A 57,671-nucleotide genomic window follows, 5' to 3' on the forward strand; every position below is an offset into this window, starting at 1 on the left:
AGCGGGCTTGCTCGCGAATGCAATCTGTCAGCGACATTGATGTTGGCTGACACACCGCCTTCGCGAGCAAGCCCGCTCCCACATTGGGGGATTGCGCTCCTTTAGCTATTCAACCTGCACGAGACCCTCGATGTTATTCAACCAAGCCACCCGCCTGGCCAAGATCACCAGCCCCCTCGGACCCGAGGTTCTGCTGCTCAAGGACATGGGCGGCGGTGAAGAGCTGGGGCGGCTGTTCAACTACGAGTTGCAGTTGCATTCGCTGGACAACGCCATCGACCTCAATCAACTGCTCGGCAAGCCCATGTGCGTGAGCCTGCAGCTCGACGGTGGTGGCGAGCGCTACTTCCATGGCATCGTCGCCCGTTGCAGCCAGAACGTCGACCAGGGCCAGTTCGCCAGCTACCAGGCCACCTTGCGCCCGTGGTTGTGGCTGCTGACCCGCACCTCCGATTGCCGCATTTTTCAGAACATGACCATCCCGCAGATCATCAAGCAGGTGTTCCGCGACTTGGGTTTTTCCGATTTCGAAGACGCCCTGAGCCGGCCTTATCGCGAGTGGGAATACTGCGTGCAGTACCGCGAGACCAGTTTTGATTTCGTCAGCCGCTTGATGGAACAGGAAGGCATTTACTACTTCTTCCGTCATGAGCAGGGCCGTCATGTACTGGTGATGGCCGACGCTTATGGCGCCCACGCACCTGCACCCGGCTACGCATCGGTGCCCTACTATCCGAAGAATGAGCAGCAGCGCGAGCGCGATCATATTCATGATTGGCACCTGGCCCAGGAAGTCCAACCGGGTTCGTTGGAGCTCAACGACTACGACTTCCAGCGCCCGAGTGCACACATTGATGTGCGTGCGGCCATGCCCCGTCCGCACACCGCTGGCGACTATCCGCTCTACGACTACCCCGGCACCTACGTGCAAAGCACCGACGGCGAACACTACGCCCGCACGCGCATCGAGGCCTTGCAGACCTTGCATGAGCAGGTCGAGTTGTCGGGCAACGCCCGGGGCCTGGGTTCGGGGCATTTGTTCAGCCTCACCGGCTTCAGCCGCCAGGACCAGAACCGCGAATACCTGATCGTCGGCGCTCGCTATTACCTCTCCCAGGAAAGCGGCGAGACCGGGGGCGGCGCGCCTTCAGCACAATTCGAAAGCAGCCTGACCTGCATCAATGCCCAGCAAAGTTATCGCCCCTTGGCGATTACCCATCGTCCCATCGTCAAAGGCCCGCAGACTGCGTTGGTGGTCGGGCCCAAGGGCGAGGAAATCTGGACCGATCAGTTTGGCCGGGTGAAGGTGCATTTCTATTGGGACCGTCACGACCAATCCAATGAAAACAGCTCGTGCTGGATTCGGGTGTCGCAGGCATGGGCCGGCAAGAATTGGGGCTCGGTGCAGATACCGCGCATTGGTCAGGAAGTCATCGTGAGCTTCCTTGAAGGCGACCCCGACCGGCCCATCGTCACCGGTCGTGTGTATAACGCCGAACAAACCGTGCCCTATGCGTTGCCCGCCAATGCCACCCAGAGCGGCACCAAAAGCCGTTCGAGCAAGGGCGGCACGCCAGCGAATTTCAACGAAATCCGCATGGAAGACAAGAAAGGCGCCGAGCAGTTGTACATCCATGCCGAGCGCAACCAGGACATCGTGGTCGAGGTAGATGAGAACCATTCGGTGGGCCACGACCGCAATAAAAGCATCGGCCACAACGAAACCGTGCGCGTTGGCCAAGACCGACTGCGGGCCGTGCAGCGCAACGATGCCTTGCTCGTCGGCGGCACTAAGAGCGACAGCATCAGCACCCAATACCTCGTGGAAGCGGGCTCGCAGATTCGACTGGTGTGTGGCAAAAGCGTGCTGGAGTTCAATGCCAGTGGCGAGATCAACATCTCGGGCACCGCCTTCAACATCTACGCCAGCGGCAATGGCAACATCGACACCGGCGGCCGTTTGGACTTGAACTCCGGAGGCGCCAGCGAAGTGGATGCCAAGGGCAAGGGCATCAAGGGTGTTATCGATGCGGCAGTAAAAGCGTTGTTCCCAACAAAGGCCAAACACTGAAGTTCACCGCCGGAGCAACCCCTGGCTGCAACGCTGCTCACTTAAGTAAACGATGATCCCGTGGCGAGGGAGCTTGCTCCCGCTTGAGTGCGAAGCGCTCACCAAAAGGGCTGCTACGCAGCCCAGCGGGAGCAAGCTCCCTCGCCACGGGGTCTATCTACAGCCTCAACGTGAACAGCAGTGCCGCCTCACAGGCCCTTTCGACGATCAGATGGCCGTGCCGCGATTCGTTCCCGGCGCGACAATCAACAGCTCATCCAGCTCACGCTTTTTGCAGCGGGCCACAAACGGCAGCGCGGCGTCCGGGTCACGCTTGAACAGCTCGAAGGTCGCCTGATTGATTTCGTAGTATTCCTCGTAGTCGGCCATGCCATTGCTGACCGGTATGGACACGTAGAACCGACCCGAATCTTGTTCGATACCCACGGAAAACATGTGCTCGCGACTGACCAGAACATCTTGAAATTTCATAACTTGCCTACCTCTACCATCATAATGGCGTCCAACTGAAGTCTTTGGGCGAAATGCCCCCGGCATCGATGACCGCCTCGCTGGCACCGGTCGGCAGCTTGCCGCCAGGAATCCAGAATTCGTTGGCGCCGGCCTCGTTACCTGACGGAATCCGCAGGTTCATGTCTTTAGGCGCGGGAATATCGACCCGAACCAGCGTACTACTTTCCAAGGTATTTTCTGGCAGCCCCAGCGCCTTCTCCAACGCCCGCTTGTCACCCTTGGCATTGGCAACCAATTGATCGGCTTCAGCCTTGGGCATGAGGAATGTCGTGCCATCGCGCTGGGCGATGCCGTACTTGTCCAGGTTGGCCTTTGTGGTGAAGCGTGAGGCGCCGTTTTCGAACTGGGCCAAGTGTTCTTTCACATACTGGGGTGACAAGTACTTGTCGGCGTCGGGTCGCGAGCCTTTCGGCATGGCCAGGATATCGGCCTCGGTGACGCCAGGCTTGTACTTGGGCGGCGGCAGTTCGGCAGGCTTGGCGGCCTTGGCCATTTTCGGGCTCAGCCCCAGCATGGCCATGCCGGCGACACCTTGCAGCAGGTCCCGATAGCCAGGCCCCAGGCGGTCACCTAAATCGCCGAGAAGCTCCATGCCCCCCACGATCAACCCGCCCACCACCACGAATTCGACGAGCACGGCGATACCCGCCATGGCGGCCATGACCAACGCAGCACCTGCCGCCAATAGCCCCAACACTTCCAACCCGGAATGCATCCAGCCTTCAAGATCCAACACAAACGCCACCGACACCGTCGGCCCACCGATAAAGGTATTCGGGCTGCCCGTCTTGATGTGAGCGCCACAGACCATTTTGCTGTGCAGGCGCGCCGCCGGCTTGCCGTTGATGAACACCGTGGCGCTGCCTTCGGCGATCAACACCGGGAAGGGCCAGATCGGGTGGTTCATCGGCAACCCGGTGCAGGAAGATGACGTGTCTTCGCCCGCCCGCATGGCATTGCGGTCGTTGATGTAGACGTTGAAGCTGCCCATGATCAATGCCCCCGTGGTGGGCTCGGGCAGGTTGAAGATGGTGGAAAGGCCTTTGACGATCTGGAACATCGACAAGCCGCCGGCGGCAATCGAGCCGGCCATGATCGCCAGGGCCACTCCACCCGTGGCCACCGTCGCGGCAACGACCGCGGCGCCGATCAAGGCGCCGGCCACGGCTCCGGCGACCATCGCGGCCAACCCGAACCCGTGGGCTATTTCATCACCCAGACGTGCTGCAGCCTGTGCATCCATGATGTGTATGAGTACTCAGTGGGACGTGTCGATGCTCAGACAATCGGCGGCTGTGGCTTGAACGAATGCATCGCCAGCTTCCAGGCCGGCTCGTGATAAGGGAAATCGCTCGGTGTAGTGGTCAGGGTGGTGATCAGCACCGCCGGCTTACGCTCGATGAACACCTGGCGCAACATCAGTTCACGCCCCTCCCGTTGCCAGGTGTAATCCAGCAACGTGGTGGTGAGCCCCTGCAGCACCGTGTCCCAGCGCTGGACCAGCTTGAAGCCCGGCAGTTGCTGCTCCGCGCTTTTGAGCTGGCGGTCCACGTACTCGGCAAAGGGCGCGTCGCCCTGGGTGGCATCGCGGCTGATTACAAAACTGGCTTCTTTAGCGGGACCGACGGCCGGCAGCTTGAAAATATTGATGCTCTGGTCCTGCCAGGCATCGGGGATTTCGAGATCGGCTTCTTGAATGCGGTAAGAGGTCACAGTAATCGCTTTCCATGGACGTGAGGTGACGCGCGAAGGAGCAGATATTCAAGTAATGCCTGGGAACAATCAAGAACCGGGTTCCTCTGCCCCGCGTAACAAACTACATTATGCGATCAGCGTCACTACTCCGGCGATCAAGCGCCCCGTAGGAGCTGCCGAAGGCTGCGATCTTTTGATCTTTCGCTTTAGACTCAAGGGTCTCGCAGCCTCGCGTTGCTCGACAGCTCCTACAAGGATGCAAGGCATCAACAAGGGATAATTGATGTTATTCAACCAAGCCTCACGCCTGGCCAAGATTACCAGCCCCCTCGGACCTGAGGTGCTGCTGCTCAAAGACATGGGTGGCGGCGAAGAGCTGGGGCGGCTGTTCAACTACGAGTTGCAGTTGCACTCGCTGGACAACGCCATCGACCTCAATCAACTGCTCGGCAAGCCCATGTGCGTGAGCCTGCAGCTCGATGGCGGTGGCGAGCGCTACTTCCATGGCATCGTCGCCCGTTGCAGCCAGAACGTCGACCAAGGCCAGTTCGCCAGCTACCAGGCCACCTTGCGCCCGTGGTTGTGGCTGCTGACCCGCACCTCCGATTGCCGCATTTTTCAGAACATGACCATCCCGCAGATCATCAAGCAGGTGTTCCGCGACTTGGGTTTTTCCGATTTCGAAGACGCCTTGAGCCACCCCTATCGGGAGTGGGAATACTGCGTGCAGTATCGCGAGACCAGTTTTGATTTCGTCAGCCGGTTGATGGAGCAGGAAGGGATCTACTATTTCTTCCGCCATGAACAGGGCCGTCACGTGTTGGTGCTGGCCGATGCCTATGGCGCCCACACCACGGCACCCGGCTACGGTTCGGTGCCCTACTACCCCAAGAATGAGCAACAGCGCGAGCGCGATCATATTCATGATTGGCACTTGGCCCAGGAAGTCCAACCGGGTTCGCTGGAACTCAACGACTACGACTTCCAACGCCCCAGCGCGCGCATCGACGTGCGCTCGGCCATGCCCCGTCCGCACACCGCCGGCGACTATCCGCTCTACGACTATCCCGGCACCTATGTGCAAAGCGAGGACGGCGAACACTACGCCCGCACCCGCATCGAGGCCTTGCAGACCCTGCACGAGCAAGTCGAACTGGCGGGCAATGCCCGGGGCCTGGGCTCGGGGCACCTGTTCAGCCTCACCGGTTTCAGCCGCCAGGACCAGAACCGCGAATACCTGATCGTCGGCGCTCGCTATTACCTCTCCCAGGAAAGCGGCGAGACCGGTGGCGGCGCGCCAACCGCGCAGTTCGAAAGCAGCCTGACCTGCATCGATGCCCAGCAAAGCTATCGCCCCTTGGCGATTACTCACCGCCCCATCGTCAAAGGCCCGCAAACCGCGTTGGTAGTCGGCCCCAAGGGCGAGGAAATCTGGACCGATCAGTTTGGCCGGGTGAAGGTGCATTTCTATTGGGACCGTCACGACCAGTCCAACGAGAACAGCTCGTGCTGGATTCGGGTGTCGCAATCCTGGGCCGGGAAAAACTGGGGCTCGATGCAAATCCCGCGCATCGGCCAGGAAGTCATCGTGAGCTTCCTTGAGGGTGACCCGGACCGACCGATCATCACCGGCCGCGTCTACAACGCCGAGCAGACCGTGCCCTATGACCTGCCAGATAACGCGACCCAGAGCGGCATGAAAAGCCGTTCGAGCAAGGGCGGCACGCCGGCGAACTTCAATGAAATCCGCATGGAAGACAAGAAAGGCGCCGAGCAGTTGTACATCCATGCCGAGCGCAACCAGGACATCGTGGTCGAGGTGGACGAGAGTCATTCGGTGGGCCACGACCGCAACAAAAGCATCGGCCACAACGAAACGGTGACCATCGGCAACAACCGCCTGCGCATCGTCAAGCAGGAGGACATCCTCTCGGTGGGCCAGCGCAAGACCGACAGCATCAGCCAGAGCTACGTCATCGAGGTGGGTGAAAACCTGCGCCTGGTGTGCGGTGAAAGCATCCTGGAGCTCAACGCCAGCGGCCAGATCAACCTGACCGGCGTGCAGATCAGCTTTTACGCCAGTGGCGACGCCGAGTTCAACACTGGCGGCGTGCTGCACCTGAACAACGGCGGCGGCCCCGGTGCCACGCCCGACGGCCAAGGCGTCAAGGGCAGCATCGACGCCAACATCAGCGCCGCGTTCCCCAAGGGCTAACTTCGAGATTCAAGCGCCATGACTTACCGCCTCAATGAATTCCAGCTCCAGCTGCCGCCAAGCGAGTTGCTGGACGCGACGATCAACATCCTCAAGTTCCCGGAACTGGGCACCTCCTTGATCATCAGCCGCAGCCTGCTGGCCGAGGGCGAGACCCTGCAAAGCAACCTCGACGACCAACTCAAGCGCCTGGAAAAACAGGTCCAGCAACTGCGCTGCCAGCCGGGCGCCACCGTGCGCGTGGGCGCCAACCAGGAAGTCGAAGCCATCGAATTGCGCAGCCAGTTCAACAAGGGCAATGAAAAGGTTTTCCAGTATCAGCTCGCACTGGTACTGCCCGGCACCCGCAAGATGCTGGCCCTGAGTTACGTGAAAGCCGAGAAACTGGGCGATGCCGAAGCGGCGCATTGGGCGACGATCAAGGGTTCGCTGGTGTTCGATACCCCGGCCTGACGACCATCCCTGTGGGAGCGAGCCTGCTCGCGATTGCGATGGCTCAGCTATATGGGTGCCGGATGTACCGACGCCTTCGCGAGCAAGCCCGCTCCCACAGGGGATTAGCGGCGGCCAGGGAATTCGAACTCACCCCGGATCAAATGTGGGAGCGGGCTTGCTCGCGAAAGCAGTGGGTCAGACGCTGATGAGGTTGACTGATCGGGCCCCATCGCGAGCAGGCTCGCTCCCACAGGGGATTAGCGGCGGCCAGGGAATTCGAACTCACCCCGGATCAAATGTGGGAGCGGGCTTGCTCGCGAAAGCAGTGGGTCAGACGCTGATGAGGTTGACTGATCGGGGCCCATCGCGAGCAGGCTCGCTCCCACAGGGGATTGACGGTGGTTGGGAATTTGAAGATGGAACAAAAGCACCCGCTCTGTAATCGCCTCAAACCAAAGCGGATCAAGCGCCAGAAATGGCATCAATCAGCATGACGTCACCCACAAGGACACCGGCGCAATGGAAGGCATCAAATTGCTTGAACACACACTCCACAGCCACCCTGTCCACCTGAGCGACTTGCATGTCTGACGCGCTCTGGGCCGCCCGCCTGGGCGATGCACTCAACCACACCTCGATGATGGCCGACATCCTCGGCGGCGTCCTGGAAGTGGCGGCGAACATCGCGATCACCGCCCTGGCGACCGCCGCCGTGGTCGCGGCCACGGGCATCACCGTTGTCACCGGCGGCCTGGGCTGCTTCGTCCTGGGCCTGGTGGTGGGCACCATTGTCGGCCTGGCCATGAGCAAGACCGGGGCCGACAAAGGCCTGAGCAATATATGCGAGGGCATCGGCAACGCCCTCTTTCCGCCCACGGTGCAGGCCAACATCCTCACCGGCTCCAAAGACACCTTTACCAACAACATCCCCTCGGCCCGCGCCGCCGGCGCTGTTGTGTCCCACGTCGCGCCGGCCGGCACCGAACTGGACATGCCCGAGCCGGAAGAAGAAGCCGAAGCCAGTTACCTGGACATGGCCGGGGAATTCTTTTCGCAGATGTGGCGCCCCACCGTCGCCTCGCCGGCCCCCGGTACGGAGACCCGGCCAGAAGACCTGGTGATCTGCACCAAGCACCCACCGATGCCACCGCAGTTCATGGCCGAAGGCTCGGAAAAGGTCACCATCAACGGCCAGCCCGCCGTGCGCAGTGGCGACCGCAGCACCTGCGATGCGACGGTGGTGTCGGCCGGGCTGATCTCGCCCAACGTGACCATCGGCGGCGGTTCGGTGGTGGTGCGCGAGATTCGCAGCGGCAAGACCCCGGGCGTCGGCCTGGCAGTCACGGCGTTGCTGATGCTCAAGGGCGGCAAGGGCAAGTTCTTCAGCAAACTGCCGTGCATGCTGGTGGGCGGCGCGGTATCCATGGCCGCCAGCAGCGCGGCGAACGCAGCGGCCAATGCGGCCATGGGTTCGTCGAACCCGGTGCATGCCGCCACCGGGGCCAAAGTGCTGGGCGGCGACGAGGAGCTGGATTTCGTCTTGCCCGGCATCCTGCCCATCGACTGGCAACGCGTGTACAACAGCCGCGATGAACGCCGCGATACCCTGTTCGGCGCCGGCTGGAGCGTGGCCTACGAAGTCCAAGTAGAAATCCTGCCCCACCCCGACGGCGGCGAAACCCTGGTCTACACCGACGAACAGGGTCGGCCCATCGACATGGGTTCCATCCCCTTGGGCGGCGCGGTGTTCAGCGCCGGCGAAGGCCTGGCCGTGCGCCGCCATGTGGATGGGCCATTGCTGATCGAAAGCGAAGACGGCCTGTACCGTCTGTTCGAACCTTCGCCCGCCAACCCTTCGCACCTGCGCCTGAGCCAACTGGGTGACCGCAACGACAACCGCATCCACCTCGACTACGACGAGGCCGGACGCCTGGTGCGACTGCGCGACACCTTCGACCTGGTGCAAGTCGAGCTGATTCGCGCAGGCGAACGCGTCACCCACATCGAGCGCCTCTACCCCGACCAATCCCGCGAAGTGCTGGTCAGTTACGCCTACGACGCGGCGAACACCCTCGCCGAAGTGCGCGACGCCACCGGCCAGGTGCAACGGCGCTTCCGCTACGACGCCGGGCAACGGATGGTCGAGCACCAGTTGCCCACCGGCCTGCACTGCTTCTACGAATGGGCCCTGATCGACGACCAGGAATGGCGCGTGGTCCGACACTGGACCGACGAAGGCGACGCCTACCAGTTCGACTATGACCTTGCCGCCGGCATCACCCGCATCAGCGACAGCCTGCAACGCGTGAGCATCCGGCACTGGAACAGCCAGCACCAGATCACCCGGTTCAGCGACAACCTCGACCAGACGTGGTTGTTCGAGTGGAACGACGAGCGCCAGTTGCTCAGTGCTACCGATCCGCGGGGCGGTCAGTATCAATTCAGCTACGACGACGCCGGCAACCTGATCAGCGAAACCGACCCGTTGGGCCGTAGCGGTTCGACGTTATGGCTCGAACACTGGGCCCTGCCGCTGGTGGACACCAACGCCGCCGGCCACAGCTGGAAATACCGCTACGATCAGCGCGGCAACTGCACAGCGGAAACCGACCCGCTGGGCCACATCACCCGCTACCGCTACGACGCCCACGGCCAGGTCGTGGAAATCATCGACGCCACCGGCAAAAGCAAAAAGCTGCGCTGGAACCCGTTCGGCCAATTGGTGGAACACGTCGATTGCTCGGGTTACCCGACGCGCTTCAGTTATGACGCGCGCGGTTACCTGCACACCATTACCGACGCCCTCGGCGAGCGCACCCAATTCAGCTACGACGCCCAAGGCCGGCTGCTCGGCAGCCAATTACCGGACGGCCGCACCGAGCATTACCAGCGCGACACCGCCGGCCAACTCACCGGCTACACCGACCCGGCCGGGCACACCACGCTTTACCAACACAACCGCCGCGGCCAGGTCCGCCAACGCACCGACGCCCAGGGCCGGCAGGTGCAGTTTGCCTACGACAGCTTCGGCCGGCTGCAAGCGCTGACCAACGAGAATGGCGAAAGCTACCGGTTTGCCTGGGATATCGGCGATCGGTTGATCGAACAACACGACCTGGATGGCAGCGCCAAGCGCTACGACTACGACCGCCTCGACAACGTCGCGGCAGTAACGGCGATGCCCGCGCCATACGGCACGGGCCTGGCGATTATTACCGAAGCACCGCCGGCGCCCATCGTCCATCGCCTGGAACGCGACGCCGTGGGCCGGTTGATCGCTAAAGTCACCGACGATGGCCGCACTGAATACAGTTACGACCCGCTGGACCAACTCACCGCCGTCACCTTCACCGACCTGCAGGGCAACGCGCAAACCCTGAGCTTCGCCTACGACGCCCTCGGCCAGTTGCTCGCCGAAAACAGCGCCGCCGGCAGCCTGCAACACCACTACGACGAACTCGGCAACCTGATCCAGACCCAACTGCCCGATGGCCGCTGGGTCAACCGCCTGTACTACGGCAGTGGTCATCTGCACCAGATCAACCTCGACGGCCAGGTGATCAGCGACTTCGAACGCGACCGCCTGCACCGCGAAGTGCTGCGTACCCAAGGCCAGATCAGCACCCGCAGCGAATACGACCGCAGCGGTCGCCTGCGCACGCGACAACGCCGCCACAGCAGCCAACCCTCGCTGTTGCCGGCGGCGGTGCAAAAACACTTCGAGTACGACCCCTCCGATAACCTCATCGGCAAACTCGACCAGCAACCCGCCGCGCAACAGCGCCAGCTCCTGCACTACGACGCCACCGGCCGCATCATCGCCAGCCAGGACAGCCTGCACGGCCAGCGCGAAACCTTCACCTACGACGCCGCCGCCAACCTGCTGGACGGCCCAGCCACCGGCGCCGGATTGGTGGTGCACAACAAACTGCTGACCTACCAGGACAAGCGCTACCTCTACGACGCCTTTGGCCGGATGATCGAAAAACGCAGCGCCAAACGTGGCGTGCAGCACTTCGCCTACGACGCCGAAAGCCGCTTGATCGAGGTGCGCAACGACGACGGCAGCGTGGTCAACATGGCCTACGACCCACTGGGCAGGCGCATCGAAAAAACCGAACACGACAGCAATGGTTACCCGTTGGGCGAAACCCGCTTCACTTGGGATGGCCTGCGCCTGTTGCAGGAACACCGCCACCAGCAAACCAGCCTGTACCTCTACGAAGACGACGGCTACGAACCCCTGGCCCGCGTCGACGGCAGCGGCCCGCTGCAAAAGATCCGCTACTACCACAACGACCTCAACGGCCTGCCGGAACAACTCACCGAAGCCGACGGACACAACGTTTGGCTGGCGACGTATCGGGTGTGGGGCAACACGCTGGAAGAGGTGCGCGAGCCGTATTACATCGAAGAGCAGAATTTGCGGTTCCAGGGGCAATACCTGGACCGGGAAACCGGGCTGCATTTCAATACGTTCAGGTTTTATGATCCGGATGTGGGGCGGTTTACTACGCCGGATCCGATTGGGTTGGCGGGTGGATTCAACCTCTATCAATACGCACCGAATCCTATTGGGTGGGTGGATCCGTGGGGTTGGGAAGTTTGTCGACTCAGCGCCTCACAGAAGAGAGCGATGGGTCCTGCGCCTAAGGGTATGGTGAAGCCGCACTACCATCATATCGTCCGCGAAAAAGCTCCGAAAAGCTGGAAAGCGCAAAATCGAAAATACATTACCGACTCGCAAAAAATTCTGGCCAAACACAAAATCGGCCTGAACGACGATCCGCGCAACTTCACTTGGGCCCAAAATGGTGGGGGAAATCATTCGGTAGCCAGCGCGAAAAAAGTTTATGAAATTCTTCAGAAAGCGGACATCGGTGGGACGGCCAGTGTCGAAAACGCATTGAAAAAAATGGGTGATCAAATGGCAAAAGGAATTTTTTAAATGACCAACCCAGAAGAAATTTATGAGAAGAACATCGAGGTTTTATCCGCCATTCATGCCGACATCGCCTCGGGAAATGAAGCCTCGCTAAAAAAGCACCTGGATGAAAATCCCGCTCTATTGCACCTGCCCCTGTATGGCCTTGAGGGGCAGGAGACGTTGCTGCACATGGCTGCCGAACAGGGTCAAACCGAAGTTTGCCGCTTATTGGTGGCTTTAGGTATTGCACTGGACCAACCTGCCGCGAGTTCCGGCAACAGCACCCCCCTTGCCGCCGCCGCCGGCAACGGGCATCTGCAAACATGCCAATGGTTTCTTGAGGCTGGTGCCTTGGTAGACGGTTGGCCTGACAGCATAACCACCCCGCTGATTGACGCGATCACCTCCGGGCACCAGCACATCGTCAATCTTCTTATAGAACACCATGCCGACATCAATCGACTACACACCCGGCTGAATACCGCGCCGTTGGACATCGCCAATACCTGGGGATTTACAGACATGGCGGCCGTCTTAAAAAATGCCGGGGCCGTCAGTATCATGGACGTTATTGAGAACCCGGCCGAAGAATTCGGCGGACCTATAGCCACTTTCGTGCACAACACAGCAGGTTGGGTTTTACCCGCGCAACTAAGTCCCTTAAGTAATGAAGCGGGGCTGGAGCTGCGTATCAGCTGCATCGAGGGTAAGAACAAGTTCAAGTTACTCTTCACCATCGGACTTTTTGCCAAAAGCCCTCATACAGAATTATTCGTATGCTTGCCCGGCGACTGGCCTCTCACGCAGCAAGGTTTTCCCCCACACAGTCCTTGGGTTTTCCCGGTTGAGTTGCTCTCCCTGCTCGCTCGCCACACGTTCAATAACGGCCCCTTGTCGGAAGGCCAGATCATTTCAAAAATAGATAAAGACTTCGCCCAGCTCAGCTGGCCGAGCGATACCGACGCGCTGTTGGTCGTGGACAAAATTTGGAACACCACCGAAAAACCCGTGGATGAACACCATGAGGACTCGGTAAAGCTCTACGTTCTGGTTCCCTTCAAGCTACCGAAGAAAGGGCTACCTGAGGGCGACGCTTTAGCCTCGCTCTTGGAGAAAAAACGAAAGGCGAGCTGGAAAAGTATCGCGTTGACTTCACCGCTACAGAGTTAACGCGTAGAGGATGAATCTGGAGGGATCGGAGATGTAACGTGCTGCCGCCATCGCGAGCTCGCTCCCACAGGGATTGGTGGTGGCGCCCGGTCAGTGATCGCCTCGGGATGAACGACACTCTCTCGGTCCGAAAGGATCACCACGCCACACCGCCCCGGCATCCAGTCATTGTCGACAAGCCGCCAAAGGCTCGCTCCCGACAGATAGAGATAGGACCCCGGTGATTTTATTGGCCCGACAGAAAAGCCGTAACAGGAACGTCATATGAAAGACTTGGCAGATGAAAGCCCGACGCTGGCAGACGAAGTAATGCGCATCATGGCGTCGGGTAATGAGCTCGATGAGCAAAACAAAAAAAATGAAGCTCAAGCCCTGTACCAAAAAGCTTGGGAATTGCTTCCTGAACCGAAGCTGGAATGGACACCTTTGTCAGCCTGGGTCACAGGTTCTTTTTTCAACCTGCATTTTGACAATGGGGATTTCGAGGCTGCTAAAGACTGGGCACAAAAGACCTTGGATGGCCGGGAATCGGATATCGATACAGGGCCGCTGATTAACCTGGGAATGGTCTATTTTGAGCTGGGAGACCACGCGCAGGCTTATAGGTACTTTGATGACGCCTACAGCTTCGGCAAAGCTCGAGCCTTTCAAGAAAGACCCAAAAAATATCTGAAGTTTTACTTGGAAAAAAAGGCCTGACCAAAGCATGGCTCTAGAGCCCTCGGTTTCTAGCCCGGACAAGCTTTGACATTTATATGCCGATCGAGCCAACACCACAGGGCCTGATCCAAAACACAGATCCCGTGGCGAGGGAGCTTGCTCCCGCTGGGCTGCGCAGCAGCCCCAAAAAGGCCGGCGCATTCCTACAGAAAAACCGCTGCGCCACCGAGCGAAAGCACGCTCCCTCACCCCGAATCCTGGGCATTACGAAGGCTTGTTTATTCTCCTTCCGCAACGCTTCCGCCAAGCTACGAATCCTTGCGCCATTGCCTACAACTACGCCAGAATCCGTCCGCTTGTGCGCCTTGCCCATGGGTTCTATCGTTTCCCTGCCACTGCCCATCAGTGGTCGGGCTTGGCGGCCCGGTACTCGAAAGGCGCAACAGCCCCCAATATGATTGCAATGCCTCTGGCATTTGGCACTCCTATGTTATGGCGGGTTGCGCAAGGATCCCTTCGGGGATGCCGGGTTCCTTTCGTTCCGGTCCGCCAATCTTGCGTAACCCGTCACCCCATCTGCTTGGCGGCAGACGGTGATGGTTCCTCTTACGAAAGGAGCTGCACCATGTTCAAAATCACACCGAATCCCCCCGAAGCAGATCGCACCTCTGCGTCCACTCAATCCAAGACTAAGAAACAAGACGAAGCAGAAAAGCGCGCCTTGGATTATTACCTACTACCGAAACCGAAAAAGTCCGAAGATGCATCCAAACCGGACCAGCTCTTCACCGTGTCAAAAAACGCCGACAACGAATGCCTGCTCGCCAACCTCAGCGAAAACCTGGCATCCGCCGACGCGATGATCAGCAACCTCGCCTTCGACTTGGAAGGCCCCCGCCGCCACATCGCCCTCGGCATTCAGCAACTGATAGAGATGAGTTCATTGCTGGCGAACCGTGTACTGGATAACGTCGACCCACGCTAGCCGCTACACCATCAATCCCGTGGCGAGGGAGCTTGCTCCCGCTGGGTGGCGTAGCCGCCCCAAAACAGGCCGGCGCATTCCTACAGACACACCGCATCAGCCGGTTTACGACGGCTACGCCGCCGAGCGGGAGCAAGCTCCCTCGCCACGGGGACCGAGTGTCTTTTAAGACCTGGTGCGTACCGTGCTGCCGCCTTCGCGAGCAAGCTCGCACACAGGGAGAATGTCACCACCAGGACGACACTCCACCCAAGGCATCACGCAATCGAGCCGAACTAATACGACGCTGCCCTGGATCAAACGCCAACGCCATTCGCAGTGCCGGCCAGCAACGCCTGGGCAGGTTTTGCGGAGCCTTGAGCCCGCGTTCCAACCGGGCATCGCGGGCCTGGGTGGCGGGTAAGCGCCGGAACGGGTGTTTACCGCTCGCCAGTTCATACAGCACGCAAGCCACACCATAGACATCGGCACTCGCCGACAGGGGCGCACCTTCAAGCAGTTCAGGCGCCGCGTAACCAGGGGTCCAGGCGTTGAGGCGTTCACGGTTCAGGTTCGGCAGGTGCTGCGAAGGACCCTCCTCGGCCAGGCCCAAGCCGAAATCGAACAGGCGCAGCCCTTCTTCGCTCAACAGGATGTTGCTGGGCTTCATGTCGCCGTGCAGTACGCCACGTCCATGGGCATACGCCAGGGCATCGAGCAACGGCACGGCGATCGCCTTCAGTTCGGGCCAAGGCAGCCCCAGGGGGCGTTCGCACAGCAATTGGTCCAGGGTCAGCCCGCGCATCAACTCCATGGTGATGAAAGCCCGCCGTTGGGCGGCATCCACTTCGAAGGTGTAGGGACGCAAGATATTTGGGTGGTGCAATCGCCGCATCAGGGCGAACTCGCTGTAGAGCAGCGCACTCGCATCGGCTGATTCGTCGAATGCTCCACTGAGCATTTTCAACGCAAGGTACGGATCGGGGTCGGCATATTGTTCATGCAATAAATCCCGCGCGCGGTAAACAACACCCATGCCGCCCGCCCCCAGCAAGCGTTCGAGGCGATAGCGTCCCGCGAGTAGGTCCGACGCTTCGCTGAGGCAACGCTGACCTGATGCCACAGCGGACACCGGGTTGGCAAAGGCGAAATACGTAGGATGGCCACCCTCTTCATTCACGCTCGGATCACTACGGCGGTCAGGTTATCCCGCGCCGGGCCACGCAAGACGACATCGAAAAGCTGCTCCAGGACCTTACATGGCGAAGTCAGGCTCAAGGCGTTGCCAAGGGCCAGTGCGCCAAAGCCCTGATACAGACCGTCGCTGCACAGCAGGAACGTATCGCCCGGGTGAACATCCAGTTCCAACACCTCCAACTTCAGTTCTGGCGCGGCGCCCACTGCGCGGGTCAACGCTTTGGCCGCAGGGTGAGCACCGGCCTCATCGCGGCTGATGTGTTGCGTGTCCATCAGTTGCTGTTGCAATGAGTGATCCTTGGTCAATTGGTACAACCGTCGGCCGCGCCACAGGTAACAACGGCTATCGCCCGCCCAAATGCACACGCCACGGTTGCCTTGCAGCAGCAGCACCACCACCGTGCTGCCAGTAATGCCGGGATGATGGTCGGTGACGGTAAGCTCCTGGCTCAGCCGCCGATTGGTCCAGCGCAGGCATTGACGCACCGCTTTGGAACGTTGATCCAAGTCCCGACAGACTGGCAGTTCCGTCAGGTTGGCCACGATCAACTGGCTGGCGATGTCACCGCCCGAATGGCCACCCATGCCGTCAGCGACAGCCCACATTCCCCCCTGTGGGCAGTCGAGAAAGGCATCCTCATTACGTGCCCGGGTCTTGCCGGGATGTGTACGCGCGGCGCTGCGCCAGAGGGCTGATTCCTGCATCAAAGCTGCGCCGGCAGACGGAATGTGCGCAGCACGCTCATGTCGAAAGGGTTCGGTGTGCGCTGGCTCGTCAGCAAATAATTGGCACGCAGGCCACCCAAGTCCGCCTTCAACACGCGTACATCGCGCCCGGTCAGGTATTCGCTCTGCATCAGGTCGAACAAACGAAACAGCGACCACGGCCCGGTGTTTTTCTCTATGCCGATGCCGCGTCCGACCATTTTGTCCAACACCAAGGCTGTTCGACCATCCTGCGCGTCACTTGGCCAGGTAAACGCCATCGGCAGGATCGGACCGTGGCGGTATTCAAGCGTCTGGTCGCCAAAGCGGAATTCAGCACGGCTCACCGCTGGATCCAACGTGTACGGTTCAAGCTTGAACTGCACTCGCGGTTCGTTCGGGTTGTCGGCGAAAAAGCTCCGGCGGATGGTCTGCGCGGTCGCTATCTGATCCAGGTAGAGCCGGGACATCGGCAAGCTCTGGCCGTCGATGCTGCGCAGGCGATAGTTTCCTTCGGGGCCGCTGATGAAGGGCTGCATGTAGTGGTTGAAGAATCGATCGACGATGCCCTGGTCCTTGAAGAATGCCCGGAAGTCGTTGAGCGCAACGTCGCTGGCACTGTGAGCACTGAACGGGTACCGCTTGTTGATCGCCTTGCCATAAAAGCTGTACAACTCGCTCTGATACCGCTGGTTCAAGTAACGATAAGCGTCGTTGAGCACCAAACGCCAACTGTCCTCGGCCAGTACGTTAAACCACCCGTTGACCGGTCGCGGCAGGCGAGCAGAGGCACTGCGCAGGTTGCTCAACCCATCGCGCTGGCCACCCATGCGGTGCCTGGCCAGTTCGAACGCGGCTTGTTCCGGCGCACTGGCCCGGGCCAGGTTCGCCAATTGCAATTGCACCTCATCGAGGGCACGCAAGGCCTGGACCAGATCAGCCGTGGGCCCACCCTCCTCATCCAACAGGCGATGCAGCGGTTCGAAACGCCGTCGCAAGGATTTTTGCGCAATGTCCGGCAGATGTTCGGTCAGGGATGCAGCGGCTTTCCCCGCGACGGCGGCAAGTTTCTTATCGGCTGCTCCTTGCTTCCCTGCCGCTGGCGACAGGTCGTCGAATGCCTCGGCAACCGTCTGGAAGCGGGTGTTTTCGCGCACCTGTACCAGCAGCCGCAGAATCGGCGAATGAGCCGAGGTCAGGCCCGCAAGTTGCTCGGCGCCCTCGCCCGCATTGCTGATGGTCTGGAGCGCGACTCGGCCGACCGCTTCGCTCCAGTGGTCGGCATAGTCACGGAAATACAGCTGCTCCAGCTCGACCATCAGGCGCCGCATGTCCATAGCACTAAGACGCTCACTCTCTCCCAGCACCCAGTTATCCCGCAGCAGTTCGGTGACGAGGGTCGCACCTCGAACCGAAAAGTAGCGTTCATAACCTTGTCGGGTATAGATACCGGGAATCTCACGGTCAGTGCCGACCAGCAGCGCCCCTTGTGACCCCAGGTGTGGGTTGAGTCGATATGGCGGCAGATGACTGGCCTGTTCATGCAGCATCCTGTACACGACGGCAGCCAAGGACTCACGGCGAAGGGCCTCCCGGGCCTGGGTCACCAGTGGCTCGTTGAGCACCTGAATGAAGGGCAGCTCCAACAGGCGCGCAAAGTGAGCATTCAAACGCTCTTGCAGCGCCGTGTTGCCGGGGTAACGAAGCGATCCGTCTTTGGCCACCCGATCCTTGAGCCAGGCGACATCGCGACGCTCCTTCAAGCCCAGCATCAAGTACGCGCGCAGGCTATCGAGCAGTTGCCCGCGATCATCCCGGTTGTTGCGGACATGTTCCTCCAACCTCTGCGCGATCTTTGGCAGCAGTTGCGCCTGCAATTCACGCTCGTATGCGTCGTTGACCACAGCCTTGGTCGCTTCACCCTGATACAGGCCGACACGCTCATGCAACGGCACCGCATTGTAGGGTGGGAAAACCCGAGTGGCCTCGAAGCGGATATCCAATGATTCGAGCGTCGCGGTCCAATCATCGGTGCTCGCTGGGGTCGATTGTTGCCGATCCCAGCGCTGCGCCAGCGAACGCAAGCTGTCCAAGCGCTCGTGATTGGTTGAAAAACCGCTCGCCCACAACAGCCCGCACAGACCAACGACCGTCAGCGCCCCCAGGTACAACGCCCGCTGTCCCCAATGAATACGACGGCGTTCACGCTGAACGAGGTCGCTCAGATCGGCTTCCGGAAAAATCACCCGACTGAGCAGGTGATGAATGAACCGCGAGCGCCGGCCAGTAAGGCTGGCACCCACGCCCGCGTTGCCAGGTTCGGAGGTCGGGGCCGCCGAGCGGTCCGGCGACGATGCGCAGGTCAGATAGAAACCACGCAGCGTCCCGACATTGCCGCTGAATGCCTGCTCGGCCAGAAGGCTCAGGCTGGTGCCGAGTTGTCCAAGTTGGTGGGGGAAATCAAGCATGCGGCTACGGCGCAACGTATCGCGCTCCTGATGCATGCGCATGATCATTTGGCTGTTGAGCCGATGCAGCAGTGCCTCGAACTCAGCACGTAACACGGTGATGTCACTGCCGTGCGCGTCCCGGCTGAAACTCGCGCCCAGTACCTGGTCGTTTTCCTCGCGAGTCAGTGAATCAAAGAACTCGTTAAAACCGGGCACGCTGTCCGCTTTGCTCAGGATCAGGTAAATCGGGACATCGATGCGCAGTCGCCGTTGCAGTTCCTGTAGGCGACCACGAACCTGGCGGGCCAGTGTAGTGACTTCATCCTCGCTGCCCAGCAACAGGACCTCGGACGGCACGGTCACCAGCACACCGCCCAACGGGCGACTGCGGCGACGCTTGCGCAACAGTTCGAGCAATACAGTCCAGCCGCTGCCGTCGAGCTCGCTGTCCGGCTGGGTCAGGTAGCGTCCGGCGGTATCGACCAGCACGGCGGGCTCGGCAAAATACCAATCGCAATGCCGAGTACCGGATCCGTTGTTGACGGCGCTTCGCGTTAGCCTATCGAACGAAAAATCCAGACCCGAGCACTCCAGCAGATGGGTTTTACCGCTGCCAGGCGGGCCTATCAGCAGATACCAGGGCAGATCGCCGTGGCCGGAATAAAGGTTCGAGGACCTTAACGTGGTTAAGGCCTGCTTGAAGCGCGAGCGCACTTCGCGCCGCTCATCATCAATCCTGGCCTGATGCAGGGTTCGAGCCTGATCGGGGGCGTTTTGTTGGGAATTCGCGCTTGAACCGGCTCGCCCGTTGACGAAAACCATGCCAAGGCCCCAGCCCAGCGCAAGCACGGTGACAGTCAGCAGTCGCGCCGTCGGGCTCGCCCAGAACTTGTAATCATTGACGGCCAGAAGTGGCCCGGCGAACCACACCAACAGCGCGACACTAAGCACCAGCAGCAGCGTCCAAACCCAGGTCTGGCGCACCCAGGCACTGATTTTCCTGAAAAGCGATTTCATGACACGTCCCTGTTTACGGCAGCGGCTGAGCGGCGACCGGTTCTGACAGTTGATAAGGTTGCAATACGCTTTTGCGTTGCTCGTCCAATACCCAGGCGAAACTCGCGTACATCACCCCCAGGCAGGCCAGCGTGAAAGCCGCGACCATCCAAGTCGGGACAATGCGCATCGGACGGCGCCGCGCGCCGCCGAAGCCCTCCCAGTGAGGTGACAGTTCACGTGGGGTGTCGCCGCGGGTCTGGCGAATCAACCGATACAGGGCGTCACGCAGGCTTTCGAGTTCGAGCATCCCGCGGGTCTGAATCCGGTATTTGCCTTCGAAGCCCAGGGATAGGCACAAGTACAACAACTCCAGCATGGGCAAGTGCTTGAGGGGGTTCTTCGATAAGCGCTCAAGCAATTGAAAGACTTTCTCGCCACCAAAGGTTTCGTTGTGGAAGGTGCTGAGCAAACTTATCTGTGACCAACCGCCCCCGTGGCCCCACGGCGTGGTGACAATCGCCTCATCAATCGCGGTGCACAACACGTAACGCGCGGCGATCAACTGACTGCTTTCAACACCGCCCTGCAAGGCACAGGCTTCGAACTGTTCCAGGCTCCGCTTCAGTTCCCCTTTAAGGGCGTGCAGGTCCTCGCGTTCGCGACCGTGCTTGAGCTGAACCATGTGCGACAGCAATCCGGACGCCGCCGCGACCAGCGGATTGAGGCTGACCGTGAACGTCTGGGGCTGCGGCAGGTGCGCGGCGTAGATCATTCGCTCTTGCAACTGTTCGAAACGCGGCGGCGGGGCTGCGTCAGTCAAAGGCACTGAAGCAGGGCGTTGTCCATGTTGGTCGAGCAGGACCGTTGTTTCATCCTGAAGATGTTCCTTATCCATTTGGTTCAGTTCCTGATGGCCCAAAAATTCAATTCAAGCTCGGCGAAATCACCGCTGACATGGAACGCAAAACCTGCGGAGCGCTTCAGTTGCGCCAGGTCTTCGGCGTTGGGTTCGAGAATGAAATAGGTTTTGTTGGCATGGAACGCGATCTGCCGCGGGGCCACGGGCAAAGGCCTGATCTTGATGCCGGGCAGATGCAGGTTGACCAATTGGCGGATGTGCTCCACCGAACCGACCTTGAGGTGCGCCGGCAATCGATGGCGCAACTCTTCGCTGTCACAGTGGGCACTTGCCGCCAGCACGAATGAAGCGGTGTCCAGCAGCGACAGGTCCTGCAGCGGCGAGACGATGATTCCGTATTGGCGCGGCTGCAGCGGCAGTTCAATAGCGTGTTGCTCGAGCACCATCGACAAGACCTGGCGAATCGCTTGCATCAGGCTTCGAAAACATGCGCCTTGGTCGCTGTGCTGGTAGCGGTTGTTGAGCGTTGGGCGCTTGCTGTCACTGGAGAACGTTGCCAAGTCACCCAACAGCGCCAGTAGCGTTCGGTACAGCGTTTCGGGGTGCACCTGCTCCAGATCCAGGTCATGACGCAGCAACAGTTCATTGCGGTTGATCAGTTGCAACATCATGAAATCGCCGACCTGCGCACCACCGGCCTTGCCATTGGAGCGGATCCGCTCAGCCAGGGTGTCGCCTCGATGGGCAAGCATGCCGATGATTTCCTTGAGACACGACAGCAAGTAGTGGGAAGCACGAGCCTGGATGAAGGTCGGTACAAAGTTCGGATCGAGCCTGATCACCCCATCGGCCGTGGTATCGAGCACTTCACAGAGCTTGAGCTTCACGAACGCATGATCACTCTGCTGCTCGCCCAACAGCAGGCGCAAGTCCGGACGACCGCAACTGATTTGGCTCCCTCCGGCCTCTCCGGCATTGGAGTCGTTCACCTGCGCGTCGTAGACGGTGTAGCGTGCCAACACGTCAGACTGCTCTGGACGACGGGACTCGATGTGATTGCCGGTCACCAATGGCAGCGCAAGGTAAATCGGGGTATTGCGGGTATTGGACGGCACTTCCAAGGCCAGCGGCTCGGCGTTGCCACCCAGTTCGAACAGGCTGCCATCCGGCAGGACCCCGCTGGCCTGGCTGACCACCAGTTGCCCCATGTTGAGGAATTGCAGATCGATCTCAAGCGCCAGGAAGCCCCAGGCGTAGCTGGCCAGCAACCGGGTGCGAACCTTCAATTGGTGGTCGAAGTAGCGATCGTTGTGTTGCAAATGTTGGGGGCGCAACAGCATGCCTTCCTGCCAGATGACCTTGTCGTGATTCATCGGTCAGCCACCTTGGCCAGTCGCTCAAGCGTGTTGGCGATTCCCTCCTGGTCGAGGGTCAAGCTTGCTTCGGTCAACTGCGCCGCAGCTACTGGCAGCGTATAGCGCCAACGGGCGTGTGGCAGGTCACGGTACGCCGCGAGCAGGCCGACGTAACGGCCATCCCCGGTGATACCGAGCCTGAGCTCGACGGTTTCGCCCGGACGTAGCTCCAACTCCTCGCTGGCAACCAGATCAGGCGCCAGTGTTTCCCTCGGACGCTCATAGAGGCTGAAGAAATCGGCATTTTCAAAAGCCACTGGATGCTTGAGTTCGAACAACCGCACCACCACCGGCGATGGCCGGCCATTGAGATCAGGGTTGAGTCGGTCATTGGCCGTCAGGGTGAGGCTGAGCTTGGTCATCGTCGAAAAGGGCGACAGCGTGGTGCAACCGGCCAGCAGCAGAGTCGTGGCGAGCGCAGTCAAAATCTTGGGTAGGTGCATCGTGCAGTGCAGCATGGACATCATCCGTGGTGGTCGATTTGCAGGCTGGCAATCAAGCGAACCTGTTCTTCATAGGTCTGGGCCAGGCGCAGTTCGCTTTTCAGCCCCGAGTGAATACGCAGGCTCTGTTGCAAACTCTGAATGCTTTGCTGGAGCAGCCGCGCGGCGTTGATCGCCAGGGCTTCGCGGGCCTTGCCGTCCAGGCTTTCGAGATCCATGCCCAAGGCCGTACCGAAGCGCTGCCAAAAGCCGTCGTGGGGGTGGCCAATAGTTTCGGTGGGCGGGATGGGGGCAAGCCCTGGTTCGACTGGCGCTCCAACCAGCTCCGGCAAGAGCAGGCTTTCCATGTCGATACGCGCATAATCCGGCCGTCCAAGGGCGTCCGGCGGGACGGTCGCAGGATTTATCGGCTCATCGATGTCCAGCAAGGCCCGGTCCTGCTGATCCAACGCCTTCAGCGGATCGAGCTCCAGAAAGGCGTCATCGGGAATGAGACTGTCGATCGGCCTCGGGCGGCTCGCTTCGGCAGGCTTGTCCGCCGGCCCGGAGACCAGCCGTGCGAGGATCTCGAAATCGCCCATGATGTAGGCATTCCCATCCAGTATGGGTACCGGCTCGCCCCTGGGCAGGCGCACGCCGCTTTCGCGATGGGTCGTACCATTACCACTGGTGTCGGTCAGGAAAAACGCGCCGTCACGAAAGCTGACCTGCGCGTGACGCTTGGACAACAGGCGCTCGCGGTCAGGAATGAGCCAGTGGCAGCCCTCGCCCCGCCCGATCACGCCGCCGGTCGGCCCGAAGGTCTTGCGGCACAGCCGTGACGGGACGAACTGGCTGGCGTTGAGCATTTCAAAAACAAGTTCCATCTATCAAAAGCTCCTTGGCATCACTTGCCGCGATTGACCGCCTGCGGATCACCCAGAGGGCGATAACCACTGTCGTTGAATTTGTAATTGGCGTTACAACCGCCCAGGGCCAATGACACGAGAATCGCCGACAGGACGGCTCGCCAGGGAAAGACAGGCATCAAGAAGTCTCCAGAATGAAAGGATCGGGCTGGAACGGTTCCCCATAGCGCGAAAGAAGGGTCAATCATTGAAATCACCGCGCTGGACGTTCAGACGCGCGAGGCGATAGATCAAGGTGCGCAGCGGCAGGCCGAGCTCGCGGGCGGCGCGGGTCTTGTTGCCCGAGTTCTCGCGCAAGCAATCGATCAGCAAACCACGTTCGATCTGTTCCATCCGCTCACGCAGGTTGATGCGGCCGCGCTCGGAAGGGGTCTCGATATGCAATGCAAAGTGCTCGATGAGCAGTTCGTCGCCCTCGCACAGGAGCACAGCCCTTTCCACGACGCTCTTGAGTTCCCGGACGTTCCCCGGGAAGCCGTAGGCCGACAGGTGATCGAGCGCCGTGTCTGACCAACACACCGGATCACGCTGCAGCAGCGTGCAAGCCTTATCGGCAAAATGCCGCGCCAGTTCGATGATGTCACCGTCGCGATGACGCAACGCCGGTAGCTGGATCGGAAACTGTGCGAGACGGTAATACAGGTCTTCGCGGAACTTGCCCTCATCCATCAATCGCTTAAGGTCGCGATGAGTCGCGGCAACAATGCGTACGTCGACGTGATGGGTGTCGTTGGACCCCAAAGGACGAATTTCGCCCTCCTGCAACACTCGCAGTAACTTGGCTTGCAGGGACAACGGCATATCGCCAATTTCGTCCAGCAACAGCGTGCCGCCGTTGGCCACGTCGAACAGCCCGGCACGGTCTCGATCGGCACCGGTGAACGCCCCTCTGCGATAGCCGAAAAGCTCACTCTCCAGCAAATTCTCGGGGACCGCCGCACAGTTCTGCACGATAAATGCCTTGGATCGACGCGGGCCGTGGTTATGGAGGGCCCGGGCCACCACCTCCTTGCCGGTACCGGTTTCGCCCCGCAGCAAGACGGTATAGGGGCTGTGCAGTACCTTACTGATCAGTGAGCAGGTCTTGCGCATGGCCACGCTCCTGCCGATCAGGCCGTAGCTGATGCCGCTCGGCAGGCTTGAGGTAACAGGTGTCTCGGCCGGACGGTGCAGACGCTGCAGCAGATGCATCTGGCCAAGGGCGAAGGCCCCGAGATGCCCCAGGGACTCAGCGACGCCATGCAAGTCGAGATGCTGAGCACTGGCACACAACAACAAGCCACCGACGCTACCCTGCGGGTCGACCAGGGGAACACAAAGCAGTGACTGCCAAGGTGTGGCCCGGGCTGGCAGAAAGCGGGTTTCGTGAACGCTGTCGCTCAACGACCCGAGGTACACCACACGGTTCTGGCCCAGGGAGAATTGCAGCAATTGTTCAGCCTGGTAATCGGAAGGCAGGCTTTGCGGGTCACGAAAATGCAACTGGCCTTCCAGGCATTCGGTGTTCATTTTCAGGCGTGTACCGGTGGTGTCGAGCAGGTATAACTGCACTAGCTCACAACCGCTGAGCCGAGACACACCCTGGATGAAATTCCCCACCAACGCCTCACCTTCCGTCAAAAGCGAGAGGTTGGAGAACTGCGCCAAGAGCGCTTCGGCATAGTCCAGTGGCTGCGAGAGTTTCTTGAACAGAGCGCCCACTTCAGGAGAACTCGCACGCGACACTGGCTTCACCCTTGAGCACCGCGCGTACATGCCGTAGCGGTTCGCCGCCGGCCATGGCCGCGAGCAAGCGGTCGGCAACCAGCGGCATCAGGTGCTGGTCGAGCAATTGACCAATCAGCCGCGCTCCACGGTCATTGCGACTGCAGCGCTCGACCAGGTGGCTCACGAGGTGCTCGCAATAACTGAAGCCCAACTGACGTCGACGCAATCGCTGGCCCAGGCGGTCGAGTTTGATTTCCACCAGTTCACGCAGCACAGGCCCGCTGACCGGGTAATACGGCACCACGCGCATGCGGGCCAGCAACGCTGGCTTGAAATGGTTGCTGAGGATCGGGCGAATGGACTCCTCAAGGCGCTCGGCACTTGGTCGTGCGCCGTTTTCGCACAGCTCGTCGATACACTCACTGCCCAGGTTCGATGTCATCAGAATCAGGGTGTTGCGAAAATCGATCTCCCGCCCTTCCCCATCATTGGCCAGGCCTTTGTCGAAGATCTGGTAGAACAGGTTCAACACATCCGGGTCGGCTTTTTCGACTTCGTCGAGCAGCACCACGCTATAGGGTTTTTGCCGCACAGCTTCGGTGAGCATGCCGCCTTCGCCAAAACCGACGTAGCCCGGCGGCGCTCCGATCAGTCGGGAAACGGTATGTTTCTCCTGGAACTCGGTCATGTTGATCGTTGTGAGGAAACGCTCACCGCCATAGAGCAGGTCGGCCAAGGCATGTGCTGTTTCAGTCTTGCCGACGCCACTTGGGCCCACCAACAAAAATACCCCTACCGGGGCGTCGGGTTCGTTCAAGCCTGCGGCGGCGGCGCGCATCGCGCGATCAAGCGCCTGTACGGCCGATTCCTGGCCACGAATACGTGCACGCAGGTCTGTGGCGAAACTGGCGACTTTCAGATTGTGCTCGCGCGCCAGTTGCGCCAGCGGTACACCGGTCCAGGCATGGATCACTTCGGCGACCAGTCGTGGGCAAACTTCAAAGCTGACCAGGCGCTCCTGGGTTTGTGCGGCCACCAGCGAGTCGTGTGTTTCATGCACGGCCGCTTCCAGCGCCTCGATACCGTGGGCTTGATCCACCGCGCTTTCCCGTGCCCTGGCCAATTGCTGACGTAGCGACAGCAAACGTTCCGCGAGGATACGTTGCTCGGTCCATTGGAATTCCAGCGTGTGACTCTCGTCCTCGATGGCTGCCAGACGTACCTCCAGCGCCTCCAGAGCCTGAAGATCAACCGGCAGGCCAGCCTCTGCGTCGCGACGCAGCGCCTGGCGTTGGCGCGCGCCTTCGGCCAACTCGCCACGTAGTCGCTCCAGGCTTTGTGGGGCCGCGGCCAAGCTGATCCGCACGCGAGCGCAGGCGGTGTCGAGCACATCCACGGCCTTGTCCGGCAACTGACGACCGGCCAGGTAGCGGGCCGACAATTGCGCTGCCGTGACCACCGCGTCATCGCGCAGGTAGACGCCATGACTGTTTTCGTAGACCCGGGCCAGGCCACGCAGGATGGTCACTGCCTCGCTGACGGTCGGCTCGTGCAATTGCACCGCTTGGAAACGACGGGCCAGGGCCGGGTCTTTTTCAAAGTATTTTTTATACTCGGCCCAGGTGGTCGCCGCGATGGTACGCAGCTCGCCCCGGGCCAAGGCAGGCTTGAGCAGGTTGGCCGCATCGGTGCCCCCGGCGTGGTTACCCGCGCCGATCAAGGTATGGGCTTCGTCGATGAACAGGATGATGGGTTTTGGCGAAGCCTTGACCTCATCGATCACCCCCTTGAGACGACGCTCGAATTCTCCCTTGATGCTGGCGCCAGCCTGCAGCAGCCCCATATCCAGTGAAAGCAATTCAACGCCTTGAAGCACCGACGGAACCTCCCCGGCGGCGATGCGCAACGCCAGCCCTTCGACGATGGCGGTCTTACCCACCCCTGCTTCACCGACGACGATTGGATTGTTTTTGCGGCGACGAACGAGGATATCGATCATCTGCCTGATTTCGCTGTCGCGACAGAGTACCGGGTCGAGTTGGCCTTCACGGGCCTGTCGGGTCAGGTCATGGGTAAAGCGCGACAGCAGGGAGCCGTGCGTCGTGGTGGGCTGGCCGGCAACCGGTTGAGCCTGTTGCGACAAGGCGAACCCTTTCAGGCGATCAACGTTCAACCGGTTAAGCAGCGCCAAATAGGCACTCCCGGCGTAGCGAAGCGGGTTGCGCAGCAACGCCAGGAGCAACGCTGCTTGTCCGACGTCGCTGCGGCCGAGTTCGAGATTGGCCACCAGCAGCGCATCCTGCAACCACTGCACCAGTTCCGGAGCGAATACCGGGTTGCGCGAAGCGCTGTGCCCTATCCGCGGTTGCAGGGCCGCGCTCAACTCGCCTGCACTGACCTGGGCGTCCTGCAAGGCGCGCGCGAGCAGACCCTGGGGACGCTCCAGCAGACTCAGCATCAAGTCTTCCACCAGGACCTTGTCCGCGGCACGGGCCACGCAATGCTCGGCCGAACGCTCCAGGTCACGCCTGGTTTCAGCGTCCAATGCCTGGATCAGTTGCTGAAGGTCTACATTGATCATGTCATCCATTCCTAATGAATTTTACTGCCAAGGGTCACCACGCCATCAGCGCGCTCATGCCCCAGCCAACTGGTCCATCCCAGGCGGCAAGTGTTCTGTTCACCGATACACAGCTCACGAATTGCCTGCTGGCGCAGGACCAGGCGAATGTCATATTCGAGGGGATCACGCAGGGTGAATTGCACCAGCGAACACAGCGGCTGGTAACCGTTTCCAATGGGCAGGAATTCGTGGAAGCGCTGCCAGTCCAGCTCGCTGATATGGATCCGAAACTTGCCGCTGCGGTCGCGCACTCGCTCGCCGAACACCAGGTCCTGACCGAGCAGGCTGTTGGCGCTCCCCAGGCGATTAAGCTGTTCGTCAAGGATGTCCACATGCCGCTCGACGCACTGTTCGAGGTTCAGTTCGGCGTGCTTGAAGTAATAACGCAGTACGGCCTCGATCAGCGCCGCTGAATGGGCACGCAGGCTCAGCAAGCCCAGGTACGGCAGCAGACGTTTCCAGTTCAGTTGGCTGGCCTTGCGAATCTCTTCGCCCCCTAAACCGATCAGTGCGTACAACTGTTCGGAAAACGGATCTCGGGCGCCGCTCTGAAAACTTGCGCAGTAACGATACTTGCGCCAGATCGGCAGCATCAGCCGTTGGAGACGATGGTGAAAGACGTCCAGAAAGTCGCGTGTTGGATTGCCGTTTTCCTCTCCTACTGCCTGCTCACCGTAGAACGCCGGCAACGGCGAACCCGCACCCACCAAGCTGATCAGGTTCAAGCGCAGACGCGCCCGCACCTGGCCGTGCTCTTCAAAAAACTCCACACGATCAATGTCGCTGGACGGGAATCCCAGGCTTGGGTTGGCCTGAAACTCCAATCGGTCATACAGCGCTTCATCGTCCAAACCAGGATGAGCCTCGCGCAGCCGATCAATGACCAGCAACACGGCCTGGAATAACGAGTACTCGCGTATCCCTTGCGTCAGCACGTTTATAGAAGCGGCTGTTGGCCCATGCGGGGTGTCCATTGGTACACCTCTCCTTGTGTGCTGTTCACCCGCAACTCGTGGTACGAATTGAGGCTGGCATACAACGCGAAAAACTCGTTGAGGACCGAAGCGAAGACGAACAGGTCGCCCTCGCCGATGTAACCCAGCGGGTCGATGGTCAGTTCAGTGCGCAGGCCGCGCACTGGCAAGCCCCGGTGCAAGCGGTCGACAGCCTGGTGCCGGATTGACTTGAGTCCATTGAGCAAACGCTTGCTGACTTTCTCTGCCTGTTCGTCGTGGTAACGCGGAAAATCGTAGGTTTCGAGAATCACCTTGAGCGCATTGACGTCGGCCAGGGACAGATAGTTGAGTGACATATTGCTGATCAACTTCCAGAGGAAGTCGCGGTTGAGTGGCGGCGCGAAACTTGGCGTGACCGGACCGATGTTGCGGAAACTCAGCCCCTCGGGGCTTTTTTCGCTGGGTTGATCGATGTCCCCGGGCTTGAGCTGGCGCGGCAGGTTCCGGTTGGTGCACATCAATTCGATCGACAGGGTTTCATGAGGGTGAGCGTGCCGGACACCAAAGCCCAGGCAGGTGTCCAGACCGTCGTGCATCAAGGAAGACCGCTGGCGAACGCTGTAATAGGGGCGGCTGTGGGGCACATCGAAGCTTGAATCGTGCTCGAAGGATTCGAACGGCACATAGGCCTGATAACCCAGGCCTCCGGGACTCCAGCCAGTGACGCTTTCGACCGAAAACACACCGCAGTGCTCCTGGTCGTACTCAGCCGGCAACAGCAGGTACTCATCTTGTTTGCTGTCCAGGCGGATCGGGTGGGCGTCATGCTTGAACAGATTGACGATCGGCGTGCAGTACAGCTTTATGTTATCCAGCGTCGGGCGCATTCGCTGGATACTACTTTTGCCAATATCGAAGCGCAGCTCCAGGCCTCGCATCTGCTCGATGTTGCCATGCGGCAAGGTGTTGATCACGTCCAGGCCATTGATGTCGACGAACAGGAACTTGTCCTGGAAAGCGAAATATTCTTGCAGGTAGCGATAGCCACGAAAGGTATTCAGCGGGTACGGGACCAGCGCTTCCTCCTCGGCAAACCCGACCGGCTGTACACGGTCAGCGGGGAGCCTGAACGTCGTCGGGCTGCCATCTGCCGTCCGTAGGGCCGCGCCGGTGCCGTCCAACGGGATCAGCTCGATACCTTCAAGATTACGCAGCAGGCTTAGATAAAGCATCTGGCTGATGTAGCGTTCGCCAGTCAAATGCAGGCGTAAGCGGCTCAGTTGTAGCTCGCCCAAATGACCGTCGCAACGCATCTGAAGATGCAAGCTCAACAGCGACCCCTCCCCTTTTACCGAATAACTCAGCTGGGTCAGATCAAGCGCGAGGACGTCGGTGGGGTAACAGGTAAGGAAACGACAACTCACCTTCTGGACCGGCTTGCTTTCGACCGGCGTATCGCGCTCGACCCGAAACGCGGGCCCAGATCGCTGCAGCGGATCGAACTGCAAAATGCCGAAGGCCGGCAATGGCCGCATGTAGTTCGGCCACAACAGTTGCATCAGCGAATGACTCAGCTCCGGCAACTGGTCGTCTAGCTTCTGGCGCAGCCGTCCGGTCAGGAATGCAAACCCCTCCAGTAGCCGCTCTACATCCGGGTCCCGTCCGGCCTGCCCGAGAAAGGGCGCCAATGCCGGGTTGCGCTCGGCGAAACATCGACCCAACTGGCGGAGCGCCGTCAGTTCGCTCTGGTAGTAATGATTGAACGACATCAGTGGCTATCCTTGTCTGACCTTGACCTGACCGCTGCCGTCCAGGCGCGCGGAAAAGCTGACCTGTCGCCTGACCCCGTCCACATCCAGTAACGCGTCGATGCGCAAGGACAGGCGAAGTTGATCGGCGTTGCTCGGCATTAAAACGACACAGACATCGCGCAAACGTGGTTCGTAGGCCTTGATGAAGGTCTCGATTGCCCTGCGGGCTTGGCTCCCCACGTCGTGCAGGCTAAAGCGCATGTCATTGAGGTCCGGCAGTCCATAATCCGCGAGTGTCTGCACGCTACCTGCCCGCGTACTGAGCATCTTGGCCAGATGCGCAGCAACGGATGTGACAACGCAAACCTCGCGGCTCAAACCCCTGCGCTTTTCAGAATCATCAGCCAGTCGTTCGAAAAGACTGCCGTAAGTCATGGGTGCTTACGCCTTGTCCAGTTTGCCGACCAGTGACAGCGTGAAATCGGCGCCCATGTACTTAAAGTGCGGCCTTACGTTGAGGCCGACGCGGTACCAGCCCGGTTCACCTTCCACGTCACTGACCACAATCTTCGCGGCACGCAGCGGACGACGGCCACGGACTTCGGCACTTGGGTTCTCCTGGTCGGCCACGTACTGGCGGATCCAGTTATTGAGCTCACGCTCCAGGTCCGTGCGTTCTTTCCAGGACCCCAATTGCTCGCGCTGCAGAACTTTCAAATAATGAGCCAGGCGATTGACGATCATCATGTAAGGCAACTGGGTGCCGAGCTTGTAGTTCAGCTCTGCATGCTTGTCCTCGGCGCTGTTACCGAAGAACTTTGATTTCTGCACGGAGCTGGCGGAGAAGAACGCGGCATTGTCACTGCCTTTGCGCATGGTCAGGGAGATGAAGCCCTCCTCGGCCAATTCGTATTCGCGGCGATCGGACACCAGTACTTCGGTCGGGATCTTGGTTTCGATTTCGCCCATGCTTTCGAAGTGGTGCAATGGCAGGTCTTCGACCGCGCCACCACTTTGTGGGCCGACGATATTCGGGCACCAGCGGAATTTAGCGAAGCTGTCGGTCAGCCTCGTGCCGAACGCGTACGCCGTGTTGCCCCACAGGTAGTGCTCGTGGCTGTTGGCAACGGTTTCCTTGTAGACGAACGACTTGGCCGGGTTCTCTTGCGGATCGTATGGGTTGCGCAATAGGAAGCGCGGGACGGTCAGGCCGAAATAACGAGCGTCTTCCGATTGACGAAAGCTCTGCCACTTGGCGAATTGCGGGCCTTCGAAATGATCTTTCAGGTCCTTGAGGTCCGGCAGTCCCGTGAAACTCTCCAGGCCAAAGAATTTCGGACCGGCCGCAGCAATGAATGGCGCATGGGACATGCAGGCGACACTGGACACGTACTGCATCAATTTCACGTCCGGCGAGCTTGGGGACATGAAGTAGTTGGCGATGACCGCGCCCACCGGTTGCCCACCGAACTGGCCGTACTCAGCGGTGTAGATATGCTTGTACAGGCCCGACTGCATGACCTCAGGCGAATCCTCGAAGTCGTCCAGCAAATCGTCCTTGGACACATTGAGCATTTCTATCTTGATGTTTTCGCGAAAGTCGGTGCGGTCCACCAGCAACTGCAAACCGCGCCACGCCGATTCCAACGCCTGGAATTGCGGGTGGTGGAGGATTTCGTCCACCTGGCGACTGAGCTTGGCGTCGATCTCGGCGATCATTCGGTCAACCATGGCCTTCTTGACCGGCTCGCCGCTGTTTTGCGGCTTGAGCAGCTCTTCGATGAACGCAGACACACCGCGCCTGGCAATGTCATAGGCTTCATCGTCCGGAGTCAGACGCGTCTGGGCGATGATGCTTTCAAGAATGCTGTAGTCCGCGTTGTCCTGGCTCTGCTGCTGTACTGCATGGGTACTCATGTTTCGGCTTCCTTGGCTGAAAGAAATCAAGCGCTCTTCGCTGTGGTGTCCAGGCCCAGCTCATCCAGTACTCGGCGGCGGGAGTCGTCATTGGCGAGTACGCCTTCGATGGCTTTACGAAATGCCGGCGTGTTGCCCAACGGCCCTTTGAGTGCCACCAGCGCCTCGCGCAGCGCCATCAGCTTGCTGAGTTCCGGTACTTGCTCGACCAGGCTCGCCGGATTGAAGTCTTTCATCGAGTTCAAGCGCAGCTGTATAGGCAGCTCCTCAACGCCGCTCTCTGCCTGGAGACGATTCGGTACGCTCAGGGTCAGGCTCAGCTCTTGCTTGGCCAACACTTCGTCGAAGGTCATTTTGTCGATGCCGATCGGCTTGCGATCCTCGACCTTGCGTTCATCCAAGCGGTGGGTGTAATCACCGATCGCCAACAGTTTCAACGGCAGTTCAATGTCTTCCTGAGCACCGCCGGTGGCAGGCTTGAAGGTAACGTTGATACGTTCCTTAGGGGCGACCGAGCCTTCTTTGGCCATGATTTTCTCCTTCTTTCAATTTGGGACCCGGAGGCCTATTCAATGACCCGTTCCAGATCGAGGTGACATAACCTGCGATGGGTCTCTTCCTTGCATTCACGTACAGAGTGGTTTTGTGGCAACAACTCGCAGCAGCTATGCAACAGGTGCAGCACCTGCAGCTCCAAGAGCGGCTCCCAGGCATTCAGGCCTGCGTTTCGTAGCGTCTGATCGAGGGCCTCCAACTGGACCTTGGCGAGTTCGTATTTCCTGGCCGAAAAGCACACACGAGCCAACGCGAAGTGCCAAAGAAATCGCTCGCGCGCTCCATTGGCGCTTTGCATGCCTTGCCTGAGCAACTTAACGGCGGGTTTGAGACCGTCGTTGCGCAGGATCGCCTCGGCTTCCTCCAGCGCCCCTTCCCAAGGCGCAAGGTTGTCGGGGACATCGGCCGTGGGTGCCGCGCCGGGGCTCTGCAGGTGAGGCTTGACTTGGGCAGCGATCCAACCCCGGGTGGCCGGATCGGCGAACGGCGTACCGTCATGCCAGCGCAATTCGATAATGCCCGGCAGGCGCTGGATGAATAACGCAAAATGGACTTCCAGTTCCCGCATGGCCAACTCGGCGTTCAACCCTTGCAGGCATTCCCAGGCCAGCCTCTGGCCATCGAACCAGAACGGTGCCGTCGCCAGGCTCGCCTCGATCTCCACAAGCAGGTCTGCGTAATCACCCTGCTGGAAACGATCTTGGTAAACCTTGAGTTTGTCCGCTGGCAGGCCGCGCAGCTGGGTGACCTGCTCGGCATTGCGCTCGGGCAATACATCGATGGCCAGCCAGAGCATGGTGCGATTCAGGCGCAGGGCACGAGCGTCAGTCGCTTTTTGTTTGAGCCACCAGGCGCATAACGGACGCGCACCCTCCTGCTGGGCGCGCAGCGCTTTGTGGGCTTCTTTTTCGTTTTCGATAGGAGTGCCGGATGCGAGCAGCTGGGTGGCAACCTGCTTTACCTGAGCCACAACCGTTCCAATGGCGCCAGGCTGCGGCCGGTTTCCGGTGGCTCGCTGGATCATACTGTCGAGGCGCCGACACAGCGGCAGCAGCAGAGGTGCGTCGTCACCCAATTGGGCGGTGCAAGCAGCGTCGAGGCTCTCCATTTGTTCCGCGAGATGGCGGAACATCGGCAACTGCTCTTTGATCGCAATGTCATCGCCAAACGCTTGTTCCAGGCGAGGCAACAGCCAATTGATGCTGGCGGCACGGGTTCGATTCTTGAGCGGGTGGATGTCCAGCCAATGGTGCTTGCATAAGTGCTGCAAAAGACCGAGACCCGCTAGCAGCCCTTGGAACGACTCTCGCTGATACAGCGCCCAAACCAGCCAAGCCACCACACGTAGATCCTTCGACTGGGTCCGCAACAGCACTTCGCTTCCCTCAAGGACCTTCAACCAGTCGACCTGACCACTTGCGTGCATCGACCGGGCTTTGCCCACCTCGCTTTCCAAGACTTCGTATTCATTTGAAAAACGCACGTCCGCACCCGCAAAACTGTCCTTGGAAACGGGAGTCTTGGCGAGCATCAAATAATGGACGGACAGATTTTCGGAATACGACATTTACCCCCCTGAAAGTTCGGTGTGTGGCCTGGGTTATTTGGACGGCATGGTTATTCAAGGTAAATATTCAGCTTCGTTTGTAGGAGATTTCGCCAAATACAATCCAGCCGCCTCGCCCCAAACGCTCACCGCTCTCTTACCTGCCGAACGCCGCGAAGAATGCCAAGGTTTCCAGAATAAAAAAGTAGGAGCTTTCCTTTTTTTAAAGAAACAAAACCAAATGGAGCCCAAGTGAAACTTCCCACGTCGAGCCAGTATTGGAGATATTGGAATTTACCTTTCAAAAAATGACAAACCGCTTCAAATTATTTCTGTCGCAATCTCTTTGATCCATGAAGAAGATTCCTACATCCCTTTCCTTTTTTACCGGTGCCTACGCGATCATCCGTCAAGTCTGCTTCAATGGAATCAGGAGCTAAAGCCACAACCCAAGGACGTTCGCCATGTTACCCACCTTTGATCTGTCCAACTTCCGCCTCACGATCCGTGACCTCACGCACGACTTCCAAGTCCTGGCCTTCGAAGGTTCGGAAGCCATCAGCACCCCCTATTCATTCGACATTGAACTTGTCAGCGAACGAAGGGATATAAACCTGGAACATTTATTAAACAAACAGGCCTTTTTAGCATTTGATAAACAGGGAAGCGGTGTTCACGGGGTGATTTATCGTGCTGCGCAAGGCGATTCAGGTAAAAAGCTGACTTATTACACAATAAGATTAGCGCCACGCCTGGCTTACTTGGAGCACCGCATCAATCAGCGAATTTTCCAACAGGCCAGTGTGCCGCACATCATCACGTTGATTCTCAAGGAACACGGCATTCTCACCGATGCCCATCGCTTCCAGTTAAGTGCGAGTTATTTGCCTCGTGACTACTGTGTGCAGTATCACGAATCCGACTTGCACTTCATCGAGCGCCTGTGTCACGAAGAAGGCCTGCATTATCACTTCCAGTACAGTGAATCGGACCATCACCTGGTATTTGGTGATAACCAGAGCGTATTCCCTCGGCTTGAGCAGCGTACTGTTTATAAACACGGCAGCGGCATGGTTGACGACGAGCCGGTCATCCATCGATTTGGCCTGCGACTGGAGACCCGGACCAGCCGCGTCACGCGCCGTGATTACGATTTCGAGAAGGCGACATTCCTGTTGGAGGGCAGCTGTCAGCCCGGCGTCGAAAACGTTCAACCAGACCTGGAAGCCTATGACTATCCGGGCGACTTTACCCAGCAAAAACGCGGCAGATTATTGAGCCAGAGAGCCCTGGAACGCCATCGCGTCGACTACCGCCAGGCCGAAGGAAAGAGTGATCAGCCAGCATTGAGGACGGGGCACTTCCTGACATTGAGTGAGCACCCTCGCCAGGAGTGGAATGATCTATGGCTCCTGACCGAAGTGCATCACGAAGGCAAACAGCCGCAAGTGCTGGAGGAAATCACTCCCAGTAACGCTGGCGAGGCTGAAGACCGCTTCAATCAGGGCTATCGCAATCGCTTCGTTGCCACGCCTTGGGACGCGATCTTCCGTTCGCAGCGGGTCTATAAGAAGCCACGTATATCCGGCAGTCAGACCGCAATCGTCACCGGCCCCCAGGGCGAAGATATCCACTGCGACCGGTATGGCCGGGTCAAGGTCAGGTTCTTTTGGGATCGTGCGGGACACGTCGATGACGGCAGCAGTTGTTGGTTGCGAGTGGCCTCCAACTGGGCGGGTAACAGCTACGGGGGCACCACGATCCCGCGGGTTGGCATGGAGGTATTGGTGGCCTTCATGGAAGGCGATCCCGACAAGCCGTTGATCATCGGATGCCTGACCAATAGCGCCAATGCCTCGCCCTACCCGTTGCCTGCGCACAAGACCCGTACTGTGTTTCGCTCTCGCAGCTCACCGGACGGCAAGGGCTTCAACGAGCTGCATCTGGAAGATCGCGCAGGCCAGGAACTGATCTATGTGCGAGCTCAGCGTGACATGGAACAAAAAATCGAAAACGACAGCCGATTGGAGATTGGCAACGAGCGACGGGAAACCATCAAGGGCAACAGCATCACTGTCCTGCACGCCGAAGAGCATCGGACCACGGCCGCCGACCGCACGGTCCAGGTCGAAGGCAATGACTACCTGCGCGTCGCCAACCGCCACACCCATGTCGATCAGACACTGGCCGTCGAGGCCGGGCAGCAAATTCATATCAAGGCAGGCGCTCATGTGGTCCTTGAAGCAGGCGCAACCCTCAGTTTGAAAGCCGGGGGCCAGCACATCGTGATCGATCACAGTGGTATCTACAGCAGCAGTGAAATCCAACTCGGCGGCGCCCCCATGGCCGGCGCCACTGCCTCATCATTCAGACCCGGTTTGACCGATCCCTTGGCGGCCCCAGCCCCAGTATTCGCTCCCACTCAACGCGCGCTGATAACAGCCAGCAAAGCAGCGGGATTGGACTTTTGTCCGATCTGCGAGGCCTGCCGCGAGGGTCTCTGCCTAATGGAAGTCGCCGCCGCATGACTCGCTCACTCCCCCATCAATGGTTGATCGAACAGCAACGCCTCGGCCACGCCCTGTGCCTCGTCCTGGACTCAGAACATGAGCACCCCACGCGCCAGACATTGCTCAAGAACAGTCGTCCTGACCAACACTTGAGCGTGTACGGCCAAACGCTGGTTGCTGACCTCGCTGACGCCGGCCCCTTTGTCTTCACCTTCGATAGGCCCGGCGACGAACACATCAATGAATTGCTCGACCGACCGGACAGCCACTGGGGATGGTTTGCCAGCCTTCCCAAAGGGGAGCTGCCTACACTGGTGGAGCACTGGCGGGAACGGCTGGTCATCGGAGAACGCCCCCATCAGGCGTTGTACCGCTTCCATGACAACCGTGTACTGTCCCGGGCGCTCAAGTACCTGTCCGTTGAAGACTATCCGGCCTACCTCGGACCAGCGATCAGTGTCTGCTATTGGCAGGGCAATCACTGGTCAAGCACGCATAACCCGGCGCCAGGAACCTATCCGGTGCCTGATTCGCCTCTTTGGCTGCAGGTGCCCGTTACCCCGCAGCAAGCGATGCAGGTTCGGCTCGTCAATGCCCGTCGCTTCCTGTTGGCCGAGCATGTCCAGGCCTTCGCCGCACTGGCCGAGCAACAGGATCCGGAGGCGTGGTTGCGTGTCACGCTCGATCAGGCCGAGGCCTGGCATTGGCAGGCGTCCGAGCAGTTGGAGTTTTTATTGACCCAGCGCCTGCAAGCACCCGCCCAGGCGCTGGCGCCGTATTGGCAAGTACGTTCAGCTGAAAGCCCCGACGAGCATTTTGAACGGGTGCGCCTGATGGCAGCGTTTTGGCAGGGAGATACGCCGGCATGAAACAGGCTTTGTGCATTGCAAGTTTGAGCGGCCTGGCGATGGCGGCAGGTTGTGCCAACACACAGCCGAACACGTTTACTTTTACGGCAGATTTACCGCGTGACTTTGCCTACCAGGCAGCGGTGTACTACGTGCCCGCCCCAAGCGAAACCTGCACCGTCGAGACCCGGTATAACAAAGCGCCGGTATTCAACAGGGAGTGGCGTAAGGCATACAAACCCGATTCCGAAATCGTTATTCGCCGAACCCGTATGGGTTGCCCGCTGGTGATCAGCCGCATTGAGCTCGAAATCAACTCCGCCTATGGCGAGGACTGGAGCGATATCAGTCAAGACTCAGCCAACGTCGTGATTCGCGATGAGCTGGAAGCGCAATACAAAGGCACGTTCAGCGAAGCGGGTGAAAGTACTTTTTACGGCCAATGCCAATGGTTGTTCCGCACCTCAGGCAAGCCCCGCATTCTAAGAAAAATCCTCGACTGCAAAAAAACCAACCCACAAGGCGAGCTTGGGCGTGGACGTCCTTTCTCGGCGTACACCCTTGATCAGCTACCGGGTAAAACCGTGAGGATGAAGATCAAGTTGGCCCGCGAAGAGAGGCCCTACATGGGTGATACCTGGGTGAAGGTACCCAACGGCTGGAAACGCTGCATGGGCGATAACTTCGAAGATCCATACGCATTTTGTTTCGGTAATTACAAAGACTTCAGCGGTTTTCAGATGCCCGATGGGCGCAAATGCACTATTTACCCCGGTTGTACGGAATAAGGAGATCGCGTATGACATCGTTTCAAAAGGAATTGGAGTCGAGGCTAAGCAGTCGCAATTTGGCCTGTCCTGTCGGGGGTAGATGGACCAGTTTTCAGCTCGTCGATGAGTTTGGTTCTGGCGAGCCCTATGCGGGACTGGCCTATATGGCGACCGATTCGGAAGGACAACAATACTCAGGCAACCTGGATGCCATGGGCATCGGCAAGGTCATCAACCACTACGCAGGGCCGCTTGCCCTTGCCTTTGAACAACCGTATCAAGGGCAGGAAAAGTTTTATATCGAGCTTCAACGTAGAACTCACTACCCTCTCCAAATCACCGAACTACAAGTCCGCGCCGAGCAAACCCGCTACCTGAACCCAAACGCCACACGCACCCGGGAAAATCCCGCACAAGCCTGTGCAGACGATTACTTCCAAGTGGAAGTACGGCACTTGGTCAAGCATGTCGCGCACTTGCCCCCCGAGGTGTACCGCCATTACCCAGCCCCTTCGGGGCCGGCACGGCTGATGGGTGAACATGGCAAGCTCGGCGTAGCGCTGATGCCGCAAAAACACACGGTGCTGGAAGTTCGCCCGTTGCGCGCCTTGCGCCCCATGCTGTCCACCGCCCCTGAATTCTGCGCGCTCAACTTGTATCAACTGGCGCTCATGTCGACCTTGACCTACTGCCCCTTCGGGCAAACACCTGACAAGGCTCCGATAACAACGCCGCTGAGCTTCACCAAGCAACCAAGCGTGGGCAATTGGTTCGCGGATGCATTGGCCAAGTTCGAAGAACTCGGGGAGTTCTATCCGGAACAGACAAAGCCCTATTACCCGCTTTATGAAGACGTGCCCTACTCCAAACGCCTGGAGATCGTGCCGTTCGACCCAGCCCTCTACGCGGTCAACGATCCGGAATTGGGTGCACATCAGGAACATCCCGCCAAAGTCCATTTTCTCGATGACACCGACAAGCAAGAAAGCACCGACACCCAGGCCTACATCACCCACAACGACGAACTGATCCTGATAGCAGTACGTGGCACCCAGCAAACCGCCGACTTCCTGCGCGACGCCGATGCGCTCCAAGTGCCGTTTGAAGAAGGTGTCGGCCAGGTGCATCAAGGGTTCTATGGTGCCGCCAAGAAAACTGCGGCCTTCGTGACGAGCTATCTGGACAGGTTCTACGCCGGCCAAAAACTGCTGATATGCGGCCACAGCCTGGGCGGCGCGGTGGCGTTACTCCTTTCAGAAATGCTGCGGCGCAGACCAGAAGGCTACACCCTCCAGCTTTACACCTACGGCGCCCCTCGCGCCGCCGACGCCACTTTCACAAAAAACGCCGAAGCCTTGGTGCATTACCGAATGGTCAACCACAACGACCCGATACCCAGCGTCCCCGGCAGTTGGATGAATACCAAGAGCGATGTTTATGGCACAGGGTTGGCCCTTGCATTCGCCAACGTACCGGTCGGCCTTTCCGTGTTCGTGGCGGGCATCACTAACCTGACGGGCGAGCGCTACGAGCACCACGGCATTTTGCGGCACTTCCTGCCGGTGGAGTTCGATCGCAGGGAGCGGTCTTCAATCCTGTGGATGCCCCAGTGCGACACCATCACCCAACACCCCGCCTGCGAGGTGGCCCTCAAGCATAAACATGGCTTGCCGAACCGCCCGGCATTGCTGGCCCAACTCATCCAGACCGGTGATCACTTCATGGTCCCCAGCTACATTCCCGCTTGCTGGGCGACCCTGCGGCGCTGGCAGGAAGCGCAAATCCGCGGAAGCACGCTGGCGACAAAACGCGAATATGAATGGATCGACAATGCACTGACGCGGATTACCCAACAGCTGCGTGATGAAGAGCGTTACCTGGCGGGAAGGGGCGCGCCCAATGGGCGTAGCGAAAGCGCCGTCAACATTGCGCTCATCCGCGAGGTCGACAAGATGCACAACACCCGTGCGCGCCTGGCGACGCTGCGCACCGCGTCGGTCAGTGAAAAAGATGTCTATGGGAGTTTGTCGGAACAACCTGAGCAATTGGCACAAAACCTGGCTCGCTGGCAGGCGCATCCGGAGAACAGGGTGGCCGAGAAGTTGGCGATGGCGCCGGCCATGGATGACGACGGGGAATTGATCCGTGGTGGTCACGGGTATGCCATTGGCGAACCGTATACGCTGGATCTCGATTTCATCATCTGATCGGTATGGCGGCCAATACGACGACTGCGCCGCCGAGCGGGAGCAAGCTCCCTCGCCACAGGCCGTGCGTGCCTTCAGATCGGGTGTGCATGTGCTGGCGCCATCGCGAGCAGGCTCGCTCCCACAGGGGATTGGCGGTGGGTGCTCATTCTGTGATCACCTCGGGTTGGTCAACGACGCCCAACCTGTGGCGAGGGAGCTTGCTCCCGCTGGGCTGCGCAGCAGCCCCAAAAAGGCGGGCACATTCCTACAGAAAAACCGCTGCGCCACCGAGCAAGAGCAAGCTCCCTCGCCCCGATTCCTGGGCATTACCAAGGCTTGTTTATTCTCCCGCCGCAACGCTTCCACCCAGCTACGAATCCTTGCGCCATTGCCTACAACTACGCCAGAATCCGCCCGCTTGTGCGCCTTGCCCAAGGGTTCTATCGTTTCCCTGCCACTGCCCATCAGTGGTCGGGTTTAGTAGCCCGGGGTTGTGTCAGTAGGATGCATGAGCTCTCCGTCCAAGCAGGTTCCTACCTGTCCTTGATGGTGGCTGTGCGCAGGGCGCTTCGGCGCGCCGGCAATGCTGATCTCCCCGGTCTACTAACCTGCGTACAGCCGCCACCCTTCTTTTAGTAGGGAAGAGGTTGCGGCTTAACCATGGAGTATCAGCACATGTTCAAGCCAACACCGAATCCCCCCGAAGCAGATCGCAGCTCTACGTCCACCAAATCCAAAACGAAAAAACAAGACGAAGCAGAAAGGCGCGCCTTGGATTACTACCTGCAACCGAAACCGGAAAAGTCCGAAGATGCATCCAAACCGGACCAGCTCTTCACCGTGTCAAAAAACGCCGACAACGAATGCCTGCTCGCCAACCTCAGCGAAAACCTGGCATCCGCCGACGCGATGATCAGCAACCTCGCCTTCGACCTGGAAGGCCCCCGCCGCCACATCGCCCTCGGCATCCAGCAACTGATCGAGATGAGTTCATTGCTGGCCAGCCGTGCGCTGGATAACGTCGACCCTCGCTAGCCGCAACACCACAAACCCGTGGCGAGGGAGCTTGCTCCCGCTCGGCGGCGCAGCGACCGCAAGATTTTAGGGCCGCTTCACGCCCAGCGGGAGCAAGACTCCCTCGCCACGGGTTGTAAGGCGCGTCTGACGGGTTGCTCAGCCCTTCCGCCAAGCCACGCTGCCTTGCGCCTTTGCCTACAACTACACCGGAACCCGCCGACTTGTGGGCCATACACTCAACCCCTATCGTCTCCTCGTCGCTGACATCAGCGAACGGCTTGGCGGCCAATTCGTCAGTAATTGCTGAACACTTTAAGCATCACATTCTTCTAGAGGGGGTGCGAAAAAAGTTGATATCAAGGATTTGGAAGTGGGGAAAGTTATACGGCGCAAATATGAGGAATGGCGGGCTTATGCCTGTGCGGCCCGCACAGCTTCCAACGAGCTATTGACGTTGCTAGCACAAGAACCAGCAGATCCTGAACGAGCGTCTGGTGTTGATTTTGCACTGGTGCGCTTCGGCAACATCGATGCTGATGCGCTCGAACAATTTAATCTATGGGAATCAGACCATGGTTTCCCCTGGCATGACTCTCCAGAGGTCATCAAAAGCGATGCCCGACATCTCGACCTTGCGCTGTGGTACGGGAATCTACTGTGCGGTCTATGCTTCGCCACACCCAGCGGCAAACGCACCGTTGTACGGATCAAGCTACTGGAAGGCCATCCCAAGCGGGAGAGTGGTTCACACCCGTTGAAGAGAAGAGTCATCCAGCTTTGCGTGCTTGCCGTTACTCAGTACTGCAAGATCATTGGTGCGGAACTCATTGAAATAGATAGCCCGTTACCCGGCGCAGTCCCTATATACGTCGAAAATGAATTTCAGATGGTAAACGGTGCCCTTGTGTTGACTCTTGATGAGTAATAGCATCATTCCAGAGGTGATCGAAAAATGAGCAAATTGAAAGCAACCCAACGCGGGAAGGCCGGCAAACATAAAGGGCAGGACAACTTTGACTGCTTGTACGTACGCGGCTTGCGCAAAGCTCGTGTCACAAGCTCAATGGATTTGCGGATACTCGACCGCATCCGTCGTGGGTCCTCCGATGAGCCTGATGGTGCACTCGCAGGCTCGCGCTTGGTCAAGCTATCTGCCAGCGCGTAACCCCCACAAAGTAAGCATTAGGCGGCCCATCGGCCGCTTTTTTATTTAGCAACTGGCAACAAAAAACGAAGCTGGCTTTCAAGCTGGAAGGCTCGCTTCAGCACTTCTTCGCTACCCCATCATTATATGGCCTCAGATAGCCTTGGTCCCCAACGCCCCGAACCAGCGCACACCCGCGCCAACAAGGGGCGATTTACGGTCAAACCTTTTGGCCATTTCGATCCCCTTTTGGCCTCTCCTGCCGTTCTCCAAAACCCCGCACACCGCAAGACTGTGTTCACACCGACCAGCCTTGCGGAGAACAACAAAATGCTGACGATCTACTCAGACGATCACCACCTGCACCACGGCCGCTGCGAGTTGATGGACGGGCAGTTGATGCCTTGCTTCGAGATGCCGTCCCGGGCCGATCATGTGTTGGAGCGGGTCAAGACGCAGGGGCTGGGGCCGGTGGAGGCGCCGCAGGATTTTGGCTTGGGGCCGATCCAGCGTATCCACAGTGCGGCGTACCTGGAGTTTTTCAAAGGCGCCTGGGACCGCTGGGCCAAGTACAACCGCGACGGCGATTTGTTGCCCTTCACTTGGCCGGCGCGGACCTTTCGCACGGTCATCCCCACCAGCCTGCACGGTCAACTGGGTTATTACAGTTTCGACGCGGGCGCGCCGATCACCGCCGGCACTTGGCAGGCGGCCTACAGCGCCGCGCAAGTGGCCCTCACCGCCCAGGCGGACATCCAGCGTGGTGCGCGCAGTGCCTTTGCGTTATGCCGCCCGCCGGGGCACCACGCTGCTGGCGATTTGATGGGCGGTTATTGCTACCTCAACAACGCGGCCATCGCCGCCCAGGCCTTTCTCGACCAGGGCCATAAGAAGGTCGCGATCCTGGATGTGGATTACCACCACGGCAACGGCACCCAATCGATTTTCTATGAGCGCAGCGACGTGTTGTTCGCGTCGATCCACGGCCATCCGGAGGCGGAGTTTCCGTTTTTCCTGGGTTATGCCGACGAGCTTGGCGAGGGCGAAGGTGAGGGTTTCAATTTCAACTACCCTTTGCCAGCCGGTTCAGGCTGGGACACCTGGAGCGCGGCGCTGGAGCAGGCCTGTGGGCAAATCCGGGGCTACGACGCCGATGTCATCGTCGTGTCCCTGGGCGTGGACACGTTCAAGGACGACCCCATTTCGCAATTCAAGCTCGACAGCCCGGACTACCTGGCGATGGGCAAGCGCATCGCGGCGCTCGGCAAGCCGACGCTGTTCGTGATGGAAGGCGGCTACGCGGTGGCAGAAATCGGCATCAATGCCGTGAACGTTCTTGAAGGTTTCCAAAGCGCCCCATGAGGAACAACAGCATGAACAGACTCAAGCGTTTAATGGCTCCAGCCGTGTGCGCCGCGCTGCTTTGCGGCGCTGTCCAGGCCGAGGAGCGCACCTTGCGCGTCTACAACTGGTTCGACTACATCACGCCCAAGGCCCTGGAGGATTTCAAGGCGCAGAACAGCCAGATCAAGCTGGTCTATGACATCTTCGACACCAACGAGGCCCTTGAGGCCAAGCTGCTGACGGGCAACTCAGGCTATGACGTGGTGGTGCCGTCCAACGTGTTCCTGGCCAAGCAGATCGAAGCCGGGGTGTTCCAGCCCCTGGACCGCAGCAAGCTGCCGAACTGGAACCACCTCGACCCCAAGCTGATGAAGCTGATCGAAGCCAACGACCCGGGCAACAAGTTCGCCGTGCCCTACATGTACGGCACCATCCTGATCGGCTTCAACCCGGACAAGGTCAAGGCCGCCCTGGGCGCCAACGCGCCAGTGGACAGTTGGGACCTGATCTTCAAGGAAGAGAACATCAGCAAGCTCAAGCAATGCGGCGTGGCCTTGCTTGATTCGCCGTCGGAAATACTGCCCCTGGCCTTGCAGCACCTGGGCCTGGACCCCAACAGCAAGAAACCGGCGGACTATGCCAAGGCCGAAGCGCTGCTGCTGAAGATCCGGCCTTACATCACGTACTTCCATTCGTCCAAGTACATGGCGGATATCGCCAACGGCGACATCTGCGTGGCCGTCGGCTATTCCGGCAGCTTCTCCCAAGCCGCCAACCGCGCCAAGGAAGCCAAGAACGGCGTGACCGTGGACATGCGCCTGCCCAAGGAAGGCGCGCCGATCTGGTTCGACATGCTCGCCATCCCCAAAGGGGCGAAGAACCCGGACGACGCCTACACCTTCATCAACTATTTGCTGCAACCCCAGGTAATCGCGCCGGTGAGTGATTTTGTCGGTTATCCGAACCCGAACAAGGACGCGACCGACCTGGTCGACCCGGCGATTCGCGGCAACCCCAACCTGTACCCGACCGAAGCGGCCATGGCCTCGCTGTACACGTTGCAACCGTTGCCGAGGGACGCCGAACGCGCACGTACGCGGGCCTGGACCCGTATCAAATCCGGTCAGTGACCCTTTAGCGTCGTTTCATGATGACGCTATACATAGTTACCGCCTTTCCTGTTTTGGCGCCCTCTAGCATCTGGAACCCGAAGCCTTCGGCCTCGGGTTTTCCATTTATTGCGAAACAGGAAGATGAAGATGGCACTGCCTACCACCCCGGATCCGACGCCCGACGCGCACGCCCAAGAGGCGATAATCAATCAGTTGCTCTCAGGACCCAACTACCCGGAAGTGGCTGCCGAGCTGCTCCGAGAGGAGTTGATAAGGTTATATCCAACGTTGGATATCGATCCTCACACCACCGTTGTCATCACGCCGGCCTGGGACATGGTCGGCGACGAGATTATCCAGCGCCCCTCACGTTATGAAACGCTTGCCGCCATTATCGCCGCCCGAGTGGTCACGGATGAATCGGTGTTGTTGATTGACGGGCTGCATTTCCTGGCCCGGTTGCCCATCACCTTCCCCGAAGTGCATCTGCCCGTGCGTATCGACCAGGTCGGTCGAGTCATCAATGAACTGGTGCCCGCCGTCCTGCCCGCCTATCAGGAACAACAGCTGGCCTATTGGAACACCCCCCAGAGGGAGTCCGGGCCGCGCTGGCACCAGTTGTCCAGAATGTTACGAAAGTTCTGGAATGTCGACCAAGTTGAAGGCTGGACCTCGACAGAGTGCGGGATGGCCCAGCGGTTATTTTTATATCCCGACCGAGAACTCAGGAAAACCGCGGATCCCTATGATAGCCACGCATACCTGGTCGACATTGACGATGTAGATGGCGATAACGTGCGCCCGCTGGAGGACAACTCGATCATGGTCTTGATCGGCCAGATCGACAACAAGGAGGTCATCCTCACCCACTCATTGCTTAACGGCTATGAGAAATTCGACTCCAGGCAAGCGCTGGGCCAGTCGCTTCCGCCTTACCTTGGGCCCATGAGCGCTGGAAAAAAAATCCGCTGGCGACTCTATGAGCCCGCCGGGGATATTTTTGACAGCAAGGCCTGCGGCATCATCGCCATGCAGGTCAAGATCCTGGGTTCTCCGCATATTCTCACCGATATAACGTCCGACGAAGACGAACAACCTTCCACTCAAGGCTTGAATGCCAAGGATCCGGAAAATGAATGGTTCAAAAGACAGGTTCCCCTCTGGCTAAGGACTGCATCGATCTCCGACCAGACCTTGTTTGCGCAATACCTGCGCAACCTATCAGCGCTGAGCAGTTCCCAGGACGGCAAAACCTACCTGGACGACATCCCGTCCATCCAGCACTACGCCTCCAATGCGCTGAAAAAGCTGATGACGTTGGAACACGACGAAGCCTCCACGCTGGACTTGAATAAAATCGAGATAGAGGTACGCAGCCCGGTCGTGTGGGGCAGCTTCGTCGTTCCCGGCAAAATCGACACCACCCGGTTCAGCCTCGTAGAGCTTGCGTTGCAGAACCTGATCGCGATTCCGTCCGGCAATAAAACTGTACGGTCAGTCGATGGCACTCAGCTCCCCCGGTGGATGACGGTTGAATACATCGAGGATCTCATTACCCGAATCGATGTGGGCAAGGTTTACCCCGACCTGATCAAGCGAAAATTGCTGGACGACCCCACGGAATCCTCCCGTCGCGAACGCTTGTACACGACCCAGTTACGCCTTCAACTGCCAATGCTCGCGCTGGAAAGCAAATTGCGTGGACGAGACAACCTGGATGAGCTGGGTTGTCGGTATGTCATGGCATTGATGGAGGTCGAGCAAGCTAACCAGTACGTCGATGGGCAGCGTGTCGTCCTGCGCAAGTTGGCTTTCGTGCCGGAACTGCAACTGGGCAACTCAGAAGACATCGTTACCAATATGTTTGTCATTGGTGCACTGGATCAAAGTGCCGGGCCCTGCTTGCTCTATCGTCCATTGCTCGAACCGCAATTGAGCCAGTTCCCGTCGTTCAGCAACCTGTTATATGCAATCAGGCAAACGCCTTCGCTACGCCAGTCGGTCTTGGCCTGGCTGACCGACGACGCTCGTGTGACTTACAGCCGGTACGTTTTTCCAGGCCCACTGCCGTCACCCTGGGCCGCCGTGGAATTTGCGTTTGACTCGCTCACCTCTTTTTCCTACAGCGGGCCGGTCAGCCTGGCAGAAGAAACCATTGGGCCGGATGTGCTGTCGTTCCTATTCAAGGCTAATGCCAACGCCATGGTCGAGCTTGCCAACCGGCAATCGATTTCCAACAGCGAAAGCCGCTGGCAAGCGTTCAAGCAGACGGGGTGGTTGATTTTCAATCTGGCCCTGCCTTACCTGGGTACCGCCGTAGGCACCGCAACCTGGCTTTGGCAGATCCTGGATGACCTTGAACAAATCACACAGAGTGATGAGCAATCCGACAGCCAAACCAAGTGGGAAGCGTTCGCCGACCTGCTGTTGAACATCGCATTGGCCACCGTCGATTACGCCATCGAGCAATCCAGGCAATCCAAGCGCGGTCGCCGGAGCGAGGCGCCGGAAACCTTGCTGGCGCCACCGAAACTGCCAAGGCCTGAACTTGTCATCGAAAAGCTCGATCCGGTTACCAGCACAGAGCTGCCGCTCGAACACTATGAAACCGTCCATACCAGCGGTGCCTTGATGAGCAGATCGGCGGACGGCGCGAAACAGCTCGAACCTTTCAGTGTTCCTGTTCCCAAGGAACTGGGACAACCCAGGACTGACGGCGCGCTGCAAGGGTTGTATGAACAGGGCGGAAATTGGTACGCAAAAGTTGCGGACCAATGGTTCAACGTGGCCGTGGACGGGGATCAGGTCTCCATCATCGATGCGACGGATCCCTCACGCAGAGGACCCGCATTGTGGCTCGATGCCTATGGGATGTGGCACATCGACACGCGCTTGCGTTTGCGCGGCACTGGCTCCAAAGGTGCCCGGCAAAAAGTCGTCGCGCAGGCAAGACGCCGCAGCATCCAGCTGTTCGCCGAGTTGAATCAGTTCGAGGCGCGGAAGAAACAGGATCAGAAACTCCTGACCATGGAAGCGCAAGCATTCAACCAAGCCTCGGGGGCGGCCCGCGACATCAGGCGCGACGCCTATGTCGGCGCCCTTAAGACTCAGCGGGAAAGCTATGAGCAAGCGCTGAAGATCCTCACCGAATGGCCCGTGTTCCAGTCCAGGACCGACAGTCCTCGGACCCGGCTCGGCTACCTGAACGCGCAGATAAACTTCACCTTTGCCGAGATAGACGCGCTCCGGGAACGCTTCACCCCAGCCATGAGCAAAGGCTTGGGCATGATCACGTCTGGCGTGGAAGTGCTTGAACAGCATCATGTTGCCGCCGCCGAGGAGATGATCAGCGTCAGTGATGACATGATCGAACGCCTGGACTACATGGAAACACGCTTTTCCGGACTCAAGCAGTTGGGGCGTGAAGGTTTTGAGTTCGTTCGCCAGCACCGGGGAAAAATGCCCAGCTACAAAAGCGATGACCTGCGGCTTATCCAACTGGATATGTACCGCCATCTGTGTCTTTCGCTCGACAGCGTAAACACGATGCCCGAAGGCTGGGCGGAAATTAACCGGATCGTCGACAACGCCACGGTGGCATTCCAAAGCCTGCGCGACGCCATGGATGAGCGAAGCGTTATCCGGCTGGACGAACAGATCGATGCCTTCGGCAGTCTGACCGAACAGTTCGCAGCCATCGAGGAGCACCTGGACTATCTGAATCGCGAATACAAGGACAGCGCCAGTCCCGGGCAAATCGCTCGGATGCGCACCAAGATAGGCCTTCACAAAAAGCGCGCCTTGCGCCACTTGGCCCGCGCGCTCGACGAGCGAAGCAATCGGCGCAGCACCAACAGCCCTCACGACCAACGGCCCGCTCCCAGGAAAAAATTCATCAGGGCACGCTTCTGGGGCTTGGTCAGTGGCGAACCGCGCTTATCCCAAACGAGGGAAGCAACCGATTGGGTTGACGTGAAAAATCCATTTTCGGACAAGGTCATTATCACCTTCCACCGCAAGGAAACCGGCGAATGGGCACCCCACGTGATGCCAACCGCACCATCGGCCGTCCCGACACTTTCTATCAGCCTCAGCAAAGGCCAGGCCCTGATCGACGGACTGCCGGCATTCAAGGCGCAGCTAGAACAGGAGCTGAAACAGCCTGACCGAACACCCGCCGGTATCGGCATGATCCTGTCTTCCCATGCCGGCAGGATGGAGAACGTCGGCGTCGCGATCAGGAAAGCGCTCGACCAGGTGGAAGGTGTCGTTTCCAACGAAACGATAGAAATCTCCGAGCAAGACCGGCGCACAGCCGAATCCTTGCGCTTGCGGCTGAAACAGGAATCGCAGGCTCTGTATCGAGAGGAGCTCCAGACACTCCTGGCGATCATCAAGCAAAGCCCACCCACGATGGGCAGCGTCTTGTGGCTCAAGGAGCGGAACCAGATCGTCATCACCAAACAGATCAACCGGCAACGCAGGAAGCGTCCGCCTTACGGCTACCTTGACCGATACGAGATCAAGGATCGGCAAACCGGCAAAACGCTGTGGTTCGCAGACTTCCGGTATTCAACGGACTGGATAGCTGCCCGCACTTTCCTCTCTGCACGTCTCAAGACCTTGGAGCAAATCACCCAGGAAACATCGGTCGACCGCAGCGAAGAGCTCACTCAACGCCAATTGATCGACCTTTACCGCAGCGAAATCGCCGTGGACCAGGCCCAGCAAGTATTTTTCCCCAAGGAAAGGCCGTAGAAGCAAAGCCGGGCCATTGTGCGGATGGCCCGGCATCCGGCATTCAAATGTTCCACGCCTTCGCCAGGCTTGCCAGCGCTTTGCCGATCGCCATGGGCGGGACGGCGGCAAAGCCCAGCACCAATCCGCCGGCGTTTTGCGACGGCGCGGTTCCAGACAGCCAATAGTCACTCAACCCATTTATTTCCACGCCAGCGCCGGCCGCCTGCGCGATCAGCTCGCGCTCACGTTCGACACTGCTCACCGGCACCGTCATGTGCAGCCCCGCCACGACCGAAGGCAGCGGCCCCACGCCTGGGACCGCCTCGGGCCACCCTAGCAACAAAGCGTCACGCCGAGCCAGGGCGGCCCTGCGCATACGCCGGATATGCCGCTGGAAATGCCCGGTGGCCATGAACTCTGCCATCACGGCCTGGGTGCTGACTTCGGAGTGGCGTACGTCCACCGCGCGGCGTCGGGCAAAGGCGTTGACCAGGCCTGGCGGCAGCACAAGGTAGCCCAGGCGCAGGGCCGGGAACGCCACTTTGCCGAACGTGCCGACGTAAAGCACACGGCCCTGGCGATCCAGGGCGGCCAAGGGCGCCAGGGGCGCGCCGCTGTAGCGGTACTCGCCATCGTAGTCATCCTCGACAATCCAGCCGTCGCTGCGCTCGGCCCAGGCCAGCAGTTCCAGGCGCCGTGGCAGGCTCATGACGACTCCGGTGGGATATTGGTGGGACGGCGTCACGTAGGCCAGCCGACAATGGCTCAGCGCACCGAGCGCCGTGCAGTCCAAGCCATCGCCATCGACCGGCACGCCCTTGACGTCGGCACCGGCCACGGCGAACGCATGCCCGGCCGCGCGATAACCGGGATTTTCCACCGCCACGACATCGCCCGGATCCACCAGCAGCTGTGCACAAAGGCTAATGCCCTGCTGGGCGCCACTGGTGATCACAATTTGTTCAGCCGTGCAGTGCAGTCCTCGAGAGCTGCGCAAGTACGCCGCGATCAGCCCCCGCAGGCGTGCATCCCCTTGGGAATCGCCATAACACAGTTGCTGCAAGTCCGGCTTGCGCCAGAAAGCCGCATTCAGCTTGGCCCAGACGTCGAATGGGAACAGATCGAACGCCGGGACGCCGACCCTGAACGCTCGCGGTGGGCCACTGGGTGGCTGGGGCAAATGGTGTTTTTCGACGCGGTTCAACGCGCCGCTGTGGATAACTTTACTGGATGGAACCACAGGCAAATCGAGCCAATCTGTGGATAAGGTTGTGGGTAAACCTGTTGAAAACCCTGTGGATACTTTTGTGGATATGTTTTTCAGGGGCAAGGTCGTCGAGGACAGTTTCGCCACGTAAGTCCCGTCACCCACCCTCCCTTCGATGAAACCTTCGGCGTAGAGCTGGTCGTAGGCCCGGACCACGCTGTTGCGCGAGATCGACAGGGCCGCCGCCAGGTCACGGCTGGCCGGCAGGCGCGTGCCGCTGGCCAGGCGTCCGTCCAGCACCCGGGCACGCAATGCCTGGTAAAGCTGGCGGCTGAGCCCATGACGGCGGTCCAATTCGATGCCGGCGGGGTTGAACGACAGTGGCGGCGCGGCGTTGTGCATGACAGACCTCGTGAATGGACCTACCAAATTGGCCGGAAGTGGCTCTTACAACAGACCAATAGCCTGCCTAGGATGCTTGCATTCGCCAAGGAAAATCATCATGTACAACCCCAAAGCCTTTGCCGTCGAAGACCTGCCCCACCTGCAGCAGATGATGGGCGATTGCCGCCTGGCCGTATTGGTTACCCACGGTGAGCACGGTTTGCAGGCCAGCCATTTGCCGCTGTTGCTGGACACGCAACAAGGACCGAACGGCAGCCTCTACGGGCACATGGCCCGGGCCAATCCACAATGGCGCGACCTCGAAGCCGGCGCCGAAGCCCTGGTGATCTTCGCCGGTGCCGAGGCCTACGTCAGCCCGGGCTTCTACCCGAGCAAGGCCGAACACGGCAAAGTCGTGCCGACCTGGAACTACGTGGCCGTACACGCCTACGGCTGCGCCGAGGTGTTCAGCGACGCGCAGCGCCTGCGCGACCTGGTCGGCGCCCTCACCGACCGCCACGAAAGCGCTCGCGCACAGCCGTGGAAAATCGATGACGCACCGGCCGAGTACATCGACAGCATGCTCAAGGCCATCGTCGGCTTCGCCCTGCCGATCCAGCGCCTGGAAGGCAAGCGCAAGCTCAGCCAGAACCGCAGCCCCGCGGATGTCGCCGGGGTACGCAACGGGCTCGCCGCCAGCCCCGACCCGCAGGACCGGGCCCTCGCCCACCTGATACCTGAACAATCGTCCAAGGAGTGACCATGAGCCAACTCGACATCCGCCGCGTCAGCGCCGACGATCACGCCGCCTGGCTGCCGTTGTGGCAAGCCTACCTGCGCTTCTACAACACCCAATTGCCAGACGCGGTCAGCCAAAGCACTTGGCAGCGCTTGCTCGATGAGCGTGAACCGACCCATGCTGCCCTGGCCTGGCAGGGCGACACGGCGGTGGGCCTGGTGCACTTCATCTACCATCGTTCGAACTGGAGCATCGAGAATTCCTGCTACCTGCAAGACCTGCTGGTAACCGAACAGAGCCGTGGCACCGGTGTGGGTCGCCAGCTCATCGAGTTCGTCTACGCCACCGCCAAGGCCGACGGTTGCTGCAAGGTGCACTGGTTGACCCACGAAACCAACGCCACGGCGATCCAGCTCTACGAGCGCATTGCCGAGCGCCCAGGCTACATTCAATTTCGCAAAGCCCTTTAAGGAGCGCCCGATGTCTTCACTCGCTGATTGGAAAGGTGTCCCGGCGCCCTCTGCACAGGTGCTCGAAGGGCGTTTCATCCGCCTGGAAAAACTCGACCCGGCGCGGCATGCCGATGGCCTGTGGCAAGCCCTCGAAGGCCCCGGTGCCGACCCGAAACTCTGGGATTACTTGCCCTATGGTCCGTTCAAGGATCGCGGTGCGTTCGACGCCTGGCTGGACAACCATGCGGCCAACGTCGACCCGTATTTCTTCAGCGTGATCGACCGTGCCAGCGGTGAAGTCCAAGGCATTCTCAGCCTCATGTCGATCGTCCCGGCCCAAGGTCGCATCGAGATCGGCCACGTGACCTTCGGCGCGCCGATGCAGCGCTCACCGAAAAGCACCGAGGCAGTCTATCTGCTGGCCAAGGAATCTTTCGCCTTGGGTTATCGTCGCCTGGAATGGAAGTGCAACAACGGCAACGCCCGCTCCAAATATGCCGCCGAGCGCTTGGGTTTCACCTTTGAAGGGGTGTTTCGCCAGCACATGGTGGTCAAGGGGCAGAATCGCGACACGGCATGGTATTCGATGCTGGATTCGGAATGGCCGGCGATCAAGGCCGGGTTCGAACAGTGGCTGAGCGAGGACAATCAGCGCGACGGTGGGCAGGTGCGAGGGCTGGCACAATGCCGATCTGACCGTTGACGGCCACCCGCCCCTCATCACAAGCCGGTTTGTGATGAGGGGTGCGAGCGTCTACCCGTTGCTTGCCAACTCAGCTGTCGGGTTTATCTTCCCTGGGCTTTGTGGTCTTGATCGCTCCGAACGGCTTGAGCGAATCCGGGGTTACTCCTTCCCTCGCATATCGCCAGGCCCATTCAGGTATCGCCAGGTGGCTTTCCAGGTACAAGGCGAAATCCAGGCGGCTATGGCCCAGGCGATCGGTGGGGAAATCAAAGTTATACAGATATTGTTGGGAGCGGCTCTGGCCAAGGCCGAATAAATTTCGAACGATCCGATTGGCGCGCGCCTCTTCCGCGCTCAGCCCGACCCCCAAAGCCAAGGCAAAGTTAAGCTCGGACGTTAGCGCTCCAGGGTGCGCCAGCGCGCGTCGTATGTTGGCATCGCTGAAATAGGGGCCGATCAACTCGTTCCAGATTTGCAGGGCGTTATTTCTTGGGAAACGTTGCATCGCAGCCCACAATCCAGGGGTGGCGAATAGCAGCGAAACCCGCGCATTGGAAACAGGCTGCCCCACCACGCTGAACAACCTGGCGACAGCAGGGATATCGAAGCCCCTCATGTCACCTCGCGCGCCTCCCAGAAACCCCATGAAGCCAGTGATGCTTTTTTGGTGAGTGACAATCGAGAGTACATTCTGGTCGTTGAACGACTGCATCCAGCCGATATCAAGGAAGCCGTCCTCCGATATTTCTGCGTAACGGCTATTGGCATATCCAGCAATCAGTCGAAGCCGCTCATTGGATAATGCAGGGTTACGCAACCAGCCGGCGAACACGCTGATATCCAGGTCGCCGCCCAATGTCCACGAGAGGATAGGGGATGCCAGAAGAATATCTGCCCGTACCTGCAAATCGGGGAAACGCCTGAGGGCCAGGCGGTACAGGTCACTCGTCCTGTCCGCTGACTGGTATTTCACATACGATTCCAACAGTTCGCCTTGGTCAATGACGGTTTCACCTGTCACTTGCTTTATTTTTGCTTGCACGTCCTCCAGATCATCTTCGGTCACCAGCCTGACGCTATCCACCAACTCTTCAAGTTCATCGTCGTCAAGTTGACCGTGCGTGGCTTCGTCGAACAAGACGAAAGCATCATCGGAAAGAGGGTAGTTCCATGACAACTCCCGCGAGGTAACACCGTACTCCAATAAGATATGGAGCTGATTGGCCCGCAAGACCAGGTACGGGTCCTCGAGAAATTCGTCGATATACCGATACTCGACGGGCTCCAGAAGAGTGCTCTCAAGAAAGTTTCGTAAGGACTGCCTTTCCGGTGCAGATAAGGGGCCATGCCATTGGCTTAATTTCCCTGGAGATCGGGCCGACAAATGACGTGCGATCATTTGCAGGACTTCCGCTGGCAACACCGTATTTCCTGCTTGATTAAGCACCCTCCGATTTAAGTTATCGATATAACGATTCAGATACTTAATGAGCGGTTGGAATAACCGATGCGGATTCGGCGCACCATGAATGATGCGTGTCAGATCGCCGAATGCGGTCCCGCCCATGAACTCTTTAAGAGAGGCTGCATTTTCAAAGAGCGCTTGCTGCTCGCCGGAAGCGTGGTGCGCCGGCAAGTAGTGACTCAATTCTGGATGCTGCTCGATGTAGTCGGCCGCGGCATTGCGTAGCCCTTGTATGGAAAATGTCCCCTGCGCCTGCCCTTCATTCAGCCCTTGGGCAACGGCATTGAAAAAGCAATCGCCATCGGCGGGGATGTCCACGACACGGTCATCCAGAATCAAGGTGTAGTGATTCTGTGCCGTTCGGCTCAAAACAATATCGCTGCTCGCTTCATCCGGGTGGTAGCGCATCGGATAAATGCTTTCAGGTTGCCCCGGGGTATAACGCACCGACCAATAATGACTTGCCGAGATTTCATCCCTGATCATCAGGCTGCGGTTTTGTGGCCAATTCGGTAGACGAGGCATGATCGCCGGGACCAGATCCATGATTTGATTATCCCAACTGCCGGACATACGAATTGAGTCGGAAACACGCGACAGGGCCGGCATCTTGGGTTTGGAAGGACCTGGTTGAGGCGACGTCTCCCCCGGGCGCTTTCCACCGCCCTGGCCAAACCCCACGGCACGCCATTCGCCATTGGGCATTCGTGCCACGGTGCTCCTCATCACGCCGCTGGAGCGGATGCTCAAGCCCGTCAACGGGTCAACGAGGGTTGCCTCGGTGGCGTTCAAGCGGGTGTGATCGTGCACTCGGAAAACCGTTCCATCGGGCTGCCGCACATAGACAGGACGACTCACACTCCCCGTGACATTGTTCGTGAGGGAGGGGCGATAGAAACCTTGTGCGTCTGCGCTAACGCCTTGAATCACAGAGCCATCCGTCACCGCATAGCGACGGTAGAGTGCCTCCTCCAAGGGGAGCCCTGCCAGCGTTTCGTCCTGCGTGACACTGTCGGTGAGGGTGGGGCGATAAAATCCTTGTGCGTCTGCGGAAACGCCTTGAATCGGAGATCCATCCGCCACCCCATAACGACGGTTAAACGCGTCTTCCACCGGGAGCCGTGCCAGCATTTCCCCCTGGGTTTGACGCGCCGCCGCAAGCACGAACGAAGGCTCACCCCGCAAATAAAGCATTGCGCCATAAACAGAGCGACGCCCTATGCGCCAGGCGAGATTATGCACACGCAACAGGGTGGCCAGGTCCATCGGTATGCCTGTCCTGAACGCCCTGTAGCCCACCTCCACCGCACTTTTGAGTAATCGAAAACCAGGCGTGAAAAGCAGGCCGACCAGATCCATCACGCTTTCGACCGCTGCCATGCCGACCCTCAAAGCCGTCTGATGCGCTATCTCCCGATTGCTGGTGGAGCGGTGGTCCGCGTACGCGCTGTGAAAGTTGACGTGCGCCCGGTGATAGGCGTCAAGAAAATCAGCGGTGATCAGCAGCCCTCGAATCAAAGGCCGGCTGCGGTGCTGCCCCAGCAGTTTTTTTATCTCCTCTTCGTCGGCACTGGCTATGCGTGAACGGAAATACGCTTGCCACTCTTCCAACTGCAGCAGTCCAGCGACCCCGTCACTCAAATCAGAAAATTCATGCAGGTCCTCCCCCTTTGGGCTGTCAGGAAAGTAGACACCCACAGCTCCCTTGATCACCGGCCCGTCCTGATCGGTAAAAATCAGCGCGCCATCGATGCTGACCGCGCCGCCCATCGTCCCGTTCTGTCCTCCAACACCCACGCTTCCGCCCAATAAAAGACCATAGACGTGAACCCGTCGCCCAAAGACCTGCGGACGTATTTGTGCCGACGGCGATTCCAAGATTGCTCGCAGCCAGAGAGCGAGCTGTTTTCTGAGTCTTGGCGGCTTGAGCGTCCTGTCCAGTGCCTCAGCCTTGAAGACTGCGCTTCCCTTGAGCGTCGCCTCGTATCGCTTGAATTTCAGATTGGCCAGGTACGCTGCCTGCCACGCCGCTTTATAGGCCGGTTTATTCAGTTCTTCGCGAAGCAGAACTTCATAGGTCCCGCCGACATTGAGCGTTGTCGCCATTTTTGCAAGCTCAGGCCCCGCCAACGTGATCGGTAGACCGGTGGCCGGGTGCCGGATACGTTCGCCCTGTTGATCGACCAAATAGACTGTCGTTACTTCCCTCATTGCATTCGGATATTGGGGCGAACGGACATTGTCGAGCATCAACTGGGTCAAGCTGGTAATACGGGAGTTCCTGGGATCGACGCTTTTACCAGAGAAAAGCGTGATCATCGTTTTGTCCGGATCAGGTTCTATGCTCGCGTGCACCGTTTGCTTGAGAAAGCGTTTAATCTTTT

At 59.2% G+C, this 57,671-nt stretch carries 41 protein-coding genes (1 of these 41 running past the window's edge); 20 read left to right on the top strand and 21 right to left on the bottom strand.

Going from position 1 to position 57,671, the window contains the following annotated elements; all coding sequences use genetic code 11:
• The first annotated feature begins 130 nt into the window (after nucleotides 1–130).
• On the top strand, nucleotides 131–2,071 hold the full coding sequence (locus HU715_RS19860; protein ID WP_186710277.1) for a type VI secretion system Vgr family protein: 1,941 nt from the start codon (nucleotides 131–133) through the stop codon (nucleotides 2,069–2,071).
• A 207-nt stretch (nucleotides 2,072–2,278) separates the two neighbouring features.
• On the opposite strand, the gene HU715_RS19865 is transcribed toward HU715_RS19860, so the two are convergent.
• The 3 genes from HU715_RS19865 to HU715_RS19875 are packed head-to-tail and all read right to left on the bottom strand — an operon-like array spanning nucleotide 2,279 to nucleotide 4,297.
• Complete coding sequence (locus HU715_RS19865) at nucleotides 2,279–2,542, bottom strand: hypothetical protein (RefSeq protein WP_186710278.1); 264 nt, start codon at nucleotides 2,540–2,542, stop codon at nucleotides 2,279–2,281.
• 19 nt (nucleotides 2,543–2,561) lie between these two features.
• Nucleotides 2,562–3,827, bottom strand: coding sequence for a PAAR domain-containing protein (locus tag HU715_RS19870; protein WP_186710279.1), 1,266 nt, complete (start codon nucleotides 3,825–3,827; stop codon nucleotides 2,562–2,564).
• A gap of 35 nt (nucleotides 3,828–3,862) precedes the next feature.
• Complete coding sequence (locus tag HU715_RS19875) at nucleotides 3,863–4,297, bottom strand: DcrB-related protein (RefSeq protein WP_186710280.1); 435 nt, start codon at nucleotides 4,295–4,297, stop codon at nucleotides 3,863–3,865.
• A 265-nt stretch (nucleotides 4,298–4,562) separates the two neighbouring features.
• On the opposite strand from HU715_RS19875, the gene HU715_RS19880 reads away from it, so the two are divergent.
• From HU715_RS19880 to HU715_RS19905, 6 genes are all read left to right on the top strand, one after another.
• Nucleotides 4,563–6,494 carry a type VI secretion system Vgr family protein gene (locus HU715_RS19880; protein ID WP_186710281.1) on the top strand — a complete coding sequence of 644 codons (1,932 nt, stop codon included), beginning with the start codon at nucleotides 4,563–4,565 and terminating at the stop codon, nucleotides 6,492–6,494.
• An 18-nt stretch (nucleotides 6,495–6,512) separates the two neighbouring features.
• The gene (locus tag HU715_RS19885) at nucleotides 6,513–6,947 is read left to right on the top strand and encodes a DcrB-related protein (protein WP_186710282.1); all 435 of its coding nucleotides are present in this window, start codon (nucleotides 6,513–6,515) and stop codon (nucleotides 6,945–6,947) included.
• A 565-nt stretch (nucleotides 6,948–7,512) separates the two neighbouring features.
• Nucleotides 7,513–11,877 carry an RHS repeat-associated core domain-containing protein gene (locus HU715_RS19890; RefSeq protein ID WP_186709516.1) on the top strand — a complete coding sequence of 1,455 codons (4,365 nt, stop codon included), beginning with the start codon at nucleotides 7,513–7,515 and terminating at the stop codon, nucleotides 11,875–11,877.
• A complete protein-coding gene (locus HU715_RS19895) occupies nucleotides 11,878–13,026 on the top strand; it encodes an ankyrin repeat domain-containing protein (RefSeq protein WP_186709517.1) in 1,149 nt (382 codons plus the stop codon).
• Between the two features lie 264 nt (nucleotides 13,027–13,290).
• Complete coding sequence (locus HU715_RS19900) at nucleotides 13,291–13,725, top strand: tetratricopeptide repeat protein (protein WP_027912816.1); 435 nt, start codon at nucleotides 13,291–13,293, stop codon at nucleotides 13,723–13,725.
• Between the two features lie 586 nt (nucleotides 13,726–14,311).
• Nucleotides 14,312–14,671, top strand: a complete 360-nt coding sequence (locus HU715_RS19905) for a DUF6124 family protein (RefSeq protein ID WP_186709520.1) — start codon at nucleotides 14,312–14,314, stop codon at nucleotides 14,669–14,671.
• A gap of 226 nt (nucleotides 14,672–14,897) precedes the next feature.
• On the opposite strand, the gene HU715_RS19910 is transcribed toward HU715_RS19905, so the two are convergent.
• The 16 genes from HU715_RS19910 to tssA form a co-directional block, all read right to left on the bottom strand.
• Nucleotides 14,898–15,782, bottom strand: a complete 885-nt coding sequence (locus HU715_RS19910; RefSeq protein ID WP_367617215.1) for a serine/threonine-protein kinase — start codon at nucleotides 15,780–15,782, stop codon at nucleotides 14,898–14,900.
• Between the two features lie 44 nt (nucleotides 15,783–15,826).
• On the bottom strand, nucleotides 15,827–16,552 hold the full coding sequence (locus HU715_RS19915; RefSeq protein WP_186709524.1) for a PP2C family protein-serine/threonine phosphatase: 726 nt from the start codon (nucleotides 16,550–16,552) through the stop codon (nucleotides 15,827–15,829).
• Nucleotides 16,552–20,019 (bottom strand): type VI secretion system membrane subunit TssM, encoded by a 3,468-nt coding sequence (gene tssM, locus HU715_RS19920; protein ID WP_186709532.1) that lies wholly within the window; start codon nucleotides 20,017–20,019, stop codon nucleotides 16,552–16,554. The genes HU715_RS19915 and tssM overlap by 1 nt, the downstream gene beginning before the upstream one ends.
• Nucleotides 20,020–20,032: 13 nt before the next feature.
• Nucleotides 20,033–20,896, bottom strand: coding sequence for a type IVB secretion system protein IcmH/DotU (icmH, locus tag HU715_RS19925; protein WP_186709535.1), 864 nt, complete (start codon nucleotides 20,894–20,896; stop codon nucleotides 20,033–20,035).
• A gap of 5 nt (nucleotides 20,897–20,901) precedes the next feature.
• On the bottom strand, nucleotides 20,902–22,233 hold the full coding sequence (gene tssK / locus HU715_RS19930; RefSeq protein ID WP_186709538.1) for a type VI secretion system baseplate subunit TssK: 1,332 nt from the start codon (nucleotides 22,231–22,233) through the stop codon (nucleotides 20,902–20,904).
• The gene (gene tssJ, locus HU715_RS19935) at nucleotides 22,230–22,733 is read right to left on the bottom strand and encodes a type VI secretion system lipoprotein TssJ (RefSeq protein WP_186709544.1); all 504 of its coding nucleotides are present in this window, start codon (nucleotides 22,731–22,733) and stop codon (nucleotides 22,230–22,232) included. The genes tssK and tssJ overlap by 4 nt, the downstream gene beginning before the upstream one ends.
• Nucleotides 22,734–22,738: 5 nt before the next feature.
• A complete protein-coding gene (tagH, locus tag HU715_RS19940; RefSeq protein ID WP_186709545.1) occupies nucleotides 22,739–23,584 on the bottom strand; it encodes a type VI secretion system-associated FHA domain protein TagH in 846 nt (281 codons plus the stop codon).
• Nucleotides 23,585–23,604: 20 nt separating this feature from the next.
• Nucleotides 23,605–23,745 (bottom strand): type VI secretion protein, encoded by a 141-nt coding sequence (locus HU715_RS19945; RefSeq protein WP_186709547.1) that lies wholly within the window; start codon nucleotides 23,743–23,745, stop codon nucleotides 23,605–23,607.
• A gap of 61 nt (nucleotides 23,746–23,806) precedes the next feature.
• Nucleotides 23,807–25,318 (bottom strand): sigma-54 interaction domain-containing protein, encoded by a 1,512-nt coding sequence (locus HU715_RS19950; protein WP_186709617.1) that lies wholly within the window; start codon nucleotides 25,316–25,318, stop codon nucleotides 23,807–23,809.
• Between the two features lie 10 nt (nucleotides 25,319–25,328).
• Nucleotides 25,329–27,914, bottom strand: coding sequence for a type VI secretion system ATPase TssH (tssH, locus tag HU715_RS19955; RefSeq protein ID WP_186709553.1), 2,586 nt, complete (start codon nucleotides 27,912–27,914; stop codon nucleotides 25,329–25,331).
• Nucleotides 27,915–27,925: 11 nt separating this feature from the next.
• Nucleotides 27,926–28,930 carry a type VI secretion system baseplate subunit TssG gene (gene tssG, locus HU715_RS19960; protein ID WP_186709555.1) on the bottom strand — a complete coding sequence of 335 codons (1,005 nt, stop codon included), beginning with the start codon at nucleotides 28,928–28,930 and terminating at the stop codon, nucleotides 27,926–27,928.
• Entirely contained in the window at nucleotides 28,894–30,681 is a 1,788-nt protein-coding gene (gene tssF, locus HU715_RS19965; RefSeq protein ID WP_186709564.1) for a type VI secretion system baseplate subunit TssF, read from the bottom strand. The genes tssG and tssF overlap by 37 nt, the downstream gene beginning before the upstream one ends.
• 6 nt (nucleotides 30,682–30,687) lie before the next feature.
• Nucleotides 30,688–31,098, bottom strand: a complete 411-nt coding sequence (tssE, locus tag HU715_RS19970; protein WP_186709569.1) for a type VI secretion system baseplate subunit TssE — start codon at nucleotides 31,096–31,098, stop codon at nucleotides 30,688–30,690.
• Between the two features lie 6 nt (nucleotides 31,099–31,104).
• Nucleotides 31,105–32,580, bottom strand: coding sequence for a type VI secretion system contractile sheath large subunit (gene tssC, locus HU715_RS19975; RefSeq protein WP_186709576.1), 1,476 nt, complete (start codon nucleotides 32,578–32,580; stop codon nucleotides 31,105–31,107).
• Between the two features lie 26 nt (nucleotides 32,581–32,606).
• Nucleotides 32,607–33,110, bottom strand: coding sequence for a type VI secretion system contractile sheath small subunit (gene tssB / locus HU715_RS19980; protein WP_186709579.1), 504 nt, complete (start codon nucleotides 33,108–33,110; stop codon nucleotides 32,607–32,609).
• Between the two features lie 35 nt (nucleotides 33,111–33,145).
• On the bottom strand, nucleotides 33,146–34,702 hold the full coding sequence (gene tssA, locus HU715_RS19985) for a type VI secretion system protein TssA (protein ID WP_186709587.1): 1,557 nt from the start codon (nucleotides 34,700–34,702) through the stop codon (nucleotides 33,146–33,148).
• Between the two features lie 46 nt (nucleotides 34,703–34,748).
• Here tssA and HU715_RS19990 point away from each other — a divergent pair, with 46 nt between their 5' ends.
• The 10 genes from HU715_RS19990 (at nucleotide 34,749) to HU715_RS20035 (ending at nucleotide 50,373) form a co-directional block, all read left to right on the top strand.
• Entirely contained in the window at nucleotides 34,749–34,937 is a 189-nt protein-coding gene (locus HU715_RS19990; protein ID WP_186709589.1) for a hypothetical protein, read from the top strand.
• Between the two features lie 208 nt (nucleotides 34,938–35,145).
• Nucleotides 35,146–37,209: a type VI secretion system Vgr family protein gene (locus HU715_RS19995; RefSeq protein ID WP_186709591.1), complete on the top strand. Its 2,064-nt coding sequence runs from the start codon at nucleotides 35,146–35,148 to the stop codon at nucleotides 37,207–37,209.
• Nucleotides 37,206–38,060, top strand: coding sequence for a DUF4123 domain-containing protein (locus tag HU715_RS20000; RefSeq protein WP_186709593.1), 855 nt, complete (start codon nucleotides 37,206–37,208; stop codon nucleotides 38,058–38,060). The genes HU715_RS19995 and HU715_RS20000 overlap by 4 nt, the downstream gene beginning before the upstream one ends.
• On the top strand, nucleotides 38,057–38,827 hold the full coding sequence (locus HU715_RS20005) for a hypothetical protein (protein ID WP_186709595.1): 771 nt from the start codon (nucleotides 38,057–38,059) through the stop codon (nucleotides 38,825–38,827). Before HU715_RS20000 ends, HU715_RS20005 begins: the two co-directional genes overlap by 4 nt.
• A gap of 11 nt (nucleotides 38,828–38,838) precedes the next feature.
• Nucleotides 38,839–41,016 (top strand): lipase family protein, encoded by a 2,178-nt coding sequence (locus tag HU715_RS20010; RefSeq protein ID WP_186709597.1) that lies wholly within the window; start codon nucleotides 38,839–38,841, stop codon nucleotides 41,014–41,016.
• A gap of 657 nt (nucleotides 41,017–41,673) precedes the next feature.
• The gene (locus tag HU715_RS20015) at nucleotides 41,674–42,033 is read left to right on the top strand and encodes a DUF6124 family protein (protein WP_186709599.1); all 360 of its coding nucleotides are present in this window, start codon (nucleotides 41,674–41,676) and stop codon (nucleotides 42,031–42,033) included.
• A 352-nt stretch (nucleotides 42,034–42,385) separates the two neighbouring features.
• A complete protein-coding gene (locus tag HU715_RS20020) occupies nucleotides 42,386–42,940 on the top strand; it encodes a hypothetical protein (protein ID WP_018611688.1) in 555 nt (184 codons plus the stop codon).
• Nucleotides 42,941–43,489: 549 nt separating this feature from the next.
• On the top strand, nucleotides 43,490–44,521 hold the full coding sequence (locus tag HU715_RS20025) for a histone deacetylase family protein (protein ID WP_186709600.1): 1,032 nt from the start codon (nucleotides 43,490–43,492) through the stop codon (nucleotides 44,519–44,521).
• A gap of 11 nt (nucleotides 44,522–44,532) precedes the next feature.
• Nucleotides 44,533–45,633: a polyamine ABC transporter substrate-binding protein gene (locus tag HU715_RS20030; protein WP_186709601.1), complete on the top strand. Its 1,101-nt coding sequence runs from the start codon at nucleotides 44,533–44,535 to the stop codon at nucleotides 45,631–45,633.
• Between the two features lie 129 nt (nucleotides 45,634–45,762).
• Nucleotides 45,763–50,373 (top strand): dermonecrotic toxin domain-containing protein, encoded by a 4,611-nt coding sequence (locus HU715_RS20035; protein WP_186709602.1) that lies wholly within the window; start codon nucleotides 45,763–45,765, stop codon nucleotides 50,371–50,373.
• 43 nt (nucleotides 50,374–50,416) lie between these two features.
• Here HU715_RS20035 and pdxR read toward each other — a convergent pair whose 3' ends face one another.
• Complete coding sequence (gene pdxR / locus HU715_RS20040; protein ID WP_186709603.1) at nucleotides 50,417–51,964, bottom strand: MocR-like pyridoxine biosynthesis transcription factor PdxR; 1,548 nt, start codon at nucleotides 51,962–51,964, stop codon at nucleotides 50,417–50,419.
• Between the two features lie 100 nt (nucleotides 51,965–52,064).
• Here pdxR and HU715_RS20045 point away from each other — a divergent pair, with 100 nt between their 5' ends.
• From HU715_RS20045 to HU715_RS20055, 3 genes are read left to right on the top strand one after another with little or no spacing between them, the layout of a single operon-like run.
• Nucleotides 52,065–52,706 carry an FMN-binding negative transcriptional regulator gene (locus HU715_RS20045; RefSeq protein WP_186709604.1) on the top strand — a complete coding sequence of 214 codons (642 nt, stop codon included), beginning with the start codon at nucleotides 52,065–52,067 and terminating at the stop codon, nucleotides 52,704–52,706.
• A 2-nt stretch (nucleotides 52,707–52,708) separates the two neighbouring features.
• The gene (locus HU715_RS20050; protein ID WP_186709605.1) at nucleotides 52,709–53,155 is read left to right on the top strand and encodes a GNAT family N-acetyltransferase; all 447 of its coding nucleotides are present in this window, start codon (nucleotides 52,709–52,711) and stop codon (nucleotides 53,153–53,155) included.
• Between the two features lie 10 nt (nucleotides 53,156–53,165).
• Nucleotides 53,166–53,840: a GNAT family N-acetyltransferase gene (locus tag HU715_RS20055; RefSeq protein WP_186709607.1), complete on the top strand. Its 675-nt coding sequence runs from the start codon at nucleotides 53,166–53,168 to the stop codon at nucleotides 53,838–53,840.
• A 70-nt stretch (nucleotides 53,841–53,910) separates the two neighbouring features.
• On the opposite strand, the gene HU715_RS27365 is transcribed toward HU715_RS20055, so the two are convergent.
• Nucleotides 53,911–57,671, bottom strand: partial view of a dermonecrotic toxin domain-containing protein gene (locus HU715_RS27365; protein WP_225917673.1) — the 3' portion only. Its footprint extends 1,396 nt past the window's final position; the window shows 3,761 of its 5,157 coding nt (coding positions 1,397–5,157); the start codon falls outside the window, past its right edge — the gene reads right to left on this strand; it ends in the stop codon at nucleotides 53,911–53,913.

The organism is Pseudomonas zanjanensis, from assembly GCF_014268745.2.
Lineage (GTDB): Bacteria > Pseudomonadota > Gammaproteobacteria > Pseudomonadales > Pseudomonadaceae > Aquipseudomonas > Aquipseudomonas zanjanensis.

Bases quoted from the DNA above. Each gene is read 5' to 3' on its own strand.
- HU715_RS19860 (WP_186710277.1), top strand. From the start codon at position 131: ATGTTATTCAACCAAGCCACCCGCCTGGCCAAGATCACCAGCCCCCTC.
- HU715_RS19865 (WP_186710278.1), bottom strand. From the start codon at position 2,542: ATGAAATTTCAAGATGTTCTGGTCAGTCGCGAGCACATGTTTTCCGTG.
- HU715_RS19870 (WP_186710279.1), bottom strand. From the start codon at position 3,827: ATGGATGCACAGGCTGCAGCACGTCTGGGTGATGAAATAGCCCACGGG.
- HU715_RS19880 (WP_186710281.1), top strand. From the start codon at position 4,563: ATGTTATTCAACCAAGCCTCACGCCTGGCCAAGATTACCAGCCCCCTC.
- HU715_RS19885 (WP_186710282.1), top strand. From the start codon at position 6,513: ATGACTTACCGCCTCAATGAATTCCAGCTCCAGCTGCCGCCAAGCGAG.
- HU715_RS19890 (WP_186709516.1), top strand. From the start codon at position 7,513: ATGTCTGACGCGCTCTGGGCCGCCCGCCTGGGCGATGCACTCAACCAC.
- HU715_RS19895 (WP_186709517.1), top strand. From the start codon at position 11,878: ATGACCAACCCAGAAGAAATTTATGAGAAGAACATCGAGGTTTTATCC.
- HU715_RS19900 (WP_027912816.1), top strand. From the start codon at position 13,291: ATGAAAGACTTGGCAGATGAAAGCCCGACGCTGGCAGACGAAGTAATG.
- HU715_RS19905 (WP_186709520.1), top strand. From the start codon at position 14,312: ATGTTCAAAATCACACCGAATCCCCCCGAAGCAGATCGCACCTCTGCG.
- HU715_RS19915 (WP_186709524.1), bottom strand. From the start codon at position 16,552: ATGCAGGAATCAGCCCTCTGGCGCAGCGCCGCGCGTACACATCCCGGC.
- tssM (WP_186709532.1), bottom strand. From the start codon at position 20,019: ATGAAATCGCTTTTCAGGAAAATCAGTGCCTGGGTGCGCCAGACCTGG.
- icmH (WP_186709535.1), bottom strand. From the start codon at position 20,896: ATGGATAAGGAACATCTTCAGGATGAAACAACGGTCCTGCTCGACCAA.
- tssK (WP_186709538.1), bottom strand. From the start codon at position 22,233: ATGAATCACGACAAGGTCATCTGGCAGGAAGGCATGCTGTTGCGCCCC.
- tssJ (WP_186709544.1), bottom strand. From the start codon at position 22,733: ATGCTGCACTGCACGATGCACCTACCCAAGATTTTGACTGCGCTCGCC.
- tagH (WP_186709545.1), bottom strand. From the start codon at position 23,584: ATGGAACTTGTTTTTGAAATGCTCAACGCCAGCCAGTTCGTCCCGTCA.
- HU715_RS19945 (WP_186709547.1), bottom strand. From the start codon at position 23,745: ATGCCTGTCTTTCCCTGGCGAGCCGTCCTGTCGGCGATTCTCGTGTCA.
- tssH (WP_186709553.1), bottom strand. From the start codon at position 27,914: ATGATCAATGTAGACCTTCAGCAACTGATCCAGGCATTGGACGCTGAA.
- tssG (WP_186709555.1), bottom strand. From the start codon at position 28,930: ATGGACACCCCGCATGGGCCAACAGCCGCTTCTATAAACGTGCTGACG.
- tssF (WP_186709564.1), bottom strand. From the start codon at position 30,681: ATGTCGTTCAATCATTACTACCAGAGCGAACTGACGGCGCTCCGCCAG.
- tssE (WP_186709569.1), bottom strand. From the start codon at position 31,098: ATGACTTACGGCAGTCTTTTCGAACGACTGGCTGATGATTCTGAAAAG.
- tssC (WP_186709576.1), bottom strand. From the start codon at position 32,580: ATGAGTACCCATGCAGTACAGCAGCAGAGCCAGGACAACGCGGACTAC.
- tssB (WP_186709579.1), bottom strand. From the start codon at position 33,110: ATGGCCAAAGAAGGCTCGGTCGCCCCTAAGGAACGTATCAACGTTACC.
- tssA (WP_186709587.1), bottom strand. From the start codon at position 34,702: ATGTCGTATTCCGAAAATCTGTCCGTCCATTATTTGATGCTCGCCAAG.
- HU715_RS19990 (WP_186709589.1), top strand. From the start codon at position 34,749: ATGGTTATTCAAGGTAAATATTCAGCTTCGTTTGTAGGAGATTTCGCC.
- HU715_RS19995 (WP_186709591.1), top strand. From the start codon at position 35,146: ATGTTACCCACCTTTGATCTGTCCAACTTCCGCCTCACGATCCGTGAC.
- HU715_RS20000 (WP_186709593.1), top strand. From the start codon at position 37,206: ATGACTCGCTCACTCCCCCATCAATGGTTGATCGAACAGCAACGCCTC.
- HU715_RS20005 (WP_186709595.1), top strand. From the start codon at position 38,057: ATGAAACAGGCTTTGTGCATTGCAAGTTTGAGCGGCCTGGCGATGGCG.
- HU715_RS20010 (WP_186709597.1), top strand. From the start codon at position 38,839: ATGACATCGTTTCAAAAGGAATTGGAGTCGAGGCTAAGCAGTCGCAAT.
- HU715_RS20015 (WP_186709599.1), top strand. From the start codon at position 41,674: ATGTTCAAGCCAACACCGAATCCCCCCGAAGCAGATCGCAGCTCTACG.
- HU715_RS20025 (WP_186709600.1), top strand. From the start codon at position 43,490: ATGCTGACGATCTACTCAGACGATCACCACCTGCACCACGGCCGCTGC.
- HU715_RS20030 (WP_186709601.1), top strand. From the start codon at position 44,533: ATGAACAGACTCAAGCGTTTAATGGCTCCAGCCGTGTGCGCCGCGCTG.
- HU715_RS20035 (WP_186709602.1), top strand. From the start codon at position 45,763: ATGGCACTGCCTACCACCCCGGATCCGACGCCCGACGCGCACGCCCAA.
- pdxR (WP_186709603.1), bottom strand. From the start codon at position 51,964: ATGCACAACGCCGCGCCGCCACTGTCGTTCAACCCCGCCGGCATCGAA.
- HU715_RS20045 (WP_186709604.1), top strand. From the start codon at position 52,065: ATGTACAACCCCAAAGCCTTTGCCGTCGAAGACCTGCCCCACCTGCAG.
- HU715_RS20050 (WP_186709605.1), top strand. From the start codon at position 52,709: ATGAGCCAACTCGACATCCGCCGCGTCAGCGCCGACGATCACGCCGCC.
- HU715_RS20055 (WP_186709607.1), top strand. From the start codon at position 53,166: ATGTCTTCACTCGCTGATTGGAAAGGTGTCCCGGCGCCCTCTGCACAG.